Source organism: Rathayibacter rhapontici (assembly GCF_001995175.1).
GTDB lineage: Bacteria > Actinomycetota > Actinomycetes > Actinomycetales > Microbacteriaceae > Rathayibacter.
This window is the reverse complement of sequence record NZ_MUKN01000007.1, coordinates 1-55,101: the sequence shown is the minus strand read 5'-3', so window position 1 is coordinate 55,101 and position 55,101 is coordinate 1. Positions and strand designations below refer to the sequence as shown.

Below are 55,101 nucleotides of genomic sequence, written 5' to 3'. Positions count from 1 at the left end.
CGATGAACCCGGTCGACCACCCGCACGGTGGTGGAGAGGGCAAGACCTCCGGTGGACGCCACCCGGTCAGCCCCTGGGGACAGTCCGAGGGACGCACCCGTCGCCCCAACAAGGAGAGCGACAAGCTCATCGTCCGCCGCCGCACCGCCGGTAAGAAGCGCAAGTAGGAGTTGTAGAAGATGCCTCGCAGTCTCAAGAAGGGCCCCTTCGTTGACGACCACCTGCTCCGCAAGGTGTTCACGGCCAACGAAGCCGGCAACAAGAACGTCATCAAGACCTGGTCGCGCCGTTCGATGATCATCCCGGCGATGCTGGGTCACACCATCGCGGTCCACGACGGTCGCAAGCACATCCCCGTGTTCGTGACCGAGACCATGGTCGGCCACAAGCTCGGCGAGTTCGCCCCCACTCGGACCTTCCGCGGTCACGAGAAGGACGACAAGAAGGGCCGTCGCCGCTAAGCGGCGACGAGAAGGAGGAGAGAAATGGTGGAGTCGATCGCACGCGTGCGACACATCCGCGTCACCCCCCAGAAGGCTCGCCGTGTCGTGAACCTGATCCGCGGCAAGCAGGCTCAGGAGGCACTGGCCATCCTGAAGTTCGCGCCCCAGGGCGCGTCCGAGCCCGTCTACAAGCTCGTCGCCTCGGCGATGGCGAACGCTCGCGTCAAGGCCGATGCCTCGAACGAGTACCTCGACGACCAGGACCTGATCGTGTCCCGCGCCTTCGTCGATGAGGGAACCACCCTCAAGCGATTCCAGCCGCGTGCTCAGGGTCGTGCCTTCCGCATCAACAAGCGCACCAGCCACATCACCGTCGTGCTGGCCACTCCTGAGGAGGGGACCAAGTAATGGGTCAGAAAGTAAACCCCTACGGTTTCCGTCTGGGAATCACCACCGACCACGTGTCGCGCTGGTTCTCCGACAGCACCAAGAAGGGCCAGCGGTACAGCGACTACCTCGCTGAGGACGTCAAGATCCGCCGCCTGCTCGCCACGCAGCTCGACCGCGCGGGCGTCGCCCGCATCGAGATCGAGCGCACCCGTGACCGCGTCCGCGTCGACATCCACACCGCCCGTCCGGGCATCGTGATCGGTCGTCGCGGCGCCGAGGCCGAGCGCATCCGCGCCGACCTCGAGAAGCTCACCGGCAAGCAGATCCAGCTCAACATCCTCGAGGTCAAGAACCCCGAGGCCGAGGCCCAGCTCGTCGCGCAGGGCATCGCCGAGCAGCTCTCCGCCCGCGTGGCTTTCCGCCGCGCGATGCGCAAGGGTCTGCAGGGCGCGCAGCGCGCCGGCGCCAAGGGCGTCCGCATCCAGGTCTCCGGCCGCCTCGGCGGCGCCGAGATGAGCCGCTCGGAGTTCTACCGCGAAGGCCGTGTGCCCCTGCACACCCTGCGCGCGAACATCGACTACGGCTTCTACGAGGCCAAGACCACCTTCGGCCGCATCGGCGTGAAGGTCTGGATCTACAAGGGCGACATCACGAACAAGGAGCTCGCGCGGGAGCAGGCGAACAGCAAGTCGTCGCGCCCCGAGCGCAGCGACCGACCGCGTCGCGCCCCCCGCCAGCAGGGCGAGGCGCCCGTCGCAGCAGGAGTTGAGGCATAACCATGTTGATTCCCCGTCGAGTCAAGCACCGCAAGCAGCACCACCCCGGCCGCTCGGGCCAGGCCACCGGTGGCACCAAGGTGTCGTTCGGTGACTTCGGTATCCAGGCGCTCACCCCGGCCTACGTGACCAACCGTCAGATCGAGTCCGCTCGTATCGCCATGACGCGTCACATCAAGCGCGGTGGAAAGGTGTGGATCAACATCTACCCCGACCGCCCGCTGACCAAGAAGCCCGCCGAGACCCGCATGGGCTCCGGCAAGGGCTCGCCCGAGTGGTGGGTCGCCAACGTCAAGCCGGGTCGGGTCCTCTTCGAGGTCGCCGGCGTCGAGGAGAAGCTCGCTCGCGAAGCTATGACTCGTGCCATCCACAAGCTGCCCCTGAAGGCACGCATCATCAAGCGCGAGGAGGGAGACGCGTAATGGCGATCGGATCCAAGGAGCTCGCCCCCGCCGAGCTCGACACCTTCGAGGACGAGCGTCTCGTCACCGAGCTGAAGAAGGCCAAGGAGGAGCTGTTCAACCTCCGCTTCCAGTCGGCCACCGGACAGCTCGACACCAACGGCCGCCTGCGTGCCGTCAAGCGCGACATCGCCCGCATCTACACGGTCATCCGTGAGCGCGAGCTGGGCATCCGCGCCACCCCCGCACCCGTCGAGGCCCCGGCCAAGGCGGAGAAGAAGCCGAAGACCACCAAGAAGGCCGCCAAGGCCGAGGTCGCGGCGACCGAGTCGAATGAGGAGGCCAAGTAATGGCAACGGCCAACGAGACCGCCGGCCACGAGTCGGCCGCCCACGACGTCAAGGAGGCGGGCACTCGCGGATACCGCAAGACCCGCCGCGGATACGTCACCAGCGACAAGATGGACAAGACCGTCGTCGTCGAGGTCGAGGACCGCGTGAAGCACCCGCTCTACGGCAAGGTCATCCGCCGCACGTCCAAGGTGAAGGCTCACGACGAGCTGAACTCCGCGGGCATCGGCGACCTCGTCGTCATCAGCGAGACCCGTCCCCTCAGCGCCACGAAGCGCTGGCGCCTGGTCGAGATCCTCGAGAAGGCCAAGTAGGCCGCGGCCTACTTGAGTTAGCAGGAGAGAGACATGCTTCAGCAAGAATCCCGAGTGAAGGTCGCCGACAACACCGGCGCCAAGGAACTCCTCACGATCCGCGTTCTCGGTGGCTCCGGCCGTCGCTACGCCGGTCTCGGTGACATCATCGTCGCCACCGTCAAGGACGCGATCCCCGGTGGCAACGTCAAGAAGGGCGACGTCGTCAAGGCGGTCATCGTCCGCACCGTCAAGCAGACCCGTCGTCCCGACGGTTCGTACATCAAGTTCGACGAGAACGCCGCCGTCATCCTCAAGAACGACGGGGACCCCCGCGGCACCCGCATCTTCGGACCGGTCGGTCGCGAGCTCCGCGACAAGAAGTTCATGAAGATCGTCTCGCTGGCACCGGAGGTTATCTAGTCATGGCCAAGATCAAGAAGGGTGACCTCGTCCAGGTCATCTCGGGCGCTACCCAGGCCCGCGGCGGAGACCGCGGCAAGCAGGGCAAGGTTCTCGAGGTCCTGGTCGAGAAGAACCGCGTCGTCGTCGAGGGCGTGAACTTCGTCAAGAAGCACGTCCGCGTCGGCCAGACGCAGCGCGGCTCCAAGGAGGGTGGCATCGAGACCGTCGAGGCCTCGATCCACATCTCGAACATCGCGCTCGTCGACCCGAAGACCAAGAAGCCGACCCGGGTCGGGCACCGCAACGTGTCCGTCACCAAGGACGGCGTGACCAAGACCGTTCGCGTTCGCTACGCGAAGGCGTCGGGTGAGGAACTCTGATGACTGACACCACCGCAGCGGCTGCGAAGGTTCAGCCGCGGCTCAAGGCCAAGTACCAGGCCGACATCGTCCCGGCGCTCAAGGAGCAGTTCGGCTTCGGCAACATCCACCAGGTCCCCGGCCTGGTCAAGGTCGTCGTGAACACCGGTGTCGGCGAGGCCGCCCGCGACGGCAAGATCATCGACGGCGCGATCAAGGACCTCACGGCCATCACCGGCCAGAAGCCCCAGGTCACCAAGGCCCGCAAGTCCATCGCGCAGTTCAAGCTGCGCGAGGGCCAGGCGATCGGCGCGCACGTCACCCTCCGCGGCGACCGCGCGTGGGAGTTCCTGGACCGCCTGGTCACGGTGGCGCTGCCGCGCATCCGCGACTTCCGCGGTCTCTCGGACCGCCAGTTCGACGGCAACGGCAACTACACCTTCGGCATCACGGAGCAGTCGATCTTCCACGAGATCGACCAGGACCGCATCGACCGCGTCCGCGGCTTCGACGTGACCGTCGTGACCACCGCGAAGACCGACGACGAGGGTCGCGCGCTGCTCAAGCAGCTCGGGTTCCCGTTCAAGTCGGCGGACAACGCGTAGCGAGAACCTCCGAGGTCGGAGGGCGGTGAGAACCGCCCTCCGACCTCGTTGCACGTCCGCGTGCAGCGAGGCGCCGTGCTCCGCAGGGAGTCGCGGCGAGAACCGGCCCTCGACCGCCGGCCCCGAGCCATGTACCATGGCTCGTTGGCCTGCGTTCGCGCGGCCGCATGGGCGTCGACGTCGTCGGCGCCGTCCCACACCACAGGTCGTCACTCTTGTAAAGGGTGCCGAAACCAGGCGAGAAAGGCACCATCAGCCATGACCATGACTGATCCGGTCGCAGATCTGCTGACCAGAATCCGCAACGCGAACTCCGCGCACCACGACTCCATCACCCTGCCGGGCTCGAAGCTCAAGACGCACATCGCCGAGATCCTCAAGCTCGAGGGCTACATCGCCGACTGGAAGGTCGAGGAGGCGCGCGTCGGCACGACGCTCTCCATCTCCCTCAAGTACGGCCCGAACCGCGAGCGCTCGATCGCCGGCATCAAGCGCGTCTCGAAGCCCGGACTGCGCGTCTACGCGAAGTCCACCGAGATCCCGACCGTCCTCGGCGGCCTCGGCGTCGCCATCCTGTCCACCTCGAGCGGTCTGCTGACCGACCGCCAGGCCGAGAAGAAGGGCGTGGGTGGGGAAGTCCTCGCCTACGTGTGGTAACCCCTCATGTCGCGTATTGGAAGACTCCCCATCGAGATCCCGGCGGGCGTCGACGTCTCCGTCGCCGGATCCGTCGTGACCGTCAAGGGCCCCAAGGGCGAGCTGACCGTCCCGGTCGCCAGCCCCATCCAGGTCTCCGTCGAGGGCAGCCAGGTGCTGGTCTCGCGTCCCGATGACGAGCGCGAGTCGCGCTCGCTCCACGGCCTCACCCGGACGCTCATCGCGAACGACATCATCGGTGTCACGCAGGGCTACTCCAAGGGCCTCGAGGTCGTCGGAACCGGATACCGCGTCGTCGCCAAGGGCTCGGACATCGAGTTCGCGCTCGGCTTCTCGCACCCGGTCGTCGTCACCCCGCCTGCGGGCATCTCGTTCACGGTCGAGGGCAACAACAAGCTCACCGTGCACGGCATCTCGAAGCAGGCCGTCGGTGAGGTGGCCGCCAACATTCGTAAGATCCGCAAGCCCGAGCCCTACAAGGGCAAGGGCGTGCGCTACGCCGGCGAGGTCGTTCGCCGCAAGGCCGGAAAGAGCGGTAAGTAATCATGGGTCTCGGAACCAGAGGAAAGAGCAAGTCCGCCGCTCGCGGTCGTCGTCACGACCGCCTGCGCAAGAAGGTCGTCGGATCCGCCGAGCGCCCCCGCCTCGTCGTCAACCGCTCGGCCCGCCACGTCTTCGTGCAGATCGTCGACGACGCGCAGGGTCGTACCCTCGCGTCGGCGTCCACGCTCGAGGCCGACCTGCGCGTGTTCGACGGTGACAAGACCGCCAAGGCCCGCAAGGTCGGCGAGCTCGTCGCCGAGCGCGCCAAGAACGCCGGTGTCGAGGCGGTCGTCTTCGACCGCGGAGGCAACAAGTACGCCGGTCGCGTCGCCGCGATCGCCGATGGAGCACGAGAGGCAGGGCTCAACCTGTGAGCGCCGCAGAGAACAAGGAACCCGAGGTCGCCGCCGTGTCGGAGGCCCCCGTCGAGACCGCTGCGTCCACGCAGCCGCAGCAGGAGGCTCGCGAGCCCCGCCGCGGCGGCCGCGACCGCAACCAGGGTGGCCGCGACCGCGGCGGCCGTGACGCCGAGAAGAGCCAGTTCCTCGAGCGCGTCGTGACCATCAACCGCGTGTCGAAGGTCGTCAAGGGCGGTCGTCGCTTCAGCTTCACCGCTCTCGTCGTCGTCGGCGACGGCAACGGACTGGTGGGCGTCGGCTACGGCAAGGCCCGCGAGGTCCCGACCGCCATCTCCAAGGGCGTCGAGGAGGCGAAGAAGAACTTCTTCCGCGTCCCGCGCGTCGGCTCGACCATCCCCCACCCCGTCCAGGGTGAGGCCGCGGCCGGTGTGGTGCTCCTGCGCCCCGCCGCCGCCGGTACCGGTGTCATCGCCGGTGGTCCCGTCCGCGCCGTGCTCGAGTGCGCCGGCATCCACGACGTCCTGAGCAAGTCGCTCGGCTCGTCGAACACCATCAACATCGTCCACGCGACCGTCGAGGCTCTCCAGCAGCTCGAGGAGCCGCGCGCCGTTGCCGCCCGTCGTGGTCTCGACTTCGACCAGGTCGCTCCGGCCCGTCTCGTCCGTGCCGAGGCCGATGCCCTCGCCGCCGCGTCCAGCGCGAAGGCAGGCAAGTGATGGCCCAGCTCAAGGTGACCCAGATCAAGTCGAAGATCAGCGAGAAGCAGTACCAGCGCGACACGCTGCGCTCGCTCGGTCTCAGGAAGATCGGTCAGAGCGTCGTCCGCGAGGACAACTCTCAGAACCGCGGATACGTGAAGACCGTCGCCCACCTGGTGAAGGTCGAGGAGATTGACTAATGGCTGACAAGAACCAGGCCCTCGCGACGGAGTCCACGACTCCCGCGAAGACCTCCACGAAGGGCGCGGCCGCGGCCGACGCTCCGGCGACCAAGGAGCACGTGCTCAAGGTCCACCACCTGCGTCCCGCCACGGGAGCCAAGAAGGCCAAGACCCGCGTCGGTCGCGGTGAGGGCTCGAAGGGCAAGACCGCCGGTCGCGGCACCAAGGGCACGAAGGCCCGCTACACGGTGCGCATCGGCTTCGAGGGTGGGCAGATGCCGCTGCACATGCGCACCCCGAAGCTGCGCGGGTTCAAGAACCCGTTCCGCGTCGAGTACCAGGTCGTGAACCTCTCGGCCCTCGCCGACCTCTACCCTCAGGGCGGTGACGTCACCATCAGCGACCTCGTCGCGAAGGGTGCCGTTCGCAAGAACGAGAAGGTCAAGGTTCTCGGCGACGGGGACATTGCGGTTAAGCTGAACGTCGCGGTCGACAAGGTCTCCAGCTCCGCTGAGCAGAAGATCGTCGCTGCGGGCGGATCCATCAAGTAGCACCAGCAGCTTGTCGGTCGAGCTTGTCACGCCGACTCCCTCCGGGGAGCGCGTGGCAAGCTCGACCTGTATCCCGCACCAAGAACTGAGCAGGAGACCTTAGGTAGTGTTTGGCGCAATCGCGCGGATCTTCCGCACCCCCGACCTCCGCCGCAAGATCGGCTTCACTCTCGCGATCGTGGCGATCTTCCGGCTGGGATCCTTCATCCCTGCTCCGTTCGTCAGCTTCAGCGCCGTGCAGGCCTGCCTCGCCGGCAACCAGGGGACCTCCGGTCTCTACGAGCTCGTGAACCTCTTCAGCGGCGGAGCCCTGCTCCAGCTGTCGATCTTCGCGCTCGGCATCATGCCGTACATCACGGCCTCGATCATCGTGCAGCTGCTGCGCGTGGTCATCCCTCACTTCGAGACCCTCTACAAGGAGGGCCAGTCCGGCCAGGGCCGGCTGACGCAGTACACGCGCTACCTGACGATCGCGCTCGGTGTCCTGCAGTCGACCACCCTGATCACGGTCGCCCGTTCGGGCGCCCTGTTCGGCTCGTCCGGCGTCCCCGAGTGCTCGCAGCTGATCACCACCGACGCCTGGTACTCCATCCTCCTCATGGTCATCACCATGACCGCCGGCACCGGCATCATCATGTGGATGGGCGAGCTCATCACCGAGCGCGGCATCGGCAACGGCATGTCGCTCCTGATCTTCACGTCGATCGCCGCCCAGTTCCCGACCTCGCTCTGGTCGATCGCGCAGTCGCGCGGCTTCGAGACCTTCCTCCTCGTCCTCGGCGTCGGCCTCCTCCTCGTCGTCGCCGTCGTCTTCGTCGAGCAGTCGCAGCGCCGCGTCCCGGTGCAGTACGCCAAGCGGATGGTGGGGCGCCGCACGTACGGCGGCAACAACACCTACATCCCGATCAAGGTGAACATGGCCGGCGTCGTGCCCGTCATCTTCGCCTCGTCGCTGCTGTACCTGCCCGCGCTGATCGCGCAGTTCAACCAGCCCGCAGCGGGCCAGGAGGCACCCGCGTGGGTGACCTGGATCACCAACTACCTCACGCAGGGCGACCACCCGCTCTACATGGCGCTGTACTTCCTCCTGATCGTCGGCTTCACGTACTTCTACGTCGCCATCACGTTCAACCCCGACGAGGTCGCCGACAACATGAAGCGCTACGGCGGGTTCATCCCCGGCATCCGCGCCGGTCGTCCCACCGCCGAGTACCTCAACTACGTGCTCACCCGCGTGACCCTGCCCGGCTCGATCTACCTCGGCCTGATCGCGCTCGTGCCGCTCGTCGCCCTGGCGCTCGTCGGTGCGAACCAGAATTTCCCGTTCGGCGGCACGTCGATCCTGATCATCGTCGGAGTCGGGCTGGAGACCGTGAAGCAGATCGACTCGCAGCTGCAGCAGCGCCACTACGAAGGGCTCCTCCGATGACCTCGACCCCGGTGGTGGGCTTCCGTCTCCTGCTGATCGGCCCTCCCGGCGCCGGCAAGGGGACCCAGGCCTCACGGCTCTCCGAGATCCTGAGCGTCCCGGCGATCTCGACCGGCGACATCTTCCGGATGAACGTCGCGAACGAGACCGAGCTGGGCCTCCAGGCGAAGGCGTTCCTCGACGCGGGGCGCTACGTCCCGGACGAGCTGACGAACGCGATCGTGCACGACCGGCTCCAGGAGGCGGACGTCTCGACGGGCTTCCTGCTCGACGGCTACCCGCGCACCACGGAGCAGGTCGACGAGCTCGACCGCATCCTCGCCGCCGACGGCAACAGCCTCGACGCCGTCGTGCAGCTCACCGCCGACCCGGACGAGGTCGTCTCGCGACTGCTCAAGCGCTCGCTCGAGCAGGAGCGCAGCGACGACACGGAGGACGTCATCCGTCGCCGCCTCGCCCTGTACGAGGAGCAGACCGCTCCGCTGATCGACGTCTACGCGGGCCGCGGGCTCGTCGTGATCGTCGACGGCCTCGGGCCGGTCGAGGAGGTCACCGACCGCATCGTCGTCGCGCTCGAGGGCCACCGCGTGGGCCGTCTGGTCGACGACCCGTCGGCCGCCTGACGCCGTGGGCTTCCGCTCCTCCCTGTACAAGACACCCGCTCAGCTGCGGTCGATGATCGCTCCCGGTCTCGCGACCGCCGCGTCGCTCGACGCCGTGCGCGCCGCGATCCGTCCGGGCGTCACGACGCTCGAGCTCGACGCGGTCGCCGAAGCGGCGATGGTGGCGCTCGGCGGGCACTCGAACTTCAAGCTGGTGCCGGGCTACCGGCACACGGTCTGCGCCTCGGTGAACGAGGAGGTCGTGCACGGCATCCCCGGAGGCCGCGTCCTGGCTCCCGGTGACATCGTCTCGATCGACAGCGGTGCCGAGATCGACGGCTGGAACGGCGACTCGGCGATGACCCTGGTGCTGGCCGATCCGTCGCGCCCCGACGAGGTCGCGGCCCGAGAGGAGCTGTCCCGGGTCACCGAGGGATCCCTCTGGCGGGGGATCGCCGCCCTCTCGTCCGCTCGGCACCTCAACGAGGTCGGTGCGGCGATCGAGGAGTACATCGAGGACGAGGCCGAGAAGTCGGGGCGCGTCTACGGGATCCTGACCGACTACATCGGCCACGGGATCGGCCGCACGATGCACGAGGCTCCGCCCGTGTTCAACTACCGGGTGCGCCAGCGCGGGCCCGAGGTGAAGCCCGGACTCGTCGTCGCGATCGAGCCGATGGTCACGGCCGGCAGCGCCGAGACCTCGGTCCTCGAGGACGAGTGGACCGTGGCCACCGTCGACGGCAGCATGGCAGCGCACTGGGAGCACTCCGTGGCGGTCCACCGCGACGGGATCTGGGTGACGACGCTCGCCGACGGGGGAGCCGCCGGGCTCGCTCCGTACGGGATCGTGCCGACGCCGATCGCCTGAGTCTCTCGGTCGAGAGCGCCGCCACAGAGCGTCCGACCCGTTGACGGTCCGCGCGGCGGCGGCGCTGAGCGGTGACCGGATCGGGTGGGGTGCCTCGTCACTGCTCCCTCCTGAGCGCCTGCGGCGCTCCCGCCAGACCCGAGCCAGGAGCCGCGACGAGGCACCCTACCCGCTCCTCGAGTTCAGGAGGGGATCCTTCTTCTGAAGGGGACCCGGAGCCGATCCTGTCTCGAGCCCGATCCCCTCCGGAAGGCCAGCGGAGGGGGGTCAGCTGTCGAAGACGCGGACGAGTTCTTCGATGAAGGCGCCGAAGTCGGTGGAGCGGCGGATGAGGCGCTGCACCTCCGCGCGCTCCGAGAAGACCTCGACGAACTGGTCGAAGACCGACTGGAAGGTGCTGCGGCCCGCCGAGGCGAACGCGATCATGGCGATGACGTTCACCCTCTGCTCGCCCCACTGCATGGGCACGTCGTTCACGACGATGGCGATCGAGGTGCGCCGTGCGCTCATCGCCATGGCGTGCGGCACTGCGAGGTTGTCGGTGAAGGCCGTGGAGCTCATCCGCTCGCGCTCGATCGCGCCTTCGACGTAGGCGTCGTCGATGATGCCCTGCTCGGTCATCCGCTCGCCGAGGAGCCGGATCATGGCCGACTCGTCGCGCGCGTGGAGGTTGCGGAAGAAGAGCGACTCGTCGAAGAACTGCAGCAGCTCGTCCTTGATCTGCGCCCGGCGGCGATGACGGCGCACGCGGGCGATCGCCCGGCGCACCGCCTCCACGTCGTGATCGGTCAGGAACGGCTGCACCACCACGACGTCGTCGGCGTACGGCCGCTCGTCGATCGTGGTGATCACGAGATCGGCGGTCAGGCGGTCCCAGTCGACGTCGCTCCGGGTGATCAGCGACCGCACCTCCACCTCGGTGCCGAGTGAGCGCTCGACCCGGAGCCGCAGCATGTGCGCGAGGTCGTAGTAGTTGGGGCAGACGATGACGCAGGACAGCCGCTCCTCGCGCCGCGAGACGCGCTCGAGGAACGAGCCGACGTGCAGAGCGATGTAGGCGATCTCGTCCTCGTTGACGAGGATCCCGCGGCGACGCTGGAGGCCCGAGGCGAGGAAGACGGCGATCTCGTACGTCATCGGGAAGCTGGTCTTGATCGAGCGGGTCAGCGGGTTGCGGGAGTAGCCGCCCTCCGACGCCCGCGCGATCAGGTTCCGCACGTGCAGCGCCAGGCGCACGATGAAGCCCTCGTCGTCGAGATCGACGAGGTACTCGCGGTTGACGTCGGCGACGAGCGCGCGGACGACGGCGAGGTCCTCCGGGTCGACGTAGTTCTCGACGACGGCGGCGACCGGCTCGTTCTGGCCGGGAGTGGCGACGCGGGTGGTCATCAGGATCGCGAGCTGCGCGAGCTCCGCGTCGGTCAGCCGCGTGGCGAAGTGGCGCTCGACGAGGTCGGCCAGGAGGACCGCCAGCTCGCCGTGCCGGCCGGGGGAGGGGCGGGAGCCGGAGGGATCGCCGATGCCGCGCGCCACCCGGTCGACGGCGATGGCGATGTGCAGCAGCACGCTGTTCACGCCGTAGTCGTTGATGTAGTAGCCGCGCGCCTCGAGCGCTGCGAGCAGCTCCGTCTTGAAGGCGCCGAGGCCGGGGGAGGCGAACTCGCGCTGCACGTCGTCGAGGGTGAAGACGCCCTGGGCGCTCTCGTCGCGGAACATGCGCGAGATGAGACGGCGCCGGGCCTCCTCGCTGCCCTCGAGGCGGACGGAGGATCCGGTGCGGGCGAGGGCGAGGCCGGCCTCGTCGGCGAGGGACTTCACCCGGCGCAGATCCGCCTCCACCGTCGACTCGCTGACCGAGAGGTCCTCGGCGAGGGCGAACAGGTCGAGCCCGTCGTCGGAGTCGACCAGGCGGCGGACGACGGCGTAGAGGCGGTCGCGCGGAGTGTCGGGCTCGGTGTCGCGGCTGCGCTGCGCCTCGAGGAAGGCCGCGTAGACGTCGCGGGCGAGACGGTAGCCGTTGGCGGAGGACTCGACCGGCTCGAGCGGCGCGGCCTGGTTCTTGACCGCGGTGACGTAGCTGCGGACGCTTCGGGTCGTCACCCCGAGCCGGTCGGCCAGCTCGTGCGCCGTCACCCAGCCGTCCGCGCGGGAGAGGTACTCCAGCAGGCGTTCGCGGTTGTCAGGCATCCAGGGGGGCTCCAGGCGCGAAGGGGGATCTCGGAGAGCGCTTCCGCCCCGCCGCGGGCCCGCTCGTCGCGAGGTCGGCGAGTCGTCGGTCCTCGCAGTCAACCATCTCGGGGGCGGCCCCGGAAATCCCCGCGCCGACGCCGTGGAAGCGCTCTTCCGGCCCCGCGGAAGATTCTCTGCTGGAGCCTTCCGCCCCCGTACGGGGATGATTCACTGAAGTACGACACGGGCGCGAGGAGGCGGATCACGTGCGGAAGATCCTGATCGTCTGCGGTGCGGGAGCGTCGAGCACGTTCCTGGCGCACCGCTTGCGAGCGGGCGCGAAGGAGCGGGGCATGGACGCCTCGTTCCGGTCGGAGACCCTCACCGGTCTCGCGGACTCCCTCCCGGAGGCCGACGTCCTCCTGGTGGGTCCGCACCTCGAGTCGCAGTTCGACGGACTCCGCCAGCGCGCGGAGCGAGTCGGAGCCGCGGCCGCCCTCCTCCCGCACGACGTCTTCGGAGTGCACGGTGCCGACACCGTGCTCGACACCCTTCCCGTCCTCTTCGCCGCTCGCGCGGTCGGAGCGGGCGCGGACGGGGATCCCTCCGTCCGACCGGCACCGGGCGCCGAGCCCGACGCCGGCCACCACTGACGCAGCCACCGCTGCAGATCCCAAGGAGAAACGTTCATGGTCGAGCGCACTGTTCAGGTCGCATCGTCGAAGGGCCTCCACGCCCGCCCCGCCTCGCTCTTCAGCCAGGCCGCGGCGAAGTCGGGTCAGAAGGTCCTCGTGAAGAAGGGCGACGCCACCGCGGTCAACGCCGCGTCGATCCTCGGCATCATCTCGCTCGGCATCGAGCACGGCGACGACCTCGTCCTCTCCGTCGAGGGCGACAACGAGCAGGCCGTCCTCGACGAGCTGGCCACGTTCCTTTCGACGGATCACGACGCCTGACGGCGTCGTGATCCCGTGAAAGAAACGCGGCAGCGCGGCGCTCACAAGCGCCGGTAGCCGCGGAAGGCCGCGGATCGTGACGGCGACCCTCAATGGGTCGCTTCTCCCCCTCCTGAGTCGGACACCCCGATGCGGACGCTCTCACCCCCACTCGATCACCCCCGCTCTCTCACCGACGAGAGCACGACAGGAACCGAGCACTCATGACGCTGTCCACTCCTCACACCGCCTACGCCTCCGCGAAGCTCCAGGGCACCGGAGTCGGTCGCGGGCTCGCCCTCGGGCCGGTCCTGCGCATGCCCGAGCCGCTGCCCGAGCCGGAGGACGTCGCGAGCACCCGCACGCCCGTCCAGGAGGAGGAGCGCGCCGTGTCGTCGCTGTCGGCGACCGCCGCGACCATCCGCCATCGCGGTGAGCGGGCCGGCGGCTCGGCCAAGGACGTGCTCGACGCGCAGGCGCTGATGGCGGAGGATCCGTCGCTCGCCGACGACGTCAAGGCGCGCATCGCGAACGGCAAGACCGCGGAGCGTGCGGTGCACGAGGCGTTCGCGGGCTTCCGCGATCTGCTGGTGGCGATGGGCGGCTACATGGCCGAGCGCGCGACCGACCTCGACGACGTCTCGCAGCGCGTCGTGGCCCACCTGCGCGGAGTGGCCGCCCCCGGCGTGCCCGAGTCGGACGAGCCCTTCGTGCTCGTCGCCCGCGATCTCGCACCGGCCGACACCGCTCTGCTGGACCTCGACAAGGTCCTCGGACTCGTCACGAGCGACGGCGGCCCCACGTCGCACACCGCGATCCTCGCTCGCGAGAAGTCGATCACCGCCATCGTGGGCACCACCGGAGCGCTCGATCTGCGCGACGGACAGCTCGTGATCCTCGACGCGACCACCGGCGTCGTCACGGTGAATCCCTCGGACGCCGAGATCACCGAGGCGAAGGCCGCGATCACCGAGCGCGCCGAGCGCCTCGCCGCTCCGGTCGTCCCCGGCGCGCTGTCCGACGGCCACGCCGTGCCGCTGCTCGCCAACCTCGGCTCGGCCGACGGAGCGCAGGGAGCGGTCGAGCTCGGCGCGGAGGGCGTGGGGCTGTTCCGCACCGAGTTCCTCTTCCTCGACGCCAAGGAGGCGCCGACCGTCGCCGACCAGGCCGAGCAGTACACCCGCCTGCTGGCCGCGTTCCCCGGCAGGAAGGTCGTCGTCCGCGCGCTCGACGCCGGCGCCGACAAGCCGCTGAGCTTCCTCAACGACGACCACGAGGAGAACCCCGCCCTGGGGCTCCGCGGACTGCGCGCGCTCCGCGCCAGCGAGCAGATCCTCCGCGACCAGCTCACGGCGCTCGCGCAGGCCGACGCCGCGACCGACGCCGACCTCTGGGTCATGGCGCCGATGGTCGCGACCGTCGACGAGACCCGCTACTTCACGTCGATGGCTCGGGAGCTCGGCATCCGCACCGCGGGCGTGATGGTCGAGGTCCCCTCCTCCGCCCTGCTCGCCGACCGGATCCTCGGAGTCGCGGACTTCGCCTCCATCGGCACCAACGACCTCACCCAGTACACGCTGGCCGCCGACCGGATGCTGGGCACCGTCTCGGCCTACCAGGACCCGTGGCACCCGGCCGTCCTCCGCCTCGTCGGCGAGGTCGGGCGCGCGGGAGCCGCACTGGGCAAGCCCGTCGGCATCTGCGGCGAGGCCGCCGCCGACCCCCTGCTCGCCGTGGTCCTCGTGGGCCTCGGCGCGACGTCCCTCTCGATGTCGCCGTCGGCTCTCGCCGACGTGCGCGCCGAGCTGGCCGAGCACACCCTCGAGGACGCGAAGCGGTTCGCCGAGCTCGCCCTCTCGACGGACAGCGCCGCAGCGGCGCGGTCCGCCGTCACCGAGGCGATCGCCGCCTCCTGATCCCCGGCCCCCGGCCGCCCGCAACGCACCACCCCCCAGCACCACCCCCCTCGCACCACCCCTCATCACGACCCGCCCGCAGGGACCCGGCCGCCTCAGGAACGACCGGGACCCCGCACCAAGAATCGGAGAACACCACATGACAACGACGTCAGCGACGTCGACGCGCGGTGGAGCGCGCGTCCACGTCCAGCGTTTCGGCACCTTCCTCTCGGGGATGGTCATGCCGAACATCGCGGCCTTCATCGCCTGGGGCTTCATCACGGCCCTCTTCATCGAGACCGGGTGGCTCCCGCTGCTCGGCGTCGACGCCACCTGGGTCCAGCAGTTCGGCGGCTGGAGCAGCGACCCCGACGTCGTGAACACCGGCCTCGTCGGCCCGATGATCACCTACCTGCTCCCGCTGCTCATCGCGAACACCGGTGGCCGCATGGTCTACGGCGCGCGTGGCGGCGTGGTCGGCACGATCGCGACCATGGGCGTCATCGTCGGCGCCGGCATCCCGATGTTCATCGGCGCCATGATCATGGGCCCGCTCTCGGCGTGGCTCATGAAGAAGGTCGACTCGCTCTGGGACGGCAAGATCAAGCCCGGCTTCGAGATGCTCGTCAACAACTTCTCGGCCGGGATCCTCGGCCTCCTGCTGGCGCTCGTCGCGTTCGCCGGTGTCGCCCCGCTCGTCGAGGGCCTCTCCGCGATCCTCGGTGCCGGCGTCGAGTGGCTGGTCGGCGCGGGCCTGCTCCCGCTGACGAGCCTCTTCATCGAGCCCGCCAAGATCCTGTTCCTCAACAACGCGATCAACCACGGCGTGCTCACCCCGCTCGGTGTGCAGCAGGCGGAGGAGACCGGCAAGTCCTTCCTCTTCCTCCTCGAGGCGAACCCCGGCCCCGGCCTGGGCGTGCTCCTCGCCTTCGCGATCTTCGGAGTCGGCGCCGCCCGCGCCTCCGCTCCCGGCGCCGCGGTCATCCACTTCATCGGCGGCATCCACGAGATCTACTTCCCGTACGTGCTGATGAAGCCGGCCCTCCTCGCCGCCGTCATCCTGGGCGGCGCGACCGGTGTCGCCACCAACGTCGCCTTCAACTCGGGCCTGCGCGCCCCGGCCTCGCCCGGCTCGATCATCGCGGTGCTCCTGCAGACCGCGAACGACAGCTTCATCGGCGTGATCCTGTCGGTCATCCTCGCGGCCGCCGTCTCGTTCGCCGTCGCCTCGGTGATCATCCGGGCCGGCCGCAAGAGCGACCTCGCCGCAGCGCAGGAGGGGGACGACAAGCTCGCCGCCGCCGTCGCCGCGAACCAGGCCAACAAGGGCAAGGACAGCGCCGTCGGCTCGCTCATCAACGCCGGCGGAGCCAACACCCCGCAGGACTCCAGCGGCGCCTCCGTCGCCGGTGCCACCGCGACCGCGACTCAGGTCCGGAACATCGTGTTCGCCTGCGACGCCGGGATGGGATCGTCCGCCATGGGCGCCTCCGTCCTGCGCAACAAGATGAAGAAGGCGGGCTTCGAGGACGTCACGGTCACCAACAAGGCGATCGCGGCCCTCGAGGACGACGTCGACCTGGTCATCACCCAGGCCGAGCTGACCGAGCGCGCACGCCAGCGCACGCCCGGCGCGATCCACGTCTCCGTCGACAACTTCATGAACAGCCCGAAGTACGACGAGGTCGTCTCCCTGGTCCGCGAGCAGCACGGCCAGTAGCCCGAGCGGCCATCCAGTAAGCACGACGAGGGAACCCGTAGGGTGCGACGAGGCGGACACGCTCCGCTCGCCCCGCGGGTTCCCTCGCCGTTTCCCACCATCGGAAGGACTGAAGCCATGAGCGAAGTGCTCACCATCGGACAGATCAACGCCTCCGGCAGCGCCACCACGAAGGAGGCCGCCATCAAGGAGGCCGCCGACATGCTCGTGGGAGTCGGCGCGGTGACGCCCGCCTACCACGAGGCCATGCTCGCCCGCGAGGCGACCGTCTCCACCTACATGGGCAACCTGCTCGCCATCCCGCACGGCACCAACGACGCGAAGGACGAGATCCGCTCCTCCGCGCTGTCGTTCGTCCGCTACGGCCAGCCGATCGACTGGGACGGCAACGAGGTGCGCTTCGTCGTCGGCATCGCCGGCGTCAACAACGAGCACCTCGAGATCCTCTCGAAGATCGCCATCATCTTCTCGGAGGAGGACGAGGTGCAGAAGCTCCTCGACGCCCCCGACGCGCAGGCGCTCTACGGGCTCCTCGGGGAGGTCAACTCCTGATGCCCAAGGCCGTCCACTTCGGCGCCGGCAACATCGGCCGCGGCTTCGTCGGGCTGATCCTGCACGGGGCCGGCTACGAGATCGTCTTCGCCGACGTCAACGCCGCCCTGATCGACCAGCTCGCGGCCGCCGACAGCTACGAGGTGCACGAGGTGGGGGAGGAGTCGGTCACGCACGTGGTCGACCGCTTCCGCGCGATCAACTCGGCCTCCGCCGAGGAGGCGCTCGTGCGCGAGATCGCGACCGCCGACGTCGTCACCACCGCGGTCGGCCCGAACATCCTGCGCTTCGTCGCCCCGGTGATCGCGAAGGGCCTCGCCGCCCGTGCCGAGTCGGCGCCGCGGCTGAGCGTGATGGCCTGCGAGAACGCCATCAACGCGACCCGTCTGCTGCAGACCGAGGTCGCCGCGAACCTCGGCGCGGACGAGTGGGAGACGCTGCGCTCCCGCGCGGTCTTCGCCGACACGGCCGTCGACCGCATCGTGCCGAACCAGGAGCCGGGGCAGGGTCTGGACGTCACCGTCGAGAGCTTCTTCGAGTGGGTCATCGACCGCACGCCCTTCGAGGGCGGCGAGCCGGAGCTCCCGGGCGCGACGTACGTCGACGACCTCGAGCCCTTCATCGAGCGCAAGCTCTTCACCGTCAACACCGGCCACGCCACGGCGGCCTACGTCGGGTTCGCCGCCGGAGCGCACAAGCTCTCGGACGCTCTCGCGATCCCGGAGGTGCACGACGCGGTGAAGGCGGCGCTGGAGGACACGAAGGCGCTCATCGTCGCGAAGCACGGCTTCAGCGACGAGGAGCAGCAGGCCTACCTCGAGAAGACGCTGAAGCGCTTCGGCAATCCGTACCTGACCGACACCGTCGACCGGGTCGGCCGTCAGCCGCTGCGCAAGCTCTCGAGGCACGAGCGCTTCATCGGCCCCGCCGCCGAGCTCGCCGAGCGGGGGCTCACGCCCTCCGGTCTGCTCACCGCCGTCGGTGCCGCACTGCGCTTCGACGTGCCGGAGGACCCGCAGAGCGTGGAGCTGCACGAGAAGCTCGCGTCGCTGTCACCGGAGGAGTTCGTCGCCGACGTGACCGGGCTCGCTCCCGAGCACCCGCTGTTCCCGCAGCTCGTCGAGGTCGTGCGCTGCTAGCGCGTTCTCGCCGGGCCGCCGAGAGTCCCGCACAGACGGACGAGATCCCCTGCCACGGCGGGGGATCTCGTCCGTTCACGAGCCGGACGGGTCAGAACAGGCGCCAGCGGGTCAGCGGCCACGCGACCGCGAAGACGCGCCCGACGACGCGCTCCACGGGCACCGTCTTGACGCAGGAGTCGATCGGCCCCGTCGCTCCGCGGCACAGTCCCAGCGAGTCGTTCGAGTTCGACCGGTGGTCGCCCAGGACGAAGAGCGTCCCCTCCGGCACCGTGTACTCGTCGAAGCACCGCGTCGACCGGACCTCGGTCGTGCAGGTGGCGCCGACGCCGAAGGGGAGGTCCTCGAACACGTAGTCCTCGTCGAGCGGCTCCCCGTCGACCAGCACGCGCCCCTCGGCGTCGCAGCACGACACGGTCTGGCCGCCGGTCGCGATCACGCGCTTCACGAGGAACTCCTCGTGCGAGGGGCCGATGCTGGTCACGTCGCCGAAGTACTTCACAGCCTCCGAGAGCGGGCTCCCGACGGTGTCGGTGGCGCCCCACTGCTCGTCCCGGGAGAAGACGACGATGCGGCCGGTCTCGGGGTCGCCCTGCAGCGCCGCGGTGCGGTCCACCAGGATCCGGTCGCCCCAGAAGCCGCCGCCCTGCAGGGTGCGCTCCATCGAGCCGGTCGGCACGGTGTACACCTTCACGAAGAAGGTCTGGACCAGCGCGATGACGACGATCGCGACCAGCACCGTCACCAGGGGATGCGAGTACCAGCGCCGCCGCTCGTGCTCGGACGACTCCCGACTGCGCGCCATCCGCGCTCCCTCCGCTCGACTGCAGTCAGCCTAGGCGCCGGGCCGTCGGCGACCGGCGGCGGCGCGTACCGGGGGACGTGCTGGGAGCGTCTCGCTGCGACACGCCCGAGGTGGCGGAGGAGGGCGGAATCGCGTAGCATCGACCCTTGGTGTTTTGCGCGTGCTCCGGCACGCCCGCGCACCGCATCCCGAGCACTCGCTCGGGGGAGGTTGTCGCGGAAACATTCGCACGACCAGTACACACACTACTTCCGAACGACAGTGAGGCTATGGCCAAAAAAGACGGTGTCATCGAAATCGAAGGTGCGGTTGTCGAGGCGCTCCCCAACGCGATGTTCCGCGTGGAGCTCACCAACGGACACAAAGTTCTCGCCCACATCTCGGGCAAGATGCGTCAGCACTACATCCGGATCCTCCCCGAGGACCGCGTGATCGTGGAGCTGAGCCCTTACGACCTGACCCGCGGCCGGATCGTCTACCGCTACAAGTAGGCGTTCGCCCCGCTCCGTTCGCGACGTGCGTGTCCTGTAAGGAACGGCCCCGGCATCCGCCGGGAGCACGACGCCAGCGAAATCAAGGAAAAGAACCATGAAGGTCAACCCCAGCGTCAAGCGCATCTGCGACCACTGCAAGATCATCCGCCGCCACGGCAACGTGATGGTCATCTGCAGCAGCAACCCCCGCCACAAGCAGCGCCAGGGCTAGTCCCGACCGCTGCTCCCGGCAGGGAGCGCCGGGGCGGTCAGCCGCCCCACGACAGAACAACAGAACCGCAACGTCACCAATCGCGCTGCATCCCCGCTCCGGCGGGGGATGAACGGCGAGGACACCCCCGGTGGAGGCCGGGGCACCGACGTTGCTTCACACCTCCACTCACTCAACAGGAGAAGCCACAATGGCACGTCTGGCAGGAGTAGACATCCCGCGCGAGAAGCGCGTGGAGGTCGCACTGACCTACATCTACGGTGTCGGCCGCACTCGGGCGCTCGCGACCCTCAGCGACACCGGGATCGACGGCAACATCCGCGTCAAGGACCTCAGCGACGACCAGCTCGTCGCCCTCCGCGACCACATCGAGGGCAACTACAAGGTGGAGGGAGACCTCCGCCGCGAGGTCGCCGCAGACATCCGCCGCAAGGTCGAGATCGGCTCGTACGAGGGCCTCCGCCACCGTCGCGGCTCCCGGTCCGTGGACAGCGCACCAAGACGAACGCGCGCACCCGCAAGGGCCCGAAGCGCACCGTCGCCGGCAAGAAGAAGGCCGGCCGCAAGTAACGCGGGCGACACGGACCTAGAGGAGATACACATTGGCTACCCCCAAGTCGGCCGCTCGTAAGCCGCGCCGCAAGGAGAAGAAGAACATCGCTGTGGGCCAGGCCCACATCAAGTCGACGTTCAACAACACCATCGTCTCGATCACCGACCCCTCCGGGGCCGTCATCAGCTGGGCCTCGTCCGGTGGAGTCGGCTTCAAGGGCTCGCGCAAGTCGACGCCGTTCGCCGCCCAGCTCGCCGCCGAGTCGGCCGCGCGCCAGGCTCAGGAGCACGGCATGAAGAAGGTCGACGTCTTCGTGAAGGGCCCGGGCTCGGGTCGCGAGACGGCGATCCGCTCGCTCCAGGCCGCAGGCCTCGAGGTCGGCTCGATCAACGACGTCACGCCCCAGGCGCACAACGGGTGCCGCCCGCCCAAGCGCCGTCGCGTCTAGCACCAGCACTCGCAGCCGCCGGTCGGCCGGCCCCGTCCTCCGCGGCGGGCGCCGGTCGACCGGCGGATCGCGCATTTCTTTCACAACTTCATACCTCGCAAACGCACGTGTCATATAGCGGACACGTGATCGAAAGGAATCAACAGTGCTTATCGCACAGCGTCCGACGCTCACCGAGGAGAACATCTCGGAGTTCCGTTCCCGCTTCGTCATCGAGCCCCTCGAGCCCGGCTTCGGCTACACGCTCGGCAACTCGCTGCGTCGCACCCTGCTGTCCTCCATCCCGGGCGCCGCTGTCACCAGCATCCGGATCGACGGAGTCCTGCACGAGTTCACGACGGTCCCCGGCGTCCGCGAGGACGTCACCGAGATCATCCTGAACATCAAGGGCCTCGTCGTCTCCTCGGAGCACGACGAGCCGATCACCGCCTACCTGCGCAAGCAGGGCGCCGGCCAGGTCACCGCCGCCGACATCTCGGCTCCGGCCGGTGTCGAGATCCACAACCCGGAGCTCGTCATCGCCACGCTGAACGACAAGGCGAAGTTCGAGCTGGAGCTCACGATCGAGCGCGGCCGCGGCTACGTCTCGGCGACCCAGAACCGCAGCGAGTTCTCCGAGGCCGGCCAGATCCCGGTCGACTCGATCTACTCGCCCGTGCTCAAGGTCACCTACCGCGTCGAGGCCACCCGTGCCGGCGAGCGCACCGACTTCGACCGCCTGGTCGTGGATGTCGAGAGCAAGCCGGCCATCACGCCGCGCGACGCGATCGCCTCCGCCGGTCGCACGCTGACCGAGCTGTTCGGACTCGCCCGCGAGCTGAACAACGCGGCAGAGGGCATCGAGATCGGCCCCGCGCCGGTCGACGCCGTCCTCTCGACCGAGCTGTCGATGCCCATCGAGGACCTCGACCTCTCGGTGCGCAGCTACAACTGCCTCAAGCGCGAGGGCATCAACAACGTCAATGAGCTCGTCGCCCTCTCGGAGACGCAGCTCATGAACATCCGCAACTTCGGTCAGAAGTCGGTGGATGAGGTCAAGGAGAAGCTGACGGAGCTCGGCCTGTCGCTCAAGGACTCGGTCCCCGGGTTCGACGGCGCCCACTTCTACAGCTACGACGACGAGAGCATCTAGGTCTCCGCTTCCGGAGCCTGCGGCTCTTCGCGACCGACCTGCTGACACCCCTTTAGTACTGGAGTAAACCCATGCCCAAGCCCACCAAGGGCCCCCGCCTCGGAGGCGGTCCCGCACACGAGCGTCTGCTCCTCGCGAACCTGGCCGCGGCCCTGTTCACGCACAAGAGCATCAAGACGACGGAGACCAAGGCCAAGCGCCTGCGTCCGCTCGCCGAGCGTCTCGTGACGTTCGCCAAGCGCGGCGACCTGCACGCCCGTCGTCGCGTCCTCGCGACGATCGGCGACAAGTCCGTCGTCCACGAGCTCTTCACCGAGATCGCTCCGCTCGTCGCCGAGCGCGAGGGCGGCTACACCCGCATCACCAAGATCGGCCCGCGCAAGGGCGACAACGCCCCCATGGCGGTCATCGAGCTCGTCCTCGAGCCCGTGACCCCGAAGGCGAAGAAGTCCCGCACCGCGACGGCGCCCGTGGCGGCTCCCGTCGAGGACGCGCCCGTCGAGGAGACCGACGTCCAGGACGCTCCGGCCGACGAGGTCGCGACCGCCCAGGACGCGCCCGTCGAGGACGCCCCGGTCGAGGAGACCAGCGAGACCAAGTAGTCCCGCACGATCCGCGAGAGCCCTCCGTCCTTCGGGACGGGGGGCTCTCGTCGTCTCCGGTGGTGGCGCGTAACGTCGCATACGATGGCGGGATCGTGCCGCTCCGGCGCGATCGCGCCTCGGGGCGCGACCGTCGACGCCGCCTCGGCGGAGGTCCGGAAGGAGATCCGTGCGCTCCCGCCTCTGGTCACCGGTCGTCCTGGCCTGCGTCCTCGGCGTCGCCGGATGCTCCTCGCAGCCGGTCGTCGACGTCCCCGCGTCGGCGGGAGCGGGCGCGACGCTCACTCCGACCCCGATCGCCACCCGGGACACGACTCCATCGTCGGCCGGCCCTGCTCTGGACTGCGCAGCCGTGCTTCCCGGCTCGAGGATCGAGCAGGATCTCGGTCTGCCCAGCGGTGCGGCGGGACTCGCGGACGACGGGCGGACCTGCTCCTACTCCCTCGCGGGGAACCCGGAGGCCGTCGTCGTGACGCTCACGCCGGCCCGTCTCCTCGAGACGTTCGTCGGAGCGGGGGAGGCGGCGGGAGCCGTGCCCGTGCCTCTGGGCGAGGCGGCGTACCAGCGCTCCGCGCCGGAGGGCGGGACCGAGTCGTCCGAGCTCGCGGTCCTCGCCGGAGGCTACGAGCTGCGCATCGTGTCGTTCGTCGGCGACCCCGCCGTGGTGGTGCAGTGGGCCGAGACCGTCTTCGCCGCGGTGGGCGTCCGCCTCGTGGTCTGAGGACCGTCCTGATCGGGACCGTGCCCGGGACCTAGACTCGTCGGGTGCTCCACCGCGTCCGCCTCGACCTGGCCTACGACGGCTCCCACTTCTCGGGCTGGGCCCTGCAGCCCGGTCTGCGCACCGTGCAGGGGGTGCTGGAGGACGCGCTGTCGAAGGTGCTGCGGACCCCCGAGCGCACCACCGTCACCGTCGCGGGACGGACCGACGTCGGCGTGCACGCGAGCGCCCAGGTGGCGCACGCGGACCTCAGCGAGGAGCAGTGGACTCGGCTGAGCGGCGGACGGCGCGCGGGGGAGGGCACCCTGCCGCAGGAGGCGGTGCTCGAGCGGCGGCTCCGCGGGATCCTGGGCCAGTACTCCGATCTCAGCGTCCACCGCGTCTCGCGGGCTCCCGACGGCTTCGATGCGCGCTTCTCGGCCCGCTGGCGGCGCTACGAGTACCGGCTGGCCGACGCCTCCTCCCTCCGCCACCCCCTCGAACGCGCCCAGACGACCTGGATCACGGAGTCGCTGGACGAGGCCGAGATGAACCGGGCGGCGCAGTCCCTGCTCGGACTGCACGACTACGCGTCGTTCTGCCGCGCCCGGGTCGGCGCCACCACGATCCGCACGCTGCTCGACTTCGACTGGGAGCGCGACCGCGACGGAGTGCTCCACGCGCACCTGCGCGCCGACGCGTTCTGCCACAGCATGGTGCGCGCACTGGTGGGCGCCTGCGTCGCGGTGGGGAACGGGCGCCTCGCGGTGGGCGACGTCGAGCCCCTGCGCGACGCGGTCGCCCGCACGAACGCCTTCGCGGTCATGCCGGCGCGCGGGCTCATCCTGCGCGAGGTCGACTATCCTGAGGACTCCTCGCTCGCCGAGCGCGCCGTCCTGACGCGCATGCGCCGGACCCTGCCGGCCGACGAGCCCGTCGCGGAGGATCCGACATGACCCGCTCCACGCGTCTCCCGCTGTCCGCCGTCGCACTCGTGCTCGCTCTGGCGGGCTGCTCCAGCGCCACGGTCGACATCCCGGAGTCGGCCCGGCCGACCATCGCGACCCGCGCGCCGTCCGCCGCCACTGCTGCGCCCGAGCAGCCCGCCGTCCCCGCCGCACCGTCGCTGGTGATCGAGACCCTGGAGTGCGACACGGTGCTCCCCGTCGAGACGATCGAGTCCGTGCTCGAGCTGCCCAGCGGTTTCGCCGTTCCCGGCGACCAGCCGGTCGGCTGCGCCTGGACCATGGCGGGGAACCCCTCGGCCCTGCTGCTGCAGACCGCCACGGGGGCGACGGCCGCGGAGGTGTCGACCCGCCAGGCCGCGACGGCCGGTGCGCTCCCCAGCGACGTCGGCGAGGCGGCGTTCTTCCAGCCGGCCGACGCCGCGCTCGATCCGGCGTCGACGCTCACGGTGCTGTCCGGCGACCGGCTGCTCTCGCTCCGCTCCTCGGTCGGGGATCAGGCGGCGCTCGAGACGCTGGCGGAGGACGTGATCGCGTCGCTCGACTCCGCCGAGTGACTCGCGGAGTCGCGCTACCGCTGACGGCGTCCTTGCTGTAATGTCGACCCTTGGTGTTTTCGGCCGTGTGCCGAGCGCCCGAAGTTGAGCCCTCCACCGGATCGGTTCGCCCCCTCGCGGGTCGAACGGCCACGGAGCGGGATTCACGAACACCTCACTCCGACCAGAAAGCAGCACTCACGTGACTCGCACTTTTTCTCCGAAGCCGGCTGACGTCCAGCACGACTGGATCGTCATCGACGCGTCCGACGTCGTGCTCGGCCGTCTCGCCACCCACGCCGCGGCGCTCCTGCGCGGCAAGCACAAGGCCACCTTCGCGCCGCACATGGACATGGGCGACTTCGTCATCATCGTCAACGCCGAGAAGGTCGCCCTCACCGGTCAGAAGCTCCTCCAGAAGAAGGCGTACCGCCACTCCGGCTACCCGGGCGGCCTCTCGGCCACCACGTACGCCGAGCTCCTCGAGAAGAACCCGATCCGCGCCGTCGAGAAGGCCATCCGCGGAATGCTCCCCAAGAACTCCCTCGGCCGTGCGCAGCTGCGCAAGCTGAAGGTCTACACGGGCACCGAGCACCCCCACGCGGCGCAGCAGCCCAAGGCGTACGCCTTCACCCAGGTCGCCCAGTAGGCTCCGGCCCTCCCCGACACCTCAGACTTCGAAGACAAAGGATCACCTACACCGTGGCGAAGATCGCAGACCAGCTCGACGTGGCTCCCGAGAGCTACTCCACCGAAAGCGCGGCCACCGAGGCGTCCTCGACGCCCCGCGCCGTCCTCAACGTCTCCGGCGCAGCCGTGGGCCGACGCAAGCAGGCCATCGCCCGCGTGCGCCTGGTCCCGGGCTCCGGCAGCCTGACCGTGAACGCCCGCGAGTTCGCGGAGTACTTCCCCAACAAGCTGCACCAGCAGCTGATCACCGACCCGTTCAAGGTGCTCGACCTCGTCGGCTCCTACGACGTCGTCGCGAAGATCACGGGTGGCGGCCCCTCCGGCCAGGCCGGCGCGCTGCGCCTCGCCATCGCCCGTGCACTCAACGAGATCGACCGCGAGAACAACCGCGCGATCCTCAAGAAGGCGGGCTTCCTGACCCGCGACGCTCGCGTCATCGAGCGCAAGAAGGCCGGTCTCAAGAAGGCCCGCAAGGCGTCGCAGTTCTCGAAGCGCTAGTCGGTGCGGCCCTCCGGGCCGTACGACCAGTAGCTCGAGAAGTGGACTGCGCACTATGACGCGCCTGTTCGGAACCGACGGCGTCCGTGGCCTCGCGAATCGCGATGTCACGGCCGACCTCGCTCTCGGCCTCGCCCAGGCGGCCGCCCGTGTACTCGGTGCGGCGCCCGTGCGGAGGGTCGACGCCCCCTCGCGGTGCTCGCCCGCGACCCCCGAATCTCCGGCCAGTTCATCGGCGCCGCTGTCGCCGCCGGACTCGCCAGCGCGGGAGTCGACGTCCTCGACGCCGGCGTCATCCCGACCCCTGCCACCGCGTACCTCATCGCGGACGAGCAGGCGGACTTCGGCGTGATGATCTCGGCCTCCCACAATCCCGCCGCCGACAACGGCATCAAGTTCTTCGCAGCGGGCGGGCGCAAGCTCCCCGACGAGCTCGAGAACCGCATCGAGGCGGCCCTCGGCGTGCCCCCGCTGACTCCGACCGGTGCCGACGTCGGCCGAATCCGCCGCTTCTCCGATGCGGAGGACCGCTACGTGGTCCACCTCCTCGGATCGCTGGGCAGCACCCGGCTCGACGGGCTGCACGTGGTCATCGACTGCGCCCACGGCGCGGCCGCCGGCATCTCGCCCGAGGTCTTCACGGACGCGGGTGCCACGGTCACGGTCATCGGCAACGACCCCGACGGACTCAACATCAACGACGGGGTCGGCTCGACCCACCTCGAGCACGTCGCCGAGGCCGTCGTCGCGGCCGGAGCCGATCTCGGCATCGCCCACGACGGCGACGCGGACCGCTGCCTCGCGGTGGACGCCACCGGCCGGACGATCGACGGCGACCAGATCATGGCGATCCTCGCCACGTCGATGGCCCGCCGCGGCGTGCTGCGCGACAACGTGCTCGTCGCGACCGTGATGAGCAACCTCGGGTTGAAGCTCGCGATGGCCGACGCGGGGATCCGTGTCATCGAGACGGCCGTCGGCGACCGCTACGTCCTCGAGGCGATGAACGACGGCGGCTACTCGCTCGGCGGCGAGCAGTCCGGCCACGTCATCATGAGCCGCTTCGCCACGACCGGCGACGGCGTGCTCACCGCGCTCCAGCTCGCCGCCGAGATGGCGCGCACCGGCAGGAGCATCGCCGACCTGGCGTCGGTGATGAGCGTGTTCCCGCAGACCCTCGTCAACGTCCGCGGTGTCGACCGCGAGGGCGTGCACGCCGACGAGGTCATCGCGGCGGCCGTCGCCGACGCGTCGGCCGAGCTCGGCACCGACGGCCGCGTCCTGCTCCGCCCCTCCGGCACCGAGCCGATGGTGCGCGTGATGGTCGAGGCGAAGACGCAGGAGACGGCCGACCGTCTCGCGCAGTCGCTGGCCGACGTCGTGCTGGAGCAGCTGCGCACGTAGGGGCGTCCCTCCGAGGGCCGGCGGATCCCGAGACGCCCGCTGGGCGGGCCGATCGATCAGCGAGGGAGGCGGCGGCGATCTCCTCCGAGGAGGCTCCCGCCCACCTGCTGGTCGAGCAGCCCCGGAGCGGCGTCTCGAGACCCGCGTCCCTGGAGCGTCGATCTCCGCCCCGTACCGCGTCGGCACCGGAGGCGATCCCTCTCCTCCAGAGGCGCCGCCGGAAGATGCACGCGAGCCTCAGATCTTGCGCAGCAGCACCGACGACACGGCGTGGTCGGACTGCTTGCGCAGCACCAGGCTCGCGCGGCTGCGGGTCGGGCGCACGTTCTGCACGAGGTTCGGCTCGTTGATCGCGGTCCAGATGCTCCGCGCGCGCTCCCGCGCCTCGTCGGGGGTGAGCGACGCGTAGCGGTGGAAGTAGGAGTTCGGGTTCGCGAACGCGCCCTGCTGCAGCGCGAGGAAGCGCTCCTCGTACCAGCGGGCGATGTCGCCCGTCCGCGCGTCGACGTAGACGGTGAAGTCGAAGAGGTCGCTGACGGCGAGGCCGTGGCCCGGGACCGGCGGCTGCAGCACGTTCAGGCCCTCGACGATCAGCACGTCGGGTCGGCGCACCACGATCTCGGCATCGGGGACGATGTCGTACGACAGGTGCGAGTAGAAGGGCGCGCGCACCTCGGCGGCCCCGCCCTTCACCTCCGAGACGAAGCGCAGCAGCGCGCGGCGGTCGTACGACTCCGGGAACCCCTTGCGGCTCATCAGGCCGCGCCGCTCGAGCTCGCTGTTGGGCAGGAGGAACCCGTCGGTGGTCACGAGCTCGACCCGCGGAGTGTCCTCCCAGCGGGCGAGGAGCTCGCGCAGCAGCCGCGCGATCGTGGACTTGCCGACGGCGACGGAGCCGGCGACTCCGATGACGAAGGGCGTGGGCTGGGCGCGCTCGCCGAGGAACGTGCTGGTCGCCCGGTGCAGGTGACGGGAGCCGGCCGCGTAGAGCGCGAGGAGCCGCGAGAGGGGGAGGTACACCTCGGCGACCTCGGTGAGGCTCAGCCGGTCGCCCAGTCCGCGCAGCTGCACGACCTCGGTCTCGGTCAGCGGCAGCTCCGTCGAGCGGGCGAGCTCGGCCCAGTCGGAGCGGACGATCTCGACGAAGGGGGAGGGCTGCGCCTCTCGCCCGGGTTCGCGAGCTGACGACGGCACAGTCCACGATACTAGCGGCCGGTGACCCGGCGGCCCGGTCGCCGCGATCCGCCCCTCCCGCGCCGTTAGGATCGAGCCCATGTGTGGAATCGTTGGATACGTCGGCGCGCGAGACAGCCTGGCCGTGCTGCTCGGAGGCCTCAAGCGACTGGAGTACCGCGGGTACGACTCCGCGGGCGTGGCGGTGATCGACGCCGACGGCGTGATCGACAGCCGCAAGCGCTCGGGCAAGCTCAGCGTGCTGGTCGACGACCTCGAAGCGCACCCGCTGGCGCAGGGCACGACCGGCATCGGCCACACCCGGTGGGCCACCCACGGCGGGCCGACCGACCGCAACGCCCACCCGCACCTCGCCGACGACGGCAAGCTCGCCGTCATCCACAACGGCATCATCGAGAACTTCCAGCCGCTGAAGGAGGAGCTCGCCGCCGAGGGCGTGGTCTTCGAGAGCGAGACCGACACCGAGGTCGCCGCGCACCTCATCGCCCGCGAGTACCGCCGAACCGGCGACCTCGTGCTCGCCTTCCAGGCGATCGTCGCCCGGCTCGAGGGCGCCTTCACGCTGCTCGCCCTGCACCAGGACCAGCCGGGCGTCGTCGTCGGCGCGCGCCGCAACTCCCCGCTCGTGATCGGCCTGGGCGACGGCGAGAACTTCCTCGGCTCGGACGTCGCGGCGTTCGTCGAGTTCACCCGCCGCGCGGTCGCGATCGGGCAGGACCAGATCGTCACGATCACCCCGGACCTCGTCACCGTCACCGACTTCTTCGGGCAGCCGGTCGAGACCGAGCCGTTCGAGATCGCGTGGGACGCCTCCGCCTCCGAGAAGGGCGGCTGGTCGAGCTTCATGGCGAAGGAGATCACCGAGGGCCCCGAGGCCGTCGCGAACACCCTGCGCGGCCGGATCACCGACGGCACGATCACCCTCCCCGAGCTCGAGGGTCTGGACCCGGTTCTGACGGAGATCGATCGGATCACGATCATCGGCTGCGGCACCGCCGCGTACTCGGGCATGGTCGCCAAGTACGCGATCGAGAAGTGGGCCCGCGTGCCCGTCGAGGTCGAGCTCAGCCACGAGTTCCGCTACCGCGACCCGGTGCTCACTCCCCGCACGCTCGTCGTCTCGATCAGCCAGTCGGGCGAGACGATGGACACGCTCATGGCGGTCAAGTACGCCCGCGAGAAGGGCGCGAAGACGCTCTCGGTCTGCAACACCCAGGGCGCCACGATCCCGCGCGAGTCGGACGCGGTGCTCTACACGCACGCGGGCCCGGAGGTGGCGGTCGCCTCGACCAAGGCCTTCGTCGCGCAGATCGCGGCCCTCTACCTCTTCGGGCTGCACCTCGCGACCGTGCGCGGAGCCTCCTCCGCCGAGGTCGTCGCGGCACAGGCCGCCGAGCTGGCGGCGATCCCCGAGAAGCTCTCGAAGGTGCTCGACGCGTCGGACGCCATCGTCCAGCTCGCCGGCTGGATGGCCGACACCCGCGCGGTGCTGTTCCTGGGCCGCCACGTCGGCTACCCGGTCGCGCTCGAGGGAGCGCTCAAGCTCAAGGAGCTGGCCTACATCCACGCCGAGGGCTTCGCGGCCGGCGAGCTCAAGCACGGGCCGATCGCGCTCATCGAGCCGGGCCAGGTCGTCTTCGTGATCGTGCCGAGCCCGAGCGAGTCCTACGAGCTGCAGCGCAAGGTGATCTCGAACATCCAGGAGATCAAGGCGCGCGGTGCCCGCGTCATCGCGATCGCCGAGCAGGGCGACACCGCCGCGATCCAGATCGCCGACGAGGTCGTGCCGATCCCGCTCGCCGACCCGCTGTTCGAGCCGCTGCTCGCGGTCACGCCGCTGCAGATGTTCGCGATGGAGCTCGCGACGGCGAAGGGCCTGGACGTCGACCAGCCGCGCAACCTCGCCAAGTCGGTCACGGTCGAGTGACCCTGCCGTGATCGTGGGGATCGGCGTGGACGTGGTGGACCTCGCCCGGTTCGGCCGGGCGATCGACCGCACCCCGCGGCTGCGCGACCGCCTGTTCGCTCCGAGCGAACGGGGTCTGCCGATCGCCTCCCTCGCCGGACGGTTCGCGGCGAAGGAGGCGTTCATCAAGGCCCTCGGCGACTCGGCCGGGGCGCGCTGGCACGACATGGTCGTGGAGCGTGACGAGCACGGGAACCCCTCGTTCGCCCTGCACGGAGCGGCCCGGGCGGCCGCGGACGCGCGCGGCATCACCCGGGTGCACCTGTCGATGAGCCATGACGCGGGCATCGCGACGGCGTTCGTGGTGGCCGAGTCGTGACCGCTCCGCTGTCCTTCCGCGAGGCGCTGATCGACGCCGACGCGATCCGGAGGAACGTCTCCCGGCTGCGCGAGCTGACCGGTGCCCGCCGCCTGATGGCCGTGGTGAAGGCGAACGGCTACGGGCACGGCGCCGTGACCGCCGCGCAGGCCGCGCTCGCGGGCGGGGCCGACGCCCTCGGCACCGCCGACCTCCACGAGGCGGTGGCGCTGCGCGAGGCCGGTGTGCTCGCTCCGCTGCTCTGCTGGCTGCACGACCCGGGCGAGGACTTCGACGCGGCGATCGAGCACGGGATCGACGTGGCGGTCTCGTCGCTCGCCCAGCTGGAGGCGGTGGCCCAGGCCGCCGAGGACCGCGGAGGCCGAGCCGCCGTGCAGCTCAAGCTCGACACGGGACTCAGCCGCAACGGGGCCCCCGAGCAGGAGTGGCCGCTGCTCGTGGAGGCCCTCGTGCGGCACGTGCAGCGCGGCACCGTGCACCTGACGGGCGTGCTCTCGCACCTCTCGAACACCTCGCGCGCAGAGGACCTCGCGCAGCTCGCGCTCCTGTCCCGCGGGGAGGAGCTCCTCCGGTCGAGCGGCGTCCCGGCCCCGATCGTGCACCTGGCGGCCACCGCCGGTGCGCTGAGGATCCCGGAGGCGCGCCGGGACATGGTGCGCGCCGGCATCGGCGTCTACGGGCTCTCGCCGTTCGACGATGAGACGTCGCTCGAGCTCGGCCTCGTGCCCGCGATGACGCTGCACGGACGCGTCGCGGGGGTGCGCCGCATCGATCGGGGCACGGGGGTCAGCTACGACTACACCTACCGAGCGGAGGGGGGCACCGGCGTCGCGCTCGTCCCGTTCGGCTACGCCGACGGCATCCCGCGCAGCGCCTCCGGAGTCGCCGAGGTGGCGATCAGGGGGAGGCGCCACCGCATCGCGGGCCGGGTCGCGATGGACCAGTTCGTCGTCGAGGTGGGCGACGCCCCGATCGAGGTCGGCGATGCCGTGACGCTGTGGGGAGACCCGACGACGGGGGTCCCCTCGGTCGACGAGTGGGCGCGCTGGTGCGGCACGATCAACTACGAGCTCGTGACGAGGATCGGACCGCGGGTGCAGCGCCGGGTGCTGGGCGGCGATCGTGTCTGACCGCTCCCGGTTCGCCGATCTGAGCGTCGAGGTCGTCGATCCCGAGGCGATGGAGGAGCTCGGGCGCGAGCTCGGCCGCACTCTGCGGGCGGGGGATCTGCTCGTGCTCACCGGCCCTCTCGGCGCCGGCAAGACGACCTTCACCCGGGGCCTGGGGGAGGGGCTCGACGTGCGCGGCCCCGTGACCAGCCCGACCTTCGTGATCGCGCGCACCCATCCTCCGCTGCACGACGGCCCCCCGCTCGTGCACGTCGACGCCTACCGGGTCGGCTCGGCCGTCGAGCTGGACGACCTCGACCTCGACCTCGAGCGCTCGGTCGTGGTCGTGGAGTGGGGTGCGGGGCTCCTGGACGGGGTCGCCGACTCCTGGCTCGACATCGTGATCGAGCGGCCGACGGCGGGATCCGACGCTGCGGAGGGCGAGGAGCCGATCGAGCCGCGGACGGTGCGCTTCCGCGGCATCCGCTGGGCCTGAGCACGCCCGTCGCGCGCGGGTAGCCTGTCAGGGTGCTGCTCGCGATCGACACCTCCTCCGGAACCTCCGTCGCCGTCGTGGACGACGCGGGCGGCGTGCGCTCGGACCTCGTCGAGACCGACACGATGCGTCACGCCGAGGTCGTGGGTCGTCTGATCGCCCGGGCGCTCGAGGAGGCGGGGGTCGCTGCCGCGGGCATCGACGCCGTCGCCGTCGGGATGGGCCCCGGGCCGTTCACCGGTCTCCGCGTCGGCATCGCGGCGGCCCGCGCCTTCGCCTTCGGCCGCGGCATCCCCACCCTCCCCGTGGTGTCGCACGACGCCGTCGCGCTGGCCGCCCTCCGCGACGGCCGGGACCCGGGATTCCTGGTGGTCACCGACGCGCGTCGGCGCGAGCTCTACTGGAGCGCCTACGACGGGCTCGACGCCCAGGGGCTGCCCGTCCGTCCGAGCGGCCCCGGCCTCGACAAGCCCGACGCGCTGCCGTTCCCCGAGCTCCCGCGGCTCGAGGCCTCCACGGTGTCGGCCGCGGCGCTCGGAGTGGTCGCCGCGCTCGCCCGCGCGGCCGGCCGCACTCCTCCCGCCGACGAGCCGCTCTACCTCCGCTCGCCCGACGTGACCCTGTCGGCCGGTCCCAAGCGGGTGACCGCGTGAGCGCCCTCCGCGAGGCGACCCCCGCCGACCTCGACGCGATCATGGCGATCGAGGAGTCGGAGTTCACGAGCGACGCCTGGTCGAGCCGGATGATGGCCGAGGAGACCAGGAGCGCGCACACCCGCTACCTGGTCGCGGAGGAGGACGGCGTCGTGCTCGGGTACGCGGGGCTGCTCTGCCCCCGAGGCGCGCACGAGGCCGATGTGCAGACGATCGCCGTGCTCGCCTCCGCCCGCCGCCGCGGCCTCGGCCGGCGCCTGCTCCGGGCGCTGCTCGACGAGGCCGTCCGCCGCGGGGCCCGCGAGGTGTTCCTCGAGGTGCGCGCCGACAACCCCGGTGCGCAGACCCTCTACCGTTCGGAGGGCTTCGAGGAGATCGGAGTCCGCCCCGCCTACTACCAGCCCGACGGAGTGGACGCGCTCGTGATGCGCGCAGCGCCCTCCCGGGCGTCGGAGGAGACCGCATGAGCGACGGACCGCTCGTCCTCGGGATCGAGACCAGCTGCGACGAGACCGGCATCGGCGTCGTCCGCGGCACGACGCTGCTCGCCAACACCATCGCGTCGTCGATGGACGAGCACGCGCGCTACGGAGGCGTGGTGCCGGAGGTCGCGGCCCGTGCGCACCTCGAGGCGCTCGAGCCGGCGCTGCGCGCGGCGCTCGCCGAGGCCGGAGTGACGCTCGAGGAGCTCGACGCGATCGCCGTCACGAGCGGCCCCGGGCTCTCGGGTGCGCTCATGGTCGGCGTCGGCGCGGCCAAGGCCCTCGCCGTCTCGCTCGGGAAGCCCCTCTACGCGGTGAACCACCTCGTCGGCCACGTGGGCGCGGACGTCCTCCGGGCCGACGGCAGCGAGGGGAGCCCGGTCGAGGTCCCCACGATCGCGCTGCTCGTCTCGGGCGGGCACACGTCGCTCCTGCACGTGCGCGACCTGGTCTCGGACGTCGAGCTGCTCGGCGAGACCATCGACGACGCGGCGGGGGAGGCGTTCGACAAGGTCGCGCGCGTCCTCGGCCTGCCCTACCCCGGCGGCCCGCAGATCGACCGGGTGGCGGCCGACGGCGATCCCCGCGCGATCCGGTTCCCGCGCGGCCTGAGCCTGCCGAAGGACCTCGAGCGGCACCGCTACGACTTCTCGTTCTCGGGGCTCAAGACCGCTGTGGCGCGGTGGGTGGAGAAGCGCCAGGACGCCGGCGAGGAGGTGCCGGTCGCGGACGTGGCCGCGAGCTTCCGCGAGGCCGTGGCCGACGTGCTGCTCACGAAGGCCGTCGCCGCCTGCCGCGACCGCGGGGTGCCGAGACTGCTGCTGGGCGGCGGAGTGGTCGCCAACGCGCGGGTGCGGGCGCTCGCCCAGGAGCGCTGCGCGGCCGCGGGGATCACGCTGCGGATCCCGGCGCTCTCGCTGTGCACCGACAACGGCGCGATGATCGCGGCGCTCGCCGCTCAGCTGATCGAGGCCGGGCACCCGCCGTCGAGCCTCGACTTCAGCGCGGACTCCACGCTGCCGGTCACCGAGATCCAGGTGCAGTAGCCGAGCTCCCGGGCCGGCACAAGCGGCGCTCAGGCTTTTGACAGTCCTCGGCGGCGGCTGCCACGCTGGCGTCTCCTGTTCCGATCAAGGGGGATCCCATGACCACTCCGTACACGCCCGCCACCGACCGCTACAACATCCTGGCGATCATCGGCTTCATCGCCTCGTTCTTCGTGTCCGTCGTGGGCATCGTGCTCGGCTTCATCGCTCTGTCGCAGATCAAGCGCACCGGGGAGAAGGGGCGCGGTCTGGCGATCGCCGCCGTCGTCATCGGATTCGCGGCGATCATCGTCTACACGATCGTCGGCGTCCTGTTCTTCGCCGCCCTGGCCACCGTCCCCTCCACCGGGTACTGAGCCGGCCGGTCCCTGCGGGGACCGTAGGCTGAACGGAGCTGTGCGAGGGGAGAGCGCGTGAACGACGAATCGGCGATCGATCGGTCCGCCGGGACGCCGGTGCCCCCGCCCCCCGCACCTGACGCGGTCGACCCGTCGGCGGCCTACCCGCCGCCGACGGGTCCCGCGCACCCGGACGAGCCCTCGCCGAATGCGCCGGCGCTCCGCCCGCCCCTCGAGGGCCTCGCGGTCGCCGCACTCCTCTGCGGGATCCTCGGGCTCGCGCCGGCCGCGATCGTCCTCGGACACGTGGGGCTGGTGCGAGCCCGCCGCTCCGGTCGGCGCGGCGGCGGCTTCGCGATCGCCGGGTTCGTGCTGGGCTACCTCGTCGTGGTCCTGGCCGTCCTCGGGTTCCTGGCGTACACCGCCTTCGTCGGGGGCCTGCGGAGCGACGGGTACCTCCCGAGCTGAGAGGGGGGGCGCTGGATAGACTCGGCCGCATGAGCGACAGCACCGCGCCCGGCTCCGAGGAGCGTCCGGATCCCGCCCCCGTGCCGCCGGTTCCGCCCGTGCCGCCGGTTCCGCCTGTGCCGCCGGTTCCGCCGGTTCCGCCTGCTCCGCCTGCTCCGCCCTCGACGTCGGTGCCCGCGCCCGGCACCGGAGCTCCGCGCACGGACGCCCCGTCCTACGGGACGCCGATGCCTCCGAGCCCCGCGCCGGCGTACGCCTACGCTCCGCCCGCACCGGCCCCGCCCAAGACCCTCAGCCTGACGGGCATGATCATCGGCATCGCCGGCCTCGTGATCACGATCTTCGCCTGGGGCTTCGGATTCCTCCTGTCCGCTCCGGCCGTCGTGCTCGGGTTCCTCGGGCGTCGACGCGAGCCCGGTGCCCGCGGCTTCGCCCTGACCGCGATCATCACGGGCTTCGCCGGGATCCTGATCTCGCTGATCTACCTGGCGATCACCGTGGTCATCGTCGTCGTGGCGGTCCAGTCGGCCGGCTCCTAGCCGCTCGCCTGCGCCACCCTCTCGGCCAGCAGGGCGCGGTGGCGGCCCTGCACCCGCGTCAGGATCAGGACGGCGCTGCCCCGGCCGGAGAGGCCCAGCTCCTGCGGAACCGCGCAGGGTCGACGTCCACCCCGCGCTTCTTGATCTCGAGCACTCCGATGCCGCGTCCGCGCAGCTCCTTCGCCAGCGTCCGCTCGTCGAGGGGCAGCTCGGCGAGGACGCGGAAGCTGCGCAGGAACGGCGAGGACGAGGGCTCGTCGCCCGTGAGGTACGCGATGCCGGGCGAGAGCATCCGCGAGGCGCTCGCCCGCGCCAGCTCGCCGAGCAGTCGCGCCCGGATGGCGGATCCGTCCGGCTCGTGCACGTAGGCGCCGAGCTCGCCGACCTCCTCGTCGTCGGCGTCCGAGGCGGCGGTCAGCTCTGAGGCTCCGTGCGCTCCGAGCAGCAGAGCGGAGCGGCGGACGCCGGGGCGGGCGAGCGCTCCGAACCAGAGCCCCGTCTCGACCAGGTCGCCCTCGACCGAGACCCACTGGGCCTCGGCGTCGGCCGGGATCCGCTCGCGGTCGAAGCCCGGGCCCACCTTGACGCCCACGGGCAGGCTCTCGGCGAGGCCGAAGGCGAAGTCGAGCGAGGGGGAGTACTCGTCCGGGTCGTCCAGGCGCCGCGTCTCGCGGTGGCCGGCGGTGCGGCGGGCCGGGTCGAGGTAGACGGCGTCGTAGCCGTCGAGGTCGAACGACTCGGCGTCGGCGTGCACCGCGCGCGCGAGGGGAAGGGGGCCAGGTTGAAGCTCGCGAGCGTCGCGGTGACCTCGTCGGCGTCGACGGCGGTCACCTCCAGGTCGATCGCGGCGAGGGCCAGGGCGTCGCCGCCGATGCCGCTGCCGAGGTCCGCGACTCTGCGGGTGCCGGCCGCCGCGAAGCGCCCCGCGTGCAGCGCCGCGACCCGCAGGCGGGTGGCCTGCTCGAGTCCGGCATCGGTGAAGAGCATCGAGCGGGCGAACTCGCCGAACTTCCCCTGCGCCTTCTCGCGCAGCCGCGACTGGGTCAGCACCGCGGCGACCAGCGCGGGGGAGTGGCCCTCCGACCGGAGCCGCGCGACGGCCCGCACGAGGTCGTCGGAGCGGTACCCGTCGAGGGAGTCGAGGAGCCGGAGCCCCTCCGGGGAGAGGAGCTCGACCAGCTCGTCGCGATGCATCCGGCCATGGTAGGCCACGGTGTCCCCGCCGCTCCGACGTCCTCCCGTGACGCTCCGCTTGGCACTCTGATTGCACGAGTGCCAGCTCAGCCTCTACAGTGGATCTAGCACTCTCGGAGCGTGTGTGCCAGAACCGCGCTCCGCCACATCGTCGTCAAGAAAGAGGTCAACCGTGTCGGTGTCCATCAAGCCGCTCGAAGATCGCATCGTCATCAAGCAGGTCGAGGCGGAGCAGGTGACCGCTTCCGGTCTCGTCATCCCCGACACCGCCAAGGAGAAGCCGCAGGAGGGTGAAGTCGTCGCCGTGGGCCCCGGCCGCATCGACGACAACGGCAACCGCGTCCCCCTCGACGTGGCCGTGGGTGACAAGGTCATCTACTCCAAGTACGGCGGAACCGAGGTCAAGTTCTCGGGCGAGGACCTGCTGGTCCTCTCCGCTCGCGACGTCCTCGCGGTCGTCGTCCGCTAGGACGCGTCCCGAGAAGGGCCCGGCGACCCAGGTCGCCGGGCCCTTCGTCGTCCCCGGCCGGTCCCCCTCCCGACGGGTGGCCTGATCCGGCCGTCGGATGGCCGTTCCGAGCCGATCACCGGGTGCCGGCGTGCGTAGCATCGGACGGGTGTCCGCCTCCCGCACCCCCTCCGAGCCCGACCTGACGAGCACCCCGGCGTCCGCGGGCGAGGGCGTCGAGGTTCTCCCGGAGTCGCGGGCCCGCGCCGGTGCGATGTCGTCGACGGGACTGTGGTTCGGGTTCGGCGCCTACCTCCTCTGGGGCGCGATGCCGCTCTACTTCATCGCGATGGCACCGGCCTCGCCCTTCGAGATCGTCGCCTTCCGGGTGATCTTCTCGCTCGTCTTCTGCCTGATCCTGCTGACCGCGACGCGCAGCTGGGCCGGGTTCCTCGGCCTCTTCCGCGAGCCGCGGCTGCTGGGGGCGATGGCGCTCGCCGGGGCGCTGATCTACGTGAACTGGCAGGTCTACGTCATCGCGACGACGACCGGCCACGTCATCGAGGCGGCGCTGGGCTACTTCATGAACCCGCTCGTCACGGTGCTGCTGGGCGTGCTCGTGCTGCGGGAGCGGCTCCGGCCCGCCCAGTGGATCGCGATGGCGATCAGCGCGGTCGCGGTGCTCGTCATCGCGGTGGGCTACGGCTCGTTCCCGTGGGTATCGCTCGCGCTCGCCTTCTCCTTCGGCTTCTACGGACTCGTGAAGAGCCGGGTCGGCGGCCGGATCGACGCGGTGTCGGGACTGACGCTCGAGACGCTCTGGCTGACTCCGCTCGCGATCGTGCAGCTCGCCGTGGTGGGGTCGCTCGTCGGTCTGACCTTCGGGACGGAGGGCACGGGGCACGCCCTGATCCTGGCGTCGGCAGGCATCGTCACGGCCGTCCCGCTGCTGCTGTTCGCGGGAGCCGCCCGTCGTCTGCCGCTGTCGATCGTCGGGTTCATCCAGTACCTGACGCCGTTCCTGCAGTTCCTCGTCGGCGCGTTCGTGCTCCACGAGGCGATGCCGCCCGAGCGCTGGCTCGGCTTCGCGCTGGTGTGGACCGCGCTGGTGATTTTCTCAGTCGACCTCGTCGCGGCGGAGCGCAGGAGGCGCCGAACGCCGGCGTGATGTGCGGATCACGTTGCTGAGAGCGGTTGCTGCTGCCGGAAGTAACGATCCGGTCGCGAAATCCGTTCGTAACACCCCCGTATTGTTCACGGCCTCCTCGAAGGTTACGTTTGCCGAGCGGTTGCCTCCGGCACCGCTCTGACGACAATCACTCTCAAGGAGCAACATGGGCGTTTACGCGAAGGCCGGTTCGGCTCGCGCACGGTCCCTCCGGGCAACCCTCGGCGGTGTCGCCATCCTGGGCGCCAGCGCACTCGTCCTCGCCGGCTGCGCCGGCGGCGGCGAGACCGAAGCGGGCACGGACAGCGGCGCATCCGGCGACCTCTCCCTCAAGATCGGCGCGATCCTGCCGCAGACCGGCACGCTAGCCGTCCTCGGCCCGCCCGAGTTCGCCGGTGTCGACCTCGCGGTCGCCGACATCAACGAGGCCGCCGCAGGCATCACCATCGAGGCGGAGCCGAAGGACTCGGGCGACACGTCGACCGACATCGCGACGCAGTCCGCCACCTCGCTGATCGCCGACGGCGTCTCCGCCATCATCGGCGCCGCGTCGTCCGGAGTGTCGAAGACCTTCATCGACCAGGTGACCCAGGCGGGCGTCGTGCAGATCTCGCCGGCCAACACCTCGCCCGACTTCACCACGTACGAGGACGACGGCTACTACTGGCGCACCGCTCCCTCGGACGTGCTCCAGGGACGCATCCTCGGCAACAAGATCCTGGGCGACGGCAAGACCAACGTCTCGATCCTGTACATGAACGACGCGTACGGCACCGGTCTCGAGAAGAACATCAAGGAGACCCTCGAGGCCGGCGGAGCCACCGTCGCCGCGGAGGAGATCTTCGAGCCCGCCTCGACGGACTTCAACTCGGCTCTGACCACGGTGCTCGCCCCGAACCCCGACGCGCTCGTCGTGATCTCGTTCGACGAGATCAAGACGATCGCGGAGCAGCTCGCGGCGAAGGGCTTCGACTTCTCGAAGCTCTACGGCACGGACGGCAACTACGGCGTCATCGGCGAGTCGGACACCAACGTCGACATCGCCGGCGCGCAGTTCACCAACCCGGGCGTCCAGGCGTCGGAGGACTTCCAGTCGAACCTCCAGGCCCTCGTCGAGGAGCAGGGCAACGACCCGCTGACGGTGTTCAGCTACGCTCCCGAGTCCTACGACGCCACCGTCCTGCTCGCCCTCGCGGCGCTGCAGGGTGGTGCGACGGACGGTGCGACCATCCGCGACAACCTCGAGTCGGTCTCGAAGGAGGGCACGGAGTGCACCTCCTTCGCCGACTGCGCGGCCCTGCTCGCCGACGACGAGGACATCGACTACAACGGTCTCTCCGGCCCGATCTCGTTCGACGAGAACGGCGACCCGAGCGAGGCCTCCGTGTCGATCTACAAGTACTCGGAAGGCAACGTCACCTCGTTCGAGGAGACCGTCGACGGCTCGCTCGAGTAACGACGACACTGTGACGCGACCTCGGTCGTGACGCGGGGAGGGGCTCGGTCTTCGGACCGGGCCCCTTCTGCGTGCCTGGGGAGGGGCGGCGGGGCTCGCTCCGAGTCGACGGTCGGGAGGGATGCGCGTGCGATCTGTAGGGGATCCTCGTCGTGGCTGCCTCGTCAATGCGGCGGAAAGTGATTTCCGGCCCGCAGTGCCTGCAGATGGTGCGGATACCTGCAGACGGTTCGGATGCCTGCACATCGTGCGGGTGCCTGCAGACGGTGCGGGTGCCTGGAGACGGTGCGGGTGCCTGCAGAGGGTGCGGATGCCTGCAGACGGTGCGGATGCCTGCAGAGGGCGCGGGCCCCGAGGTGGGTGCGGGGCTGCGGGTCGCACGCCGGACGACACGAGGGCGCCCTCCGGACCGTGGTCCGAGGGGCGCCCTCGTGAGCGTCGCGCGTCAGCGGGTCCGGCGCACGACCCGCACGGCACCGGCGGGCACCGTCAGGGCTCCGGCCGCCTCCGCTCCCGTCAGCAGCTCCACGCCCGTCGTGTCGACCAGCAGGTCGTCGCCGGAGTGGTTCAGGAAGAACGCGAAGTCGGCCTCGTCGCCCTCGCGGGTCACCGTCTCCAGGCCCTCGGGGGAGAGCCGGGCCTCGATGCCCGCGTCGCGCAGAGCGTCCTCGACGATCGAGCCGAGGTCGTCGCCCGAGACGCGCGTGGAGACGTACCAGGAGCGTCCCTCGCCGTAGCCGTGGCGCGTGACGGCGGGTCCGCCGGCGGCCGGTCCGTCCACGTAGTCCGCCACGGCGTCCGCGCTCTCGAGAACGAGCTCCTCGGCCCAGCCTGACGCCGAGGCGCCGGTGCTGAGCGCGACGGTCTCGTCGGCGTGCAGCGGCAGGAACTCCGGCACCGCCACTCCGAGCACCTCGCGGAAGGCGCCGGGGGCGCCGCCGGCGTGCACGGCGTCGTTCTCGTCGACCACGCCCGAGAAGTAGGAGGCGACGAAGGTGCCGCCCCGTCGCACGTAGTCCTCGACGTTGGCCTTCGACGCCGCGTTGACCAGGTAGAGGGCCGGGGCGAGCACGATGTCGTACGAGGAGAGATCGGAGTGCGGGTGCGCGAAGTCGACGCTCACCCCGCGGCGCCAGAGCTCGGTGTAGTACGCGATCACGCGCTCGCGGTGCTCGAGCTCGACGGAGGGGCGCCACTCGAGGTCCTGGGCCCAGAACGACTCCCAGTCCCAGAGGATCGCGGCACGGGCGTGCACCCGTGAGCCGAGCACCTCGGCGAGTCCGGCGAGCTCGTCGCCCAGAGCCACGACCTCCTTCCAGATCCGGCTGCCGACACCGGCGTGCGGCAGCATCGCCGAGTGGAACTTCTCCGCTCCGTAGCGCGACGCGCGGAACTGGAAGTAGAGGATCGCGTCGGCGCCGCGGGCGAGGTGGCTCATGCTGTTGCGGGCCAGCTCGCCGGGGCGCTTGGCGATGTTGCGCGGCTGCCAGTTGACGGCCGAGGTGGAGTGCTCCATCAGGATCCACGGGGCACCGCCGGCCAGGGACCGGGTGAGGTCGGCGTCGAGGGCGAGCAGGACGTGGTTGTCGGCGCGCTCGGCCACGAGGTAGTGGTCGTTGGCGACGAGGTCGACCTCGTCGCGCCACTTCCACAGGTCGACCGACGGGCAGTTGGTCGCCATGAAGTTGGTGGTGACGGGGGTGTCCGGGGCGAAGCGCTTGATCGCGTCCCGCTCGGCGCGGAAGCACTCGAGCAGTGCGTCGGAGGTGAAGCGCGCGAAGTCGAGGCGCTGCGTCTGGTTCACGACGCTCGCCGAGACGCGCGGCGCGTCGATCTCGTCCCACTCGCCGTAGACCTGGCCCCAGAAGAGCGTGCCCCAGGCGCTGTTGAGCGCGTCGAGGGAGGAGTAGCGGCGCTGCAGCCAGGCGCGGAACGCGCGGACGCTGTGGTCGGAGTAGTCGTCGCTGATCGGAGCGCCGTACTCGTTGTGCACGTGCCAGAGGACGACGGCGGGGTGGGAGCCGTAGCGCTCGGCGAGGCGCTCGGTGAGAGCGACGCAGGCAGCGCGGTACTCGGGGGAGCTCGGGCTCACCATGCCGCGCGAGCCCCAGCCCAGCGTGACGCCCTCCCGGGTGACGGGTCGCGACTCCGGGTACTTCTTCCAGAACCAGGCGGGAGGCGCGGCGGTCGGAGTCGCGAGGTCGACGTCGATGCCGGCGGCGTGCAGCAGCCCGATCAGCTCGTCGAGGAACGAGAAGTCGTACTCGCCCTCGCGCGGCTCGAGCAGCGCCCACGAGAAGATGCCGATGCTGACGAGGTTCACCCCGGCGCTGCGCATGAGGGCGATGTCCTCGTCCCACACCTCGCGCGGCCACTGCTCGGGGTTGTAGTCGCCGCCGTAGCGGACCTCGGAGCGGCCGCCGAGCAGCGCCCGGCCGGGGCGGCCGAGGACGGCGGTGCGCGGGGTCTCCGCGACCGCGTCGGCGACGGGGGAGCTGAGGTCGGTGGTCATGCGGAGATCTCCTTCGAACTGTGTGCGCTCCCAGTTCTAGCACGGTGATTCGCCTCAGGAGGTCGCACCGGGAGCCTGGAAGCGCCCTGAATCCGCGCATTCCTCCGAATTGACAGGCCGCGGTTCCGTGTGTGTAACTGTAACCGCTCACAGGTACACCGTCGTCCATCCCTCGTCGGAGCGCCCGTGCACCACCACCACACAGCACTTCGACAAGGAGGACGAATGCGCACATCACTCCGCAGGGCCGCCATCGCGACCGCGGCCGCCGCCGCCCTGACTCTCACCGGCTGCACCGCATCCGGAGACACCGGCGAGTCCGGCACCGTGAACCTCAACTACTGGGCCTGGGCGCCGAACCTCGAGCAGGTCGTCGACATCTGGAACCAGCAGAACCCCGACATCCAGGTCACCGTGAACAAGCAGGACGGCGGCGACCCCGCCATCACCAAGCTGCTCACGGCGATCAAGGCCGGCAGCGGCGCTCCGGACCTGATCCAGGCCGAGTACCAGAAGATCCCGACCCTCGTCTCCTCCGACGCGCTCGCCGACATCTCCGACTCCGTCTCGGACGACCTGGCCGGCGAGTACTCCGAGGGCGTCTGGAGCTCGGTCACCCTCGGCGGCGACGCGGTCTACGCGATCCCGCAGGACTCGGGCCCGATGATGGCCTACTACCGCACCGACATCCTCGACAGCCTCGGCCTCGCGGTGCCGACCACCTGGGACGAGTACGCCGAGGTGGCGCGCGCCGTCCACGCGGCCGACCCGACGAAGTACCTCGGCACCTTCTCGGCCAACGACGCGGGCTGGTTCACCGGTCTCGCGCAGCAGGCCGGAGCCTCCTGGTGGTCCATCGACGACCAGAGCTGGGGGGTCGACATCGACGCCGGCCCGACCGAGCAGGTCGCCGAGTACTGGGGCGGACTCGTCGAGGAGGGCGCCATCGACAACAAGCCGATGTACACGCCCGAGTGGAACGCCGGACTGAACGACGGCTCGCAGGTCGGCTGGATCAGCTCCGTCTGGGCTCCCGGCGTTCTCGGCGGCAACGCCCCCGACACCGCCGGTCTCTGGACCGCGGCGACGCTCCCGCAGTGGGACGCGTCCGCGCCCTCGAACGGCAACTGGGGCGGCTCGAGCACGGCCGTCACCACGCAGTCCGACCACGTCGAGGCCGCCGTCGAGTTCGCCACCTGGCTGAACAGCGACCCCGAGGCCGTCGCCGCTCTGGCCGACATCTCGGGCGTCTACCCGGCCGCGACCGAGGCCGCCAGCCCGGCGCTGACGACCGCTCCCGAGTTCTTCAGCCAGCAGGCCGACTTCTACGACATCGCGTCGGAGGCGGCGGGCTCGGTGTCGAGCTTCACCTACGGCCCGAACGTGAACGTCGCGTTCAGCGCCTACAACGACGAGTTCGCCAAGGCGGCCGACGCGAGGACCCGCCAGGCCTTCGTCGACGCCGTCGCCGAGATGCAGTCGATCACCACGGACGACCTGGTCTCCAGCGGCTTCTCCGTGAACTGACGGTGACGGAGGCGGGGTCCCCCGGCCCCGCCTCCGCACCGTCCCCTCCGTGCAGCGGCATCGCCCCTGCACGGGCAGACCACCCCCAGCAAGCAGGACGAGGACCAGCGATGACCGCTCCCACGATCACCCGAGCACCGGACGGCAGTGTCTCGTCGAACCGCTCGAGCCGCCCCGCCGCCCGCCGCTCCGGCCGCTCCGGCTGGCGCTCGCGGGTCGGCATCCCCTACGCGATGCTCGCCCCCGGCATCGTCCTCTTCGTCGCGTTCATGGCGGCGCCCATCGTCTACACGCTCTTCCTCAGCTTCCAGAAGCGCCAGGTCACCGGCCTGGGACTGGGCTCGGGAGCCCAGACGCAGGTCTTCGCCGGCGTCGAGAACTACGTCTCCGCCCTGTCCGACCCCGAGTTCGGCGCGAGCGTGGGCCGGGTCCTGCTCTACGGGCTCATCCTCATCCCGTGCATGCTCGGCCTCGCGCTGCTGTTCGCACTGCTGCTCGACTCGCAGCGCACCCGCGCGGTCGGCTTCTCGCGGATCTCGATCTTCCTGCCCTACGCGGTGCCCGCCGTCATCAGCTCGCTGCTCTGGGGCTTCCTCTACCTGCCCGCGGTCAGCCCCTTCTACTACGTGTTCGAGCGGCTGGGCTGGGACGCCCCGAGCCTGCTCTCCTCCGGAGCCGTCATCTTCGGCATCGCGAACATCGCGCTCTGGGGCGGCGTCGGCTTCAACATGATCGTCATCTACACCTCGCTGAAGGCGGTGCCGTCGGACATCTACGAGGCGGCCCGGATCGACGGCGCCAGCGAGGTGCAGATCGCCCTGCGCATCAAGATCCCGATCCTCGCGCCGGCCCTGGTGATGACCGCGCTGTTCTCGATGGTCGCGACGCTCCAGGTGTTCGCCGAGCCGACCACGCTGCGCCCGCTGACCAACAGCCTCTCGACGAGCTGGTCGCCGCTCATGCTCGTCTACCGCGACGCGTTCACCCGCGACGACATCTACTCCGCCGCGGCGACCTCCGTCGTGATCGCCCTGGCCACCTTCATCGTCTCCTTCCTCTTCCTCCGGGTCGTGCAGAAGCGAGCCTTCGGACAGGAGGACTGATCCATGACCACCGTCGCCCCCCGCCTCGGCACCACCGCCCCCTCGACGCGCTCGTCCCGCTCGCCCCTCGCCCGCCGCGAGCGGCCGAGCATCCTCTCGACCGGGATCCTCCTCGTCGGCGCGATCTACTGCCTCTTCCCCGTCTTCTGGGTGCTCATGGCGTCGACCAAGGACGGCGGCGAGCTGTTCTCGACGTTCACCCTCGCCCCCAGCACGCACCTCTTCGACAACATCGTCGCGCTGACCTCGTACCGCGACGGGCTCTTCTGGCGCTGGATGCTGAACACCGCGCTGTACGCCGGCCTCGGCGCGATCGCCTCGACCTGGATCTCGGCGCTCTCGGGCTACGTGCTCGCGAAGTTCGAGTTCCCGGGCAAGAAGGTCGTGTTCAACGTCCTGCTGATGGGCGTGCTCGTCCCCGGCGTGATCCTCGCCATCCCGCAGTACTTCCTGCTCGCGAACGTGGGCCTCACGAACACGTTCTGGGGCGTCCTGCTCCCGCAGATCATCAGCCCCTACGGCATCTACCTGGCGCGGATCTACGCCGCGGCGGCCGTGCCGACCGACGTGATCGAGGCGGCCCGCACCGAGGGCGCCAAGGAGATGTACATCTTCACCCGCATCGCGACGCCCATGCTGCTCCCGGGCCTGGTGACGATCTTCCTCTTCCAGTTCGTCGCCATCTGGAACAACTTCATGCTCCCGTACATCATGCTCGGCAACGACGAGCTGTTCCCCCTGACGGTGGGTCTGAACGGCCTGCTGAACCAGGGCGCCTCGGCCCCCTCGCTCTACACGCTGGTCATCACCGGAGCCCTGCTCTCGGTCATCCCGCTGATCGCGATCTTCCTGGTCCTGCAGCGGTTCTGGAAGGTCGATCTCGCCGCCGGCGCGGTCAAGGCGTGATCGTCGGCGAGCCGCGGGCGGCGGACGGCCCGAGCCCTAAGCTGGCCGGGTGACCACCGCCTCCGGCCGCCAGAGACCGACGATCGAGCACGTCGCGCTGGAGGCGGGCGTCTCCCGCGGCACCGTCTCGCGCGTCCTCAACGGGGGCAAGTGGGTCAGCCCGGACGCGAAGACCGCCGTCGAGACGGCGATCAAGAAGACCGGCTACCGGGTGAACCCCCACGCGCGCAGCCTCGCGACGAACCGGACGAACTCGGTGGCCTTCCTCCTCACCGAGGAGCACCAGCTGCTGTTCGAGGACCCGAACTTCTCCACCCTGCTGACCGGCACCGCCGCGGCGCTCGCCGAGCGCGACGTCTCGCTCGTGCTGATCATGGCGGGCAACGTGTCCGAGCAGAAGCGGGCGCTCGCCTACCTCGGCGCGGGTCACGTCGACGGCGTGCTGCTCGTCTCGGCGCACGGCGGCCAGGGGCTGCTGCGCGAGATCCAGGACCTCGCGGTCCCGGCGATCGCGTGCGGCATCCCGCTCGGCTACGAGAAGCGGATGGGCTACGTCGCCGCGGACGACGAGGAGGGCGCGCGCGAGATGGTCGCGTACCTCCGCTCGCGCGGCCGCACGCGCGTCGCGACGATCGCGGGCCCGCCGGATCTGCCGGGCGGCCTCGTGCGCCTCGCCGGCTACCGGCGCGAGCTCGGCGACGGGTACGACGAGGGCCTCGTGCGCTACGGCGACTACAGCCGTGCGAGCGGCGATCGGGCGATGACGGAGCTGCTCCGCGACCGGCCCGACGTCGACGCCGTCTTCGCGGCGAACGACCGCATGGCGGCCGGGGCGATCGATGCGCTGGTGCGCGCCGGCCGGCGGGTGCCGGAGGACGTCGCCGTCGGCGGCTTCGACGACTCCAGTGTCGCGGTCTCGACCGAGCCGCCGCTGACGACGATGCGCCAGCCGTTCGGCCGCATCAGCGCCGAGATGGTGCGCCTGCTGCTGCAGAGCATCGCGGGGGAGAAGCCCGCGGCGATCATCCTGCCGACCGAACTGATCGAGCGCGCGTCCGCCTGACGGGGACGCGCGCTCGAGAGCGGTGCTCGGAGGGCCTAGGAGGCGCGCAGCAGCTCGGCCTCCTGAGCGAGGCGGTAGGTCACGAACGAGCGGCTGTAGCTGCTGCGCTTGCCGCCGCGGGTCTCGGCGATGACGACCTGGGCGTAGACGCCGACGACCGACCAGCGCTCGTAGTCGCCGATGGCTCCGGTGCCGAAGACGGCGCCGAGGGCGACGGGGGCGGGGGTGTAGCTCTTCATGCGCGGCTCCTTCGAAGGGGGTCGAGCGGCGGGGGCCACCGCCAGGGCGGTGTCGTCCGTCGGGCTGCGACCGGAAGGTGCCTCCGACCAGGAGGAACGTGCTCGGTGCACCCCGCCGGGGTGACGTCTCGTGTCCCCAAAATTACGGCACCGGCCCCGTAGATCCGGCCCTCCGACGGGGGGTGCAGTGACGGAGAGATCCTCGTCCGTCGCGGATCGACGGTGCGGCCGGATCAGCTCCAGCCGCAGAAGTCCTCGGCGATGAACTCGTAGAGCTCCCCGCGCACCGCGTCGCTCACTCCGATCGGCACGACGCCCTCCGCGCCGCCCTCCGGAGCGACGACGACCGGGAAGAAGGTGCCGCGCTTGTCCTCGGCGACGGTGTGGGTGCTGCAGTTCACCGGGACGATCGCCAGGTCGAGCACGAGCGGCTCCGAGTCGGCGTCGACGCGCACGCCCACCGGCCACACGTCCCCGGACGCGGGCCGGAGCAGGATCGTGCCGCGCACCTCCGCGATCCGCACGGCTCCCGGCGCGCCGGTCGGCGTCACCGTCAGTGCGAGGTGGGCGACGGGTCCGTCGGGCTCCTGCGTCACGGTCACCCCGTCCGCGGGCTCGATCGTCACCACCTCGGCGAGCCGCTGGGCGAGGCAGTCCTCCTCGTGCACCCGGGCGAGGGTGCCGAAGGGGTCCTCCGGCTCGACGACGGAGGTCCCCGAGGAGTCGGCGGTCGTCCAGGCGAGGCGGATGCGGCCCGCGGAGTCGTCCCCGCCGCAGTCGGGCTCCGGCAGCTGGAGGCGCAGGGCCGTCGTCGTGCCGGCGCGCACAGTGGTGGGCCGGGGCGTCCAGGCGGGATCGACGAAGGCGGGGGAGTCCAGCCGCGCCTCCCACACCTCCAGTGCCTCGCCGCCGCCGTTGGCCACGAGCACCTCGAGCCGCCTCGGGCCGTAGTCGTCCCGGTTCTGCCGGATGCCCACCGAGACGTCGTCCGGCAGCGCGGCGGCGGGCGCGGGCACGCAGCCCGCCAGCAGCGTCGGGAGCAGCGCGGTCGAGACGGCCGCGGCGATGCGTCTCATGCGGTGCCTCCTCGCGGGGGACGACGAGGGCCCGCCGCCGCCTCGCGGCGGACGACGGGCCCTCGCAGGGAGCGGAGGCGTCAGCCTCCGACGGTGGGCGTGCTCGTGGTGACCTCGTTGGTCGTCGCGAGCGTGCCCAGGTAGAGCTCGATCACCTTGGGGTCGTTCATGAGCTCGCGCCCGGCGCCCTCGTAGGCGTCGCGACCCTGGTCGAGCACGTAGCCGCGGTCGCAGATCTGCAGCGCACGGCGCGCGTTCTGCTCGACGATCATGATCGAGACGCCCGCGCGGTTGATCCGCTGGACGTTCACGAACGTCTCGTCCTGGCGCATCGGCGACAGGCCGGCGCTCGGCTCGTCCAGGAGCAGCATCGACGGGTCCATCATCAGGGCCCGCGACATCGCCACCATCTGGCGCTCGCCGCCCGAGAGCGATCCCGAGCGCTGCTTCAGGCGCTTGGACAGCTCCGGGAACAGCTCCGTCACGAACTCGAGGCGCTGGCGGTACATCTTCGGCTTCTGGTACATGCCCATCTCGAGGTTCTCCTCGATGGTGAGCGACGGGAAGACGTTGTTGTTCTGCGGCACGAAGCCGACGCCCTTCGAGACCAGCTTGTCGGCCTTCATGCCGGTGATGTCCTCGCCGTTGAGCAGCACCGTGCCCTGGCGGATGTTCACCAGCCCGAACATCGCCTTCAGGAGCGTCGACTTGCCCGCGCCGTTCGGGCCGATGATGCCGACCAGCTCGCCCTTCTTCACGTAGACGTTCGAGCCGTTGAGGATGTTGACTCCCGGCACGTACCCCGCGTGGAGGTCGTGCGTCTCGAGGGTGTTGCCGGTCACTTGTCGTCCTTTCCGAAGTCGACGGCGGGCGCGTCCGTGGTGGGCGCGACGCTCGTCGGAGCGACGTCCGCGGCGTGCGCGGTGGTGGCGGAGCCGGTGGCCGGGGCGGCGGCGGGAGGGGTGGGCGGCACGAGGCCGGCCTCCTCCGCCTGCTTCTCGACGTCCTCGCGGACGAGGTCCGACTCCATCTCCTCCGCGATCTCGAGCTGGCCCTCGACGGTGCCGAGGTCGGTGTCGTGGTGGGCGCCGAGGTAGGCGTCGATGACGGCCGGATCGTTCATCACGGTGGAGGGCGGACCCTCCGCGACGACCTTGCCCTCGGCCATCACGATCACCCAGTCGGCGATCGTGTTGACCATGTGCATGTCGTGCTCGACGAAGAGGACGGTCATGCCCTCGTCCTTCAGGTTCACGATGTGCCCCAGGAGCGACTGGGTCAGCGCCGGGTTCACGCCCGCCATCGGCTCGTCGAGCATGACCAGCTCGGGCTCGGACATGAGCGCCCGCGCCATCTCGAGGAGCTTCTTCTGACCGCCCGAGAGGCTCGACGCGTAGTCGTCCTTCTTCGTGTCCAGCTTGAACTTCTCGAGCAGGCTGATCGCCCGTGCCTCGATCGTGTCCTCCTCCTTCGACCACAGGGGCTTGAAGAGGGACGTGAAGATGTTCTCGCCCTTCTGCCCCTTGGCGCCCAGGAGCATGTTCTCGAGCACCGTCATGCCGCCGAGGGCCTTGGTGAGCTGGAACGTGCGCACCATGCCCATCCGCGACACCCGGTACGCGGGGACGTTCGCGAGGTTCTTGCCCTTGAAGTTCCAGCGCCCGGTGTTGGGCTTGTCGAAGCCCGTCAGCAGGTTGAAGAACGTGGTCTTGCCGGCTCCGTTGGGGCCGATCAGGGCGGTGATGGAGCCACGGGGGATCTCGACGTGCGCGACGTCGACCGCGGTCAGGCCGCCGAAGCGCCGGCTGACGCGGTCGGCGACCAGGATGGGGTCCTTCTTCTTGACCCCGGGGACGATGGTGTCCTCGGTGATGTCCGAGACCGGCGTTTTAGGCAAAGTGCAGATCCTTCTTCTTGCCGAAGATCCCCTGTGGTCGGAAGATCACCAGGAGCATGAGCGCGATCCCCACCACGATGAACCGGATGGGTCCGGTCTGCACCGTCGTGAGGCGGATGATGTCGTTGCTGAGGACACCGGTGTCGATCCCCAGGGTGAGCAGACCGTCGGTGAGACCGAGGACGACCCAGAAGATGATCGACCCGGCCACGGGCCCGAACACCGTGGCGGCGCCGCCCAGCAGCATGATCGTGTAGAGGAAGAACGTCAGCTGGGTGCCGTAGTTGTCGGGCTGCAGCGAGCGGGGCAGGATGAACAGCGCTCCGGCCAGGCCGCCCAGCACGCCGCCGAGGACCAGCGCCTGGATCTTGTACGAGAAGACGTTCTTGCCGAGCGAGCGCACGGCGTCCTCGTCCTCGCGGATGCCCTTGATGACGCGGCCCCAGGGGCTGCGCATCAGGAGGAACACGAGGAGGCAGGCCAGGCCCACGAGGCCCCAGCCCACGATGCGCACCCACCACTGGTCCTGGTTGTAGGTCAGGATCCCGATGCCCCAGCGGCCCTCCGGGAGCGGGTTGAGGTCGTTGAAGGCGCGGGCGGCGCCGTTGATGCCCTCCGAGCCTCCGGTGATCGCCGAGAACTCGGGCGTCTTGACCGAGAGCCGGATGATCTCGGCCGCCGCGATCGTCACGATCGACAGGTAGTCGGCGCGCAGTCGCAGAGTCGGGATGCCCAGGATCAGGGCGAAGACGGTCGCCGCGACGATGGTCGCGAGGAAGGAGCCCCAGACGGGCCACTCGAACTTGACCGACGTGATGGCGAAGGCGTAGCCGCCCACCGCCATGAAGCCGGCCTGTCCGAAGTTGAGGAGGCCGGTGAATCCGAAGTGGATGACCAGGCCGATCGTCGCGAGCGCGTACGCCGCGACGGTGGGATCGACGATCTGCCCGATCGCCAGCCAGATGAAGTTGAGGTTCATGGTGTCCTAGCCGATCCGTTCCTTGCGGCCCAGGATTCCCTGCGGCCTGACCAGGAGGATGATGATCATGAGGATGAGCGGAGCCACGTACTTGAGGTTCTCCGGGATCCACACGGTCGAGATGTTCATCATGAGTCCGATGATGAGCGAGCCGACCAGCGCGCCGTAGGCGGAGCCGAGGCCTCCCAGCGTGATCGCCGCGAAGATCAGCAGCAGGATCGACGCTCCGGTGTCCCAGCGCAGCGACTGGTAGTAGCCGATGTAGACGCCGGCGAGAGCCGCCAGCGCGCCCGAGAGCACCCAGACCACGCGGATGACGCGCTCGACGTTGATGCCGGAGGCGGAGGCGAGGGCCCGGTTGTCGGACACCGCGCGCATCGCCTTGCCGATCTTGGTCTTCGTCAGCACGAGGGCGACTCCGACGATGCAGATGATGCCGACGACGGCGCCGACGATGTCGGTGAACTTCAGGCTGATCCCGAGCGCCTCGACCGTGAAGAACGGCGCGGTGCTGTTCGGGAGCGAGAGGCGGTCGGCTCCGAAGAAGAAGACGTAGATGTAGCGCAGGGCCAGCGAGAGGCCGATCGTGACGATCATCAGCGGGATGAGCTGGATGCCCTTCTTCCGCAGCGGCTTCCAGAGCAGGCCGTCCTGCACGTAGCCGAACGCCCCGCCCAGGATCACCGCGATCGGGATCGCCACCAGCGCCGGGAGGCCGAAGACCCCGGAGAAGAGGTACGCCATCAGCGCGCCGAAGGTGACGAGCTCGCCGTGCGCGAAGTTGTTCAGGCCGGTGACGCCGTAGATCAACGAGGCGCCGATCGCCGCCAGGGCGATCAGGAGGCCGAAGATCAGGCCGGTGACGACCTTGGGCCAGAAGGTGATCCAGAAGGTGTCGGCCGAGACCGGCGTGGTCGTCGTGCTCGAGGTGCCGTCGGGGTTCGTCGCCGTGTTGCCGGTCGTGCCCTCGGTCGCCGGGGAGGTCGGACCCGCGGAGTCCGTGGGGACGGGGGCCGTCGCTCCGGTGCCGATCGGGTTCGCCGTCGAGACGATGAAGTTCACGATCTGGTTCTGCGAGGCGACGATGCTCACCTCCTTCGGGTTCTGACCCGCGGCGGGGTAGCCCTTGTCGGCGGGGAGGGTCGCCTCGTCGACGGTGATGGTGAAGTCGCCGGGCTCCTCGAGGGGGAAGACCGCGCGGCCGTCGGCGCCGGTGGTGAGCGTCGCCGAGGAGTCGCCCTCGATCGCGATCGAGACGCCGGCGAGGTTCTCGTTGGTGCCCTGCACCCGGACCCAGGCGATGATCGACTGGTCGGCGGTGGTCTCGGCCGTCGCGGCCGGAGCCGCGGCCGCGAGACCGGTCAGGGTCGCGGCGAGCAGGCCGACGGCGAGGAGGCGGCGGCGCAGTCCGCTGAACGGGGCGCGGGTGCGCGACGGCCGTGCGCGGGACGGGCTAGCTGTCGCCACGGGGCGCCTCCCTGTCCGTCGGGTACGGGGTCGTCGAGCGCTTGTGGCGCGTCGACCGGGGAGCTGTGAGCAAGACGTTTACCTCTCGTCAGGGTGCACAGACGGAAACTGACTCCGGGCACGCCCGAACAGCCGTCGTCAAACAACGTTGGTTGACCATACGTTCCGCATGTGTCGGCGGTGTTTCACCGGCGGCACATCCGCGTGACCACATTATGCGGGGCGGAGAGCGCTCCAGCGGACTCGAACGGGTGACAGACGCGGTGGCGGCGCCTCCCGGGCGGGCGACAGAGCCGCAGCAGGCAGGAATAGAGGAGCGCCTCCGGCGCTTAAGATCGAGTATCCGGGGCTCCCGGGCCGGATGCCCGCCGTCACCCCGGGCACCCGCTGTCGACCTGTTAGGGGCATTGATGGACCAGCCGGATCCCTTCGGATTCCTCGGACTCACCTACGACGACGTCATGCTCCTGCCGGGGCACACCGACGTCATCCCGAGCGAGGCCGACACGACCTCCCGGCTCACCAAGCGCATCACCGTCGCGACGCCGCTGCTCTCAGCGGCCATGGACACGGTGACCGAGGCGCGGATGGCGATCGCCATGGCCCGCCAGGGCGGGCTCGGCGTCCTGCACCGCAACCTCTCCATCGCGGACCAGGCCGACCAGGTCGACCGGGTGAAGCGCAGCGAGTCGGGCATGGTCTCCAACCCCGTCACGACGTCCCCCGACGCCACCGTCGCGCAGGTCGACGAGCTGTGCGGGCAGTACCGCATCAGCGGCCTCCCCGTCGTCGACTCCACCGGGGTCCTCGTCGGCATCATCACCAACCGCGACATGCGCTTCGTCTCGCCGTTCGAGAAGGCCTCGACCCTCGTCCGCGACGTCATGACCAGCTCCGGCCTCATCACCGGCCGCGTCGGCATCCCCGACAGCGAGGTCATCGCGCTCTTCGCCCAGCACAAGATCGAGAAGCTGCCGCTGGTCGACGAGCAGGGCAAGCTCGCCGGGCTCATCACCGTCAAGGACTTCGACAAGTCCGAGCAGTACCCCAACGCCACCAAGGACGGCGAGGGGCGCCTGCGCGTCGGCGCCGCCATCGGCTTCTTCGGCGACGCCTGGCAGCGCGCGACCGCACTCCTCGAGGCCGGAGTCGACGTCATCGTCGTCGACACCGCCAACGGCGACTCCGCGGGCGTCCTCGACATCATCCGCCGCCTGAAGTCCGACTCGGCCTTCGCCGGAGTCGACGTCATCGGCGGCAACGTCGCCACCCGCTCCGGCGCCCAGGCGCTCGTCGACGCGGGCGCGACGCCATCAAGGTCGGAGTCGGCCCCGGCTCCATCTGCACCACCCGCGTCGTCGCCGGAGTCGGCGTGCCCCAGGTCACCGCCGTCTACGAGGCCTCCCTCGCCGCCCGCGAATCCGGCGTGCCCGTGATCGCCGACGGCGGCCTGCAGTACTCGGGCGACATCGCCAAGGCCCTCGTCGCCGGCGCCGACACCGTCATGCTCGGCTCGCTGCTCGCCGGCTGCGAGGAGAGCCCCGGCGACCTCGTCTTCCAGAACGGCAAGCAGTTCAAGACGTACCGCGGCATGGGATCGCTCGGAGCGCTGCAGACCCGAGGGGAGCGCACCTCCTACTCCAAGGACCGCTACTTCCAGTCCGACGTCCCCACCGACGACAAGCTCATCGCCGAGGGCATCGAGGGCCAGGTGCCCTACCGCGGACCGCTCGCGAACGTGGCCTACCAGCTCGCCGGCGGACTCCGGCAGTCGATGTTCTACGTCGGCGCGCGGACCATCACCGAGCTCAAGCAGCGCGGCAAGTTCGTGCGGATCACGGCGGCGGGGCTGAAGGAATCGCACCCGCACGATGTGCAGATGGTGGTGGAAGCTCCGAACTACCGGCGCTGAGCGCTGCTGGTGGGGTGGGTCGACGTCGGATCGCGATGGCGGCCCCTCTGCCCGATGGGCCTGCGGCCCATACGCCCACCACACCGGAGGGGCCGCCATCCCGATCCGCCGTCGACCCCGTCCCGGGAGTCGGCGGCGGTTCTGCGTGAGGCGGAACGCCGGACGCAGCGCGAGCGGCG

Annotated in this window: 62 protein-coding genes and 4 pseudogenes (1 of these 66 only partly in view); 55 read left to right on the top strand and 11 right to left on the bottom strand. The window is 70.3% G+C overall.

Going from position 1 to position 55,101, the window contains the following annotated elements; genetic code table 11:
- From rplB to map, 19 genes are all read left to right on the top strand, one after another.
- Positions 1-167: the final stretch of a 50S ribosomal protein L2 gene (gene rplB / locus B0T42_RS03740; protein ID WP_055787074.1), read on the top strand. It extends 673 nt beyond the left edge of the window; the window shows 167 of its 840 coding nt (coding positions 674-840); its start codon lies off the left edge, out of view; its stop codon occupies positions 165-167.
- A 12-nt stretch (positions 168-179) separates the two neighbouring features.
- Complete coding sequence (gene rpsS / locus B0T42_RS03735) at positions 180-461, top strand: 30S ribosomal protein S19 (protein WP_055787078.1); 282 nt, start codon at positions 180-182, stop codon at positions 459-461.
- A gap of 24 nt (positions 462-485) precedes the next feature.
- Entirely contained in the window at positions 486-851 is a 366-nt protein-coding gene (gene rplV / locus B0T42_RS03730) for a 50S ribosomal protein L22 (RefSeq protein WP_077221988.1), read from the top strand.
- Complete coding sequence (rpsC, locus tag B0T42_RS03725; protein WP_055787081.1) at positions 851-1,609, top strand: 30S ribosomal protein S3; 759 nt, start codon at positions 851-853, stop codon at positions 1,607-1,609. The genes rplV and rpsC overlap by 1 nt, the downstream gene beginning before the upstream one ends.
- 2 nt (positions 1,610-1,611) lie before the next feature.
- A complete protein-coding gene (gene rplP, locus B0T42_RS03720) occupies positions 1,612-2,031 on the top strand; it encodes a 50S ribosomal protein L16 (RefSeq protein WP_055787085.1) in 420 nt (139 codons plus the stop codon).
- Entirely contained in the window at positions 2,031-2,360 is a 330-nt protein-coding gene (gene rpmC, locus B0T42_RS03715; protein ID WP_055787089.1) for a 50S ribosomal protein L29, read from the top strand. The genes rplP and rpmC overlap by 1 nt, the downstream gene beginning before the upstream one ends.
- Entirely contained in the window at positions 2,360-2,674 is a 315-nt protein-coding gene (gene rpsQ, locus B0T42_RS03710; protein ID WP_055787092.1) for a 30S ribosomal protein S17, read from the top strand. Before rpmC ends, rpsQ begins: the two co-directional genes overlap by 1 nt.
- Positions 2,675-2,707: 33 nt before the next feature.
- Positions 2,708-3,076 carry a 50S ribosomal protein L14 gene (gene rplN / locus B0T42_RS03705; RefSeq protein WP_055787095.1) on the top strand — a complete coding sequence of 123 codons (369 nt, stop codon included), beginning with the start codon at positions 2,708-2,710 and terminating at the stop codon, positions 3,074-3,076.
- Between the two features lie 2 nt (positions 3,077-3,078).
- Positions 3,079-3,438, top strand: a complete 360-nt coding sequence (gene rplX, locus B0T42_RS03700) for a 50S ribosomal protein L24 (protein WP_055787101.1) — start codon at positions 3,079-3,081, stop codon at positions 3,436-3,438.
- Entirely contained in the window at positions 3,438-4,022 is a 585-nt protein-coding gene (gene rplE, locus B0T42_RS03695) for a 50S ribosomal protein L5 (RefSeq protein ID WP_055787105.1), read from the top strand. Before rplX ends, rplE begins: the two co-directional genes overlap by 1 nt.
- A 258-nt stretch (positions 4,023-4,280) precedes the next feature.
- Complete coding sequence (gene rpsH / locus B0T42_RS03690) at positions 4,281-4,679, top strand: 30S ribosomal protein S8 (RefSeq protein ID WP_077221987.1); 399 nt, start codon at positions 4,281-4,283, stop codon at positions 4,677-4,679.
- A 6-nt stretch (positions 4,680-4,685) separates the two neighbouring features.
- Positions 4,686-5,222 (top strand): 50S ribosomal protein L6, encoded by a 537-nt coding sequence (gene rplF, locus B0T42_RS03685; protein WP_077221986.1) that lies wholly within the window; start codon positions 4,686-4,688, stop codon positions 5,220-5,222.
- A 2-nt stretch (positions 5,223-5,224) separates the two neighbouring features.
- On the top strand, positions 5,225-5,596 hold the full coding sequence (gene rplR / locus B0T42_RS03680; RefSeq protein WP_055787114.1) for a 50S ribosomal protein L18: 372 nt from the start codon (positions 5,225-5,227) through the stop codon (positions 5,594-5,596).
- Positions 5,593-6,297 (top strand): 30S ribosomal protein S5, encoded by a 705-nt coding sequence (gene rpsE, locus B0T42_RS03675; protein WP_055787117.1) that lies wholly within the window; start codon positions 5,593-5,595, stop codon positions 6,295-6,297. Before rplR ends, rpsE begins: the two co-directional genes overlap by 4 nt.
- Positions 6,297-6,479: a 50S ribosomal protein L30 gene (gene rpmD / locus B0T42_RS03670; RefSeq protein WP_077221985.1), complete on the top strand. Its 183-nt coding sequence runs from the start codon at positions 6,297-6,299 to the stop codon at positions 6,477-6,479. The genes rpsE and rpmD overlap by 1 nt, the downstream gene beginning before the upstream one ends.
- On the top strand, positions 6,479-7,012 hold the full coding sequence (gene rplO, locus B0T42_RS03665) for a 50S ribosomal protein L15 (RefSeq protein ID WP_077221984.1): 534 nt from the start codon (positions 6,479-6,481) through the stop codon (positions 7,010-7,012). The genes rpmD and rplO overlap by 1 nt, the downstream gene beginning before the upstream one ends.
- Before the next feature lie 106 nt (positions 7,013-7,118).
- Positions 7,119-8,441, top strand: coding sequence for a preprotein translocase subunit SecY (gene secY, locus B0T42_RS03660; RefSeq protein WP_055787123.1), 1,323 nt, complete (start codon positions 7,119-7,121; stop codon positions 8,439-8,441).
- Positions 8,438-9,064 carry an adenylate kinase gene (locus B0T42_RS03655; RefSeq protein ID WP_077221983.1) on the top strand — a complete coding sequence of 209 codons (627 nt, stop codon included), beginning with the start codon at positions 8,438-8,440 and terminating at the stop codon, positions 9,062-9,064. Before secY ends, B0T42_RS03655 begins: the two co-directional genes overlap by 4 nt.
- Positions 9,065-9,068: 4 nt before the next feature.
- Entirely contained in the window at positions 9,069-9,914 is an 846-nt protein-coding gene (map, locus tag B0T42_RS03650) for a type I methionyl aminopeptidase (RefSeq protein ID WP_077221982.1), read from the top strand.
- 267 nt (positions 9,915-10,181) lie between these two features.
- Here map and B0T42_RS03645 read toward each other — a convergent pair whose 3' ends face one another.
- Positions 10,182-12,101, bottom strand: a complete 1,920-nt coding sequence (locus B0T42_RS03645) for a BglG family transcription antiterminator (protein WP_077221981.1) — start codon at positions 12,099-12,101, stop codon at positions 10,182-10,184.
- A gap of 248 nt (positions 12,102-12,349) precedes the next feature.
- On the opposite strand from B0T42_RS03645, the gene B0T42_RS03640 reads away from it, so the two are divergent.
- The 6 genes from B0T42_RS03640 to B0T42_RS03620 all read left to right on the top strand — a co-directional run bounded on the left by B0T42_RS03640 (position 12,350) and on the right by B0T42_RS03620 (position 18,327).
- Positions 12,350-12,736, top strand: a complete 387-nt coding sequence (locus B0T42_RS03640; protein WP_077221980.1) for a PTS sugar transporter subunit IIB — start codon at positions 12,350-12,352, stop codon at positions 12,734-12,736.
- Between the two features lie 36 nt (positions 12,737-12,772).
- A complete protein-coding gene (locus tag B0T42_RS03635; RefSeq protein WP_077221979.1) occupies positions 12,773-13,039 on the top strand; it encodes an HPr family phosphocarrier protein in 267 nt (88 codons plus the stop codon).
- Between the two features lie 203 nt (positions 13,040-13,242).
- Positions 13,243-14,934, top strand: coding sequence for a phosphoenolpyruvate--protein phosphotransferase (ptsP, locus tag B0T42_RS03630; RefSeq protein ID WP_077221978.1), 1,692 nt, complete (start codon positions 13,243-13,245; stop codon positions 14,932-14,934).
- A gap of 139 nt (positions 14,935-15,073) precedes the next feature.
- Positions 15,074-16,636, top strand: a complete 1,563-nt coding sequence (locus tag B0T42_RS03625) for a PTS mannitol transporter subunit IIBC (protein ID WP_173892291.1) — start codon at positions 15,074-15,076, stop codon at positions 16,634-16,636.
- A 117-nt stretch (positions 16,637-16,753) separates the two neighbouring features.
- Positions 16,754-17,188 carry a PTS mannitol transporter subunit IIA gene (locus B0T42_RS20435; protein WP_173892290.1) on the top strand — a complete coding sequence of 145 codons (435 nt, stop codon included), beginning with the start codon at positions 16,754-16,756 and terminating at the stop codon, positions 17,186-17,188.
- On the top strand, positions 17,188-18,327 hold the full coding sequence (locus tag B0T42_RS03620; protein WP_077221977.1) for a mannitol-1-phosphate 5-dehydrogenase: 1,140 nt from the start codon (positions 17,188-17,190) through the stop codon (positions 18,325-18,327). Before B0T42_RS20435 ends, B0T42_RS03620 begins: the two co-directional genes overlap by 1 nt.
- A gap of 91 nt (positions 18,328-18,418) precedes the next feature.
- Here B0T42_RS03620 and lepB read toward each other — a convergent pair whose 3' ends face one another.
- Positions 18,419-19,132 carry a signal peptidase I gene (lepB, locus tag B0T42_RS03615; protein ID WP_077221976.1) on the bottom strand — a complete coding sequence of 238 codons (714 nt, stop codon included), beginning with the start codon at positions 19,130-19,132 and terminating at the stop codon, positions 18,419-18,421.
- 269 nt (positions 19,133-19,401) lie between these two features.
- On the opposite strand from lepB, the gene infA reads away from it, so the two are divergent.
- The 12 genes and pseudogenes from infA to glmM all read left to right on the top strand — a co-directional run bounded on the left by infA (position 19,402) and on the right by glmM (position 27,365).
- Positions 19,402-19,623, top strand: coding sequence for a translation initiation factor IF-1 (gene infA / locus B0T42_RS03610; protein WP_022883252.1), 222 nt, complete (start codon positions 19,402-19,404; stop codon positions 19,621-19,623).
- 97 nt (positions 19,624-19,720) lie between these two features.
- Positions 19,721-19,837: a 50S ribosomal protein L36 gene (rpmJ, locus tag B0T42_RS03605; protein ID WP_055787164.1), complete on the top strand. Its 117-nt coding sequence runs from the start codon at positions 19,721-19,723 to the stop codon at positions 19,835-19,837.
- A gap of 190 nt (positions 19,838-20,027) precedes the next feature.
- Positions 20,028-20,407 (top strand): annotated as a pseudogene (gene rpsM, locus B0T42_RS03600) (30S ribosomal protein S13).
- Positions 20,408-20,439: 32 nt separating this feature from the next.
- Complete coding sequence (gene rpsK, locus B0T42_RS03595; RefSeq protein WP_055787170.1) at positions 20,440-20,838, top strand: 30S ribosomal protein S11; 399 nt, start codon at positions 20,440-20,442, stop codon at positions 20,836-20,838.
- 145 nt (positions 20,839-20,983) lie between these two features.
- Positions 20,984-21,970 (top strand): DNA-directed RNA polymerase subunit alpha, encoded by a 987-nt coding sequence (locus tag B0T42_RS03590; RefSeq protein ID WP_055787173.1) that lies wholly within the window; start codon positions 20,984-20,986, stop codon positions 21,968-21,970.
- Positions 21,971-22,041: 71 nt separating this feature from the next.
- Entirely contained in the window at positions 22,042-22,572 is a 531-nt protein-coding gene (gene rplQ, locus B0T42_RS03585; protein ID WP_077221975.1) for a 50S ribosomal protein L17, read from the top strand.
- Between the two features lie 169 nt (positions 22,573-22,741).
- On the top strand, positions 22,742-23,293 hold the full coding sequence (locus B0T42_RS03580; RefSeq protein WP_077221974.1) for a hypothetical protein: 552 nt from the start codon (positions 22,742-22,744) through the stop codon (positions 23,291-23,293).
- A 44-nt stretch (positions 23,294-23,337) separates the two neighbouring features.
- Positions 23,338-24,228 (top strand): tRNA pseudouridine(38-40) synthase TruA, encoded by an 891-nt coding sequence (gene truA, locus B0T42_RS03575; protein ID WP_077221973.1) that lies wholly within the window; start codon positions 23,338-23,340, stop codon positions 24,226-24,228.
- On the top strand, positions 24,225-24,794 hold the full coding sequence (locus B0T42_RS03570; protein ID WP_077221972.1) for a hypothetical protein: 570 nt from the start codon (positions 24,225-24,227) through the stop codon (positions 24,792-24,794). Before truA ends, B0T42_RS03570 begins: the two co-directional genes overlap by 4 nt.
- Before the next feature lie 181 nt (positions 24,795-24,975).
- Complete coding sequence (gene rplM, locus B0T42_RS03565; protein WP_055787189.1) at positions 24,976-25,422, top strand: 50S ribosomal protein L13; 447 nt, start codon at positions 24,976-24,978, stop codon at positions 25,420-25,422.
- A gap of 53 nt (positions 25,423-25,475) precedes the next feature.
- Positions 25,476-25,961 carry a 30S ribosomal protein S9 gene (gene rpsI / locus B0T42_RS03560; protein WP_077221971.1) on the top strand — a complete coding sequence of 162 codons (486 nt, stop codon included), beginning with the start codon at positions 25,476-25,478 and terminating at the stop codon, positions 25,959-25,961.
- Positions 25,962-26,016: 55 nt separating this feature from the next.
- Positions 26,017-27,365 (top strand): annotated as a pseudogene (gene glmM, locus B0T42_RS03555) (phosphoglucosamine mutase).
- 237 nt (positions 27,366-27,602) lie between these two features.
- On the opposite strand, the gene coaA reads toward glmM, so the two are convergent.
- Entirely contained in the window at positions 27,603-28,559 is a 957-nt protein-coding gene (gene coaA / locus B0T42_RS03550; protein WP_236720093.1) for a type I pantothenate kinase, read from the bottom strand.
- Positions 28,560-28,638: 79 nt separating this feature from the next.
- Between coaA and glmS the strand changes: the two genes are divergently transcribed.
- The 10 genes from glmS (at position 28,639) to B0T42_RS03500 (ending at position 35,975) form a co-directional block, all read left to right on the top strand.
- Positions 28,639-30,486, top strand: coding sequence for a glutamine--fructose-6-phosphate transaminase (isomerizing) (gene glmS, locus B0T42_RS03545; RefSeq protein WP_077221969.1), 1,848 nt, complete (start codon positions 28,639-28,641; stop codon positions 30,484-30,486).
- Positions 30,487-30,493: 7 nt separating this feature from the next.
- Entirely contained in the window at positions 30,494-30,844 is a 351-nt protein-coding gene (locus B0T42_RS03540; RefSeq protein ID WP_077221968.1) for a holo-ACP synthase, read from the top strand.
- Positions 30,841-31,974, top strand: a complete 1,134-nt coding sequence (gene alr / locus B0T42_RS03535; RefSeq protein ID WP_077221967.1) for an alanine racemase — start codon at positions 30,841-30,843, stop codon at positions 31,972-31,974. Before B0T42_RS03540 ends, alr begins: the two co-directional genes overlap by 4 nt.
- A 49-nt stretch (positions 31,975-32,023) precedes the next feature.
- Positions 32,024-32,449 (top strand): tRNA (adenosine(37)-N6)-threonylcarbamoyltransferase complex ATPase subunit type 1 TsaE, encoded by a 426-nt coding sequence (gene tsaE / locus B0T42_RS03530; protein ID WP_077222009.1) that lies wholly within the window; start codon positions 32,024-32,026, stop codon positions 32,447-32,449.
- A gap of 32 nt (positions 32,450-32,481) precedes the next feature.
- Entirely contained in the window at positions 32,482-33,102 is a 621-nt protein-coding gene (tsaB, locus tag B0T42_RS03525; protein WP_077221966.1) for a tRNA (adenosine(37)-N6)-threonylcarbamoyltransferase complex dimerization subunit type 1 TsaB, read from the top strand.
- Positions 33,099-33,569: a ribosomal protein S18-alanine N-acetyltransferase gene (gene rimI, locus B0T42_RS03520; RefSeq protein ID WP_236720092.1), complete on the top strand. Its 471-nt coding sequence runs from the start codon at positions 33,099-33,101 to the stop codon at positions 33,567-33,569. The genes tsaB and rimI overlap by 4 nt, the downstream gene beginning before the upstream one ends.
- The gene (gene tsaD / locus B0T42_RS03515; protein WP_077221965.1) at positions 33,566-34,630 is read left to right on the top strand and encodes a tRNA (adenosine(37)-N6)-threonylcarbamoyltransferase complex transferase subunit TsaD; all 1,065 of its coding nucleotides are present in this window, start codon (positions 33,566-33,568) and stop codon (positions 34,628-34,630) included. Before rimI ends, tsaD begins: the two co-directional genes overlap by 4 nt.
- Positions 34,631-34,728: 98 nt before the next feature.
- Positions 34,729-34,986, top strand: a complete 258-nt coding sequence (locus B0T42_RS03510) for a DUF4190 domain-containing protein (protein ID WP_077221964.1) — start codon at positions 34,729-34,731, stop codon at positions 34,984-34,986.
- Positions 34,987-35,043: 57 nt separating this feature from the next.
- A complete protein-coding gene (locus B0T42_RS03505; protein ID WP_077221963.1) occupies positions 35,044-35,436 on the top strand; it encodes a DUF4190 domain-containing protein in 393 nt (130 codons plus the stop codon).
- A 227-nt stretch (positions 35,437-35,663) separates the two neighbouring features.
- Positions 35,664-35,975 (top strand): hypothetical protein, encoded by a 312-nt coding sequence (locus B0T42_RS03500; protein ID WP_139344404.1) that lies wholly within the window; start codon positions 35,664-35,666, stop codon positions 35,973-35,975.
- On the opposite strand, the pseudogene B0T42_RS03495 reads toward B0T42_RS03500, so the two are convergent.
- A pseudogene (locus tag B0T42_RS03495) lies at positions 35,972-37,169 on the bottom strand (class I SAM-dependent methyltransferase). The gene B0T42_RS03500 and the pseudogene B0T42_RS03495 sit on opposite strands and share 4 nt — an antisense overlap.
- Before the next feature lie 172 nt (positions 37,170-37,341).
- On the opposite strand from B0T42_RS03495, the gene groES reads away from it, so the two are divergent.
- The 3 genes from groES to B0T42_RS03480 all read left to right on the top strand — a co-directional run bounded on the left by groES (position 37,342) and on the right by B0T42_RS03480 (position 40,241).
- The gene (gene groES, locus B0T42_RS03490) at positions 37,342-37,638 is read left to right on the top strand and encodes a co-chaperone GroES (RefSeq protein WP_055787236.1); all 297 of its coding nucleotides are present in this window, start codon (positions 37,342-37,344) and stop codon (positions 37,636-37,638) included.
- 253 nt (positions 37,639-37,891) lie between these two features.
- Positions 37,892-38,785 carry an EamA family transporter RarD gene (rarD, locus tag B0T42_RS03485; RefSeq protein ID WP_094742665.1) on the top strand — a complete coding sequence of 298 codons (894 nt, stop codon included), beginning with the start codon at positions 37,892-37,894 and terminating at the stop codon, positions 38,783-38,785.
- Between the two features lie 166 nt (positions 38,786-38,951).
- Complete coding sequence (locus B0T42_RS03480) at positions 38,952-40,241, top strand: ABC transporter substrate-binding protein (protein WP_077221960.1); 1,290 nt, start codon at positions 38,952-38,954, stop codon at positions 40,239-40,241.
- A 445-nt stretch (positions 40,242-40,686) separates the two neighbouring features.
- On the opposite strand, the gene B0T42_RS03475 is transcribed toward B0T42_RS03480, so the two are convergent.
- A complete protein-coding gene (locus B0T42_RS03475; protein WP_077221959.1) occupies positions 40,687-42,753 on the bottom strand; it encodes a beta-galactosidase in 2,067 nt (688 codons plus the stop codon).
- Positions 42,754-42,978: 225 nt separating this feature from the next.
- On the opposite strand from B0T42_RS03475, the gene B0T42_RS03470 reads away from it, so the two are divergent.
- From B0T42_RS03470 to B0T42_RS03455, 4 genes are all read left to right on the top strand, one after another.
- On the top strand, positions 42,979-44,280 hold the full coding sequence (locus tag B0T42_RS03470) for an ABC transporter substrate-binding protein (RefSeq protein ID WP_077221958.1): 1,302 nt from the start codon (positions 42,979-42,981) through the stop codon (positions 44,278-44,280).
- A gap of 110 nt (positions 44,281-44,390) precedes the next feature.
- A complete protein-coding gene (locus B0T42_RS03465) occupies positions 44,391-45,383 on the top strand; it encodes a carbohydrate ABC transporter permease (RefSeq protein ID WP_056866526.1) in 993 nt (330 codons plus the stop codon).
- 3 nt (positions 45,384-45,386) lie between these two features.
- Positions 45,387-46,289 (top strand): carbohydrate ABC transporter permease, encoded by a 903-nt coding sequence (locus B0T42_RS03460; RefSeq protein ID WP_077221957.1) that lies wholly within the window; start codon positions 45,387-45,389, stop codon positions 46,287-46,289.
- Between the two features lie 49 nt (positions 46,290-46,338).
- Complete coding sequence (locus tag B0T42_RS03455; protein WP_077221956.1) at positions 46,339-47,352, top strand: LacI family DNA-binding transcriptional regulator; 1,014 nt, start codon at positions 46,339-46,341, stop codon at positions 47,350-47,352.
- Between the two features lie 35 nt (positions 47,353-47,387).
- Here the strand turns inward: B0T42_RS03455 and B0T42_RS03450 are convergent, their stop codons facing one another.
- The 6 genes from B0T42_RS03450 to B0T42_RS03425 form a co-directional block, all read right to left on the bottom strand.
- A complete protein-coding gene (locus B0T42_RS03450) occupies positions 47,388-47,591 on the bottom strand; it encodes a hypothetical protein (RefSeq protein ID WP_055787429.1) in 204 nt (67 codons plus the stop codon).
- A 233-nt stretch (positions 47,592-47,824) separates the two neighbouring features.
- On the bottom strand, positions 47,825-48,667 hold the full coding sequence (locus B0T42_RS03445) for a hypothetical protein (protein WP_077221955.1): 843 nt from the start codon (positions 48,665-48,667) through the stop codon (positions 47,825-47,827).
- 80 nt (positions 48,668-48,747) lie between these two features.
- Positions 48,748-49,509, bottom strand: coding sequence for an ABC transporter ATP-binding protein (locus B0T42_RS03440; RefSeq protein ID WP_055787436.1), 762 nt, complete (start codon positions 49,507-49,509; stop codon positions 48,748-48,750).
- Entirely contained in the window at positions 49,506-50,564 is a 1,059-nt protein-coding gene (locus B0T42_RS03435; protein WP_077221954.1) for an ABC transporter ATP-binding protein, read from the bottom strand. Before B0T42_RS03435 ends, B0T42_RS03440 begins: the two co-directional genes overlap by 4 nt.
- The gene (locus tag B0T42_RS03430; protein ID WP_077221953.1) at positions 50,557-51,543 is read right to left on the bottom strand and encodes a branched-chain amino acid ABC transporter permease; all 987 of its coding nucleotides are present in this window, start codon (positions 51,541-51,543) and stop codon (positions 50,557-50,559) included. The genes B0T42_RS03435 and B0T42_RS03430 overlap by 8 nt, the downstream gene beginning before the upstream one ends.
- 6 nt (positions 51,544-51,549) lie before the next feature.
- Positions 51,550-53,010 carry a branched-chain amino acid ABC transporter permease gene (locus B0T42_RS03425; protein ID WP_236720091.1) on the bottom strand — a complete coding sequence of 487 codons (1,461 nt, stop codon included), beginning with the start codon at positions 53,008-53,010 and terminating at the stop codon, positions 51,550-51,552.
- 410 nt (positions 53,011-53,420) lie between these two features.
- On the opposite strand from B0T42_RS03425, the pseudogene guaB reads away from it, so the two are divergent.
- Positions 53,421-54,922: pseudogene (gene guaB, locus B0T42_RS03420) on the top strand (IMP dehydrogenase).
- The last annotated feature ends 179 nt before the right edge of the window (positions 54,923-55,101 follow it).

Coding starts and splice junctions, on each gene's coding strand:
- rpsS (WP_055787078.1), top strand. CDS start 180: ATGCCTCGCAGTCTCAAGAAGGGCCCCTTCGTTGACGACCACCTGCTC.
- rplV (WP_077221988.1), top strand. CDS start 486: ATGGTGGAGTCGATCGCACGCGTGCGACACATCCGCGTCACCCCCCAG.
- rpsC (WP_055787081.1), top strand. CDS start 851: ATGGGTCAGAAAGTAAACCCCTACGGTTTCCGTCTGGGAATCACCACC.
- rplP (WP_055787085.1), top strand. CDS start 1,612: ATGTTGATTCCCCGTCGAGTCAAGCACCGCAAGCAGCACCACCCCGGC.
- rpmC (WP_055787089.1), top strand. CDS start 2,031: ATGGCGATCGGATCCAAGGAGCTCGCCCCCGCCGAGCTCGACACCTTC.
- rpsQ (WP_055787092.1), top strand. CDS start 2,360: ATGGCAACGGCCAACGAGACCGCCGGCCACGAGTCGGCCGCCCACGAC.
- rplN (WP_055787095.1), top strand. CDS start 2,708: ATGCTTCAGCAAGAATCCCGAGTGAAGGTCGCCGACAACACCGGCGCC.
- rplX (WP_055787101.1), top strand. CDS start 3,079: ATGGCCAAGATCAAGAAGGGTGACCTCGTCCAGGTCATCTCGGGCGCT.
- rplE (WP_055787105.1), top strand. CDS start 3,438: ATGACTGACACCACCGCAGCGGCTGCGAAGGTTCAGCCGCGGCTCAAG.
- rpsH (WP_077221987.1), top strand. CDS start 4,281: ATGACCATGACTGATCCGGTCGCAGATCTGCTGACCAGAATCCGCAAC.
- rplF (WP_077221986.1), top strand. CDS start 4,686: ATGTCGCGTATTGGAAGACTCCCCATCGAGATCCCGGCGGGCGTCGAC.
- rplR (WP_055787114.1), top strand. CDS start 5,225: ATGGGTCTCGGAACCAGAGGAAAGAGCAAGTCCGCCGCTCGCGGTCGT.
- rpmD (WP_077221985.1), top strand. CDS start 6,297: ATGGCCCAGCTCAAGGTGACCCAGATCAAGTCGAAGATCAGCGAGAAG.
- rplO (WP_077221984.1), top strand. CDS start 6,479: ATGGCTGACAAGAACCAGGCCCTCGCGACGGAGTCCACGACTCCCGCG.
- B0T42_RS03655 (WP_077221983.1), top strand. CDS start 8,438: ATGACCTCGACCCCGGTGGTGGGCTTCCGTCTCCTGCTGATCGGCCCT.
- B0T42_RS03645 (WP_077221981.1), bottom strand. CDS start 12,101: ATGCCTGACAACCGCGAACGCCTGCTGGAGTACCTCTCCCGCGCGGAC.
- B0T42_RS03635 (WP_077221979.1), top strand. CDS start 12,773: ATGGTCGAGCGCACTGTTCAGGTCGCATCGTCGAAGGGCCTCCACGCC.
- ptsP (WP_077221978.1), top strand. CDS start 13,243: ATGACGCTGTCCACTCCTCACACCGCCTACGCCTCCGCGAAGCTCCAG.
- B0T42_RS03625 (WP_173892291.1), top strand. CDS start 15,074: ATGACAACGACGTCAGCGACGTCGACGCGCGGTGGAGCGCGCGTCCAC.
- B0T42_RS20435 (WP_173892290.1), top strand. CDS start 16,754: ATGAGCGAAGTGCTCACCATCGGACAGATCAACGCCTCCGGCAGCGCC.
- B0T42_RS03620 (WP_077221977.1), top strand. CDS start 17,188: ATGCCCAAGGCCGTCCACTTCGGCGCCGGCAACATCGGCCGCGGCTTC.
- lepB (WP_077221976.1), bottom strand. CDS start 19,132: ATGGCGCGCAGTCGGGAGTCGTCCGAGCACGAGCGGCGGCGCTGGTAC.
- infA (WP_022883252.1), top strand. CDS start 19,402: ATGGCCAAAAAAGACGGTGTCATCGAAATCGAAGGTGCGGTTGTCGAG.
- rpmJ (WP_055787164.1), top strand. CDS start 19,721: ATGAAGGTCAACCCCAGCGTCAAGCGCATCTGCGACCACTGCAAGATC.
- rplQ (WP_077221975.1), top strand. CDS start 22,042: ATGCCCAAGCCCACCAAGGGCCCCCGCCTCGGAGGCGGTCCCGCACAC.
- B0T42_RS03570 (WP_077221972.1), top strand. CDS start 24,225: ATGACCCGCTCCACGCGTCTCCCGCTGTCCGCCGTCGCACTCGTGCTC.
- glmS (WP_077221969.1), top strand. CDS start 28,639: ATGTGTGGAATCGTTGGATACGTCGGCGCGCGAGACAGCCTGGCCGTG.
- tsaE (WP_077222009.1), top strand. CDS start 32,024: ATGGAGGAGCTCGGGCGCGAGCTCGGCCGCACTCTGCGGGCGGGGGAT.
- tsaD (WP_077221965.1), top strand. CDS start 33,566: ATGAGCGACGGACCGCTCGTCCTCGGGATCGAGACCAGCTGCGACGAG.
- B0T42_RS03510 (WP_077221964.1), top strand. CDS start 34,729: ATGACCACTCCGTACACGCCCGCCACCGACCGCTACAACATCCTGGCG.
- B0T42_RS03500 (WP_139344404.1), top strand. CDS start 35,664: ATGCCTCCGAGCCCCGCGCCGGCGTACGCCTACGCTCCGCCCGCACCG.
- rarD (WP_094742665.1), top strand. CDS start 37,892: ATGTCGTCGACGGGACTGTGGTTCGGGTTCGGCGCCTACCTCCTCTGG.
- B0T42_RS03480 (WP_077221960.1), top strand. CDS start 38,952: ATGGGCGTTTACGCGAAGGCCGGTTCGGCTCGCGCACGGTCCCTCCGG.
- B0T42_RS03475 (WP_077221959.1), bottom strand. CDS start 42,753: ATGACCACCGACCTCAGCTCCCCCGTCGCCGACGCGGTCGCGGAGACC.
- B0T42_RS03470 (WP_077221958.1), top strand. CDS start 42,979: ATGCGCACATCACTCCGCAGGGCCGCCATCGCGACCGCGGCCGCCGCC.
- B0T42_RS03465 (WP_056866526.1), top strand. CDS start 44,391: ATGACCGCTCCCACGATCACCCGAGCACCGGACGGCAGTGTCTCGTCG.
- B0T42_RS03460 (WP_077221957.1), top strand. CDS start 45,387: ATGACCACCGTCGCCCCCCGCCTCGGCACCACCGCCCCCTCGACGCGC.
- B0T42_RS03450 (WP_055787429.1), bottom strand. CDS start 47,591: ATGAAGAGCTACACCCCCGCCCCCGTCGCCCTCGGCGCCGTCTTCGGC.
- B0T42_RS03445 (WP_077221955.1), bottom strand. CDS start 48,667: ATGAGACGCATCGCCGCGGCCGTCTCGACCGCGCTGCTCCCGACGCTG.
- B0T42_RS03430 (WP_077221953.1), bottom strand. CDS start 51,543: ATGAACCTCAACTTCATCTGGCTGGCGATCGGGCAGATCGTCGATCCC.